Consider the following 41,599-nt stretch of genomic DNA (forward strand, 5'->3'; position numbering starts at 1 on the left):
CGTGAAAACTCTTCCGGCAAGAAAACCATGGGGAAATAAAGGAACATTTGGCAAGGTCCTTCTTGTAGCGGGTTCGAAGGGAATGTGCGGAGCAGCCTGCCTGAGTGCCAGTGCAGCACTTCATGGAGGTGCCGGGATGGTGAAGATCCAGACTGTGGAAGAGAACCGGATTCCTTTACAGAGCCTTTTGCCTGAGGCAATGCTGACCAGCGAATTTGATGAGGAAGCCAATAGGAAAAATTTAAACTGGTGTGATGTGCTGGTGATCGGTCCAGGGCTTGGAACAGAAGGCTCAGGAAAGGAAAGAATGCTTTGGTTCCTGGAAAACGGAGCAAAAGCAGGAAAGCCTGTTATACTGGATGCAGATGGTCTGAATATTCTGGCAATGCATCCACAGTGGATGAAATTCCTAGGGGAACAGACCATTCTCACACCCCACATGGGCGAGATGAGCCGTCTTTGCGGCTTGGATGTATCAGAACTAAAGGAAGACCCTGTAGCCCGTGCTTATCAATATGCAGAGAAAAGTGGCGGTGTTCTGGTACTGAAAGACGCATGTACAGTAGTGACTGACCAGAATGAAAAGCTGTATCTGAATCTTTCTGGTAATTCGGGAATGGCCACAGCAGGAAGCGGAGATGTACTTTCCGGTATTATCGCAGCTGTTCTCTGCATGTATTTAAGCTGTGAGGAAGAACAGGAGCTTTCCTATAAAGCTGCCCTGGCAGTGTATATTCATGGTCTTTGCGGCGATATTGCCAGAGAGAAAAAAGGATCTCACGGCATGACGGCGAAGGATATGATCGAAGCCCTGCCGGAAGTTTTGAAACTGGCAGAAGTTCAGAGTAAAGGATGAGAATTGTGACGTACATTTTGCAGAACGCCTTTTGGAGCATGCTCTGATAAATTTAGAAAATCGAGGAAAATGTTATGGAAAAATACAGCAGAATCAAAGCATTGATTTCTCTTGATGCAATCAGATATAATTTTGAACAGATGAAGAAGAACATAAAAGAGGGAACAAAGATCATCGCAGTAATCAAAGCGGATGCATATGGTCACGGTGCAGTACCTATTGCGAGAATGCTTGAGGAATTTGATTATATATGGGGATTTGCTGCAGCTACAGCCCAGGAGGCATTACAGCTTCGAAGAGCCGGGATCACAAGACCGATTCTGATCCTGGGACTGGTATTTGAAGAATATTATAAGGAACTTGCCGAAAATGATGTGCGCATGGCCGTCTGTGATTATGAGACAGCCAGGAAATTTAACAAAGCTGCTGAAGAAGCAGGCAAAAAAGGTCTGATCCATCTGGCTGCGGATACCGGCATGACCAGGATCGGATTTAAGGACAGCGAAGAGAGTCTGGAGGAAATCCGCAGAATTGCAGCTCTTCCCAATGTGGAAATTGAAGGTTTATTCACTCACTTTGCAAGAGCAGATGAATACGACCGCACCCCGGCAATGGTTCAGCTGAAACGATATCTTGATTTTGCGGATCTTCTGGAAAAAAATGGAATCCATATTCCACTGCATCATTGTTCCAATAGTGCCGGAATAATCCGTGTACCGGAAGCCAACCTGAACATTGTCCGTGCAGGAATTACCATTTATGGAATTTATCCCTCTGAGGAAGTGGAAAAAGACATTGTAATGCTGAAACCTGTAATGTCACTGAAGAGTCATGTTTCCTACGTGAAGGATGTGGAGCCGGGGGTTCAGGTAAGCTACGGTGGAACCTACACGACAGATCATATTACAAAGATAGCGACGATTCCTGTTGGATACGCAGATGGATACCCAAGAATGCTTTCTAATAAAGGCTGGGTTTTGATCCATGGAAAAAAAGCGCCGATCTGTGGCAGAGTCTGTATGGACCAGTTTATGGTAGACGTGACAGAAATCCCGGATGTAAAGACAGGGGATGAAGTGACACTGCTTGGAAAAGATGGAGATGAGGTTATCAGTGCAGATACACTGGGAGATCTGTCAGGCCGTTTTTCCTATGAATTTCTATGTGATATCAGCAAGCGTGTGCCAAGGATCTATATCAGAGATGGGAAAGAGTGCGGCGAGCTGACATATTTTGACTGAGGATATTTAGATTTCCCTTATCTGCTTTGCAAGAACCCGTAACGAATTGCGGGAAAAATACCACACATGTATACACATGAAAAAAGTTGGAAATACTTATTTTCAGAAAAGTAAAAGTAAAACGGAGTGTGAATTGTGTGGTAATTAAAAGAGGGGATATTTTTTATGCGGATCTTCGGCCCGTGGTGGGAAGCGAGCAGGGAGGTATCCGACCGGTACTTATTATTCAGAATGATGTAGGCAACAGACATAGTCCTACCGTGATCTGCGCAGCGATTACATCCAAAATGAACAAGGCGAAGCTGCCCACCCATATTGAGATTGATGCATCGGCCTATGGAATTGAAAAAGATTCTGTAATTTTGTTAGAACAGCTTCGCACCATTGACAAGAGAAGATTAAAAGATAAAGTATGTCACCTGGACGGTCCTATGCTTGACAAGGTGAACCATGCTCTTGAAATCAGCCTGGAGCTTACATTCTCTTGACGAAAAGAAACTTTAGTGATATAGTTGTAAAGTCTCAGCGGCATTGACTGCCGCAATTGCACATTCGTGCTGCTGTGGAATAAGGAAGCAGCAGTATGTTTTCGTTACTGCGAAGGTAATAAGCAGTAACGCTGTCTAGGAGGAACAAAGGTTTAATATATGGAATCTGGCAGTAGTATGCCCCTGGCGGGCTTTGTCATTTTATTATTGCTTTTGTGGCTGAATGGTATTTTTTATGGATTTTCAGCTGCAGTGCACAATCTGAGCGAAAACGAAGTGGAGAAACGGGCGCAGGAAGGAGATAAGAAAGCAGTCTTTCTTCTTTCCCTGATCAACAATCCTGTTTCATTTGTCAATGCGATTCCGCTGATTGTTATGGCTTCCGGAGTCTGTTTCGGAGCATTTATCGTTCCATGGGCTACCGAGACCTTTCATCCCTACATAAAGCATTTGGCTGCATTGATCCTGGTGCTTGCACTGGTGATCATTCTGCTTGCGTCTCTTGGTATTCTTACATTCAGGAGAATCGGAACCTATCACCCGGAGAAATATGCATATCGGTATATGAAGATTGTGGGATTTTTTACCAGGATCCTGTATCCTTTTACTATGTGCGTAACCTTTATTGCCAAGCTGGCAGCAAGGCCATTTGGTGTTGCTTTTAATCAGTCAGAGGATCCGGTGACGGAGGAAGAGATCATTTCCATTGTAGATGAAGCCCATGAGCAGGGTGTCATTGAGGAAAACGAAGCAGAGATGATCCAGAATATCATGGAGTTTACGGACACTGAAGCCAAGGACATTATGACGCATCGCAAGAATGTGATCGCATTTGATGAGGAGGACAATCTTCAGACCATTGTGGATACCATGCTTGAGGAAGGAAATTCCCGTTATCCTGTATTTAGAGAGACGATAGATAATATAGTAGGAATTATTCATTATAAAGATGCTTTGAAATTTCTCACCAGGAATTCCTGGGCGAAGTTCAAACCCCTTAAGGATCTGCCGGGATTGATCAGAGAAGCTTCTTTTATTCCGGAGACAAGGGGAATCAGTGATCTTTTCAAATCCATGCAGATGAAGAAAATTCATATGGCAGTGGTAGTGGACGAGTATGGACAGACTTCAGGAATTGTCTCAATGGAAGATATTCTGGAGGAAATCGTAGGAGATATTCTGGATGAATACGATGAAGACGACAGTACGTTCCGGACGCAGAAGGATAACAGTGTGATCATTGACGCACTGGCGTATCTGGAAGATGTAGCGGAAGAGCTTGGAATTGATTTCGGTAAAGTGGAATTTGAGACCTTAAATGGTTATCTGACGAATCTTCTTGGACATATTCCCACAGAAGATGATCTGGATAAAGAAATTGTTGTAAACGGCTACCGTTTCAGAATTCTTTCCCTTGGCAACAAAACCATCGGAAAGGTGCGGGCCGAAAAGATAAAAAAAGAACCAAAAGGAGAGGATAAGAAATGTCAGGACATTCAAAATTCGCAAACATAAAGCACAAGAAAGAAAAAAACGATGCTAAAAAAGGAAAAATCTTTACCATCATCGGTCGTGAGATCGTAATGGCTGTTAAAGCAGGTGGTCCGGATCCGAACAACAATGGTAAGCTTCGTGACGTTATTGCAAAGGCAAAGGCAAACAACATGCCAAACGATACCATTGAGCGTGGTATTAAGAAAGCAGCCGGTGCTGATTCCGCAGACAGTTATGAGAAAGCTGTATACGAAGGATATGGTCCGAATGGTGTTGCCATCATCGTTGAGACTCTGACTGATAACAAGAACCGTACAGCCAGCAACGTAAGAAACGCTTTTACAAAGGGTAACGGAAGCATTGGAACCCAGGGCTGTGTATCCTATATGTTCGATCAGAAGGGTCAGATCATCATCGACAAGGAAGAGTGCGAGATGGACGCTGACGAACTGATGATGACCGCTCTTGATGCAGGTGCTGAGGATTTCAACGAAGAAGAGGACAGCTATGAAGTTCTCACTGCTCCGGATGATTTAGGTGCAGTACGCGAGGCTCTTGAGGCCGCAGGTGTTCCGCTTCTTGAGGCACAGGTTGCCATGATCCCGCAGACAACTGTTGAACTGACAGATGAGAAATCCCTTAAGGATATCCAGAGAATCCTTGATCTTCTGGATGATGACGACGATGTAACAGATGTATGGCATAACTGGGACGAATAATTTAATCAGATTTGCAGATACTACCTCCATACGATTGTGTGGAGGTATTTTTTATGCAGCAAAGAGAGGATAATGAAGCAGAAAGTGAAAAAAAAGAATCTGTAGAAAAAGAAGAACAGCAAAATAAGCAGATCCGTGATATGGGACAGGTTATTTTAAATGAGAATTCCAATAAATACAAAGTGGAACTTCTGACGATCATCGGTGAGGTAGAGGGGCACGAATCGGCGCCGTCTCACAGCAAAACTACCAAATATGAGCATGTTTTGCCAAAGCTTGCCATGATCGAGGATGACAAGTCTGTGGACGGGCTTCTGGTTTTGCTTAATACTGTGGGCGGTGACGTGGAAGCTGGTCTTGCCATTGCAGAGATGATCGCCTCTTTAAGCGTGCCCACAGTGTCCCTGGTACTTGGAGGCGGTCACTCCATTGGTGTTCCCATGGCTGTATCTGCAGATTATTCTTTTGTAGTTCCCAGTGCCACCATGGTGATCCACCCTGTTCGCACAAATGGCATGTTTATTGGCGTCGCCCAGTCCTACCGCAACATGGAGAAAATCCAGGACCGGATCACCACCTTCATTTCCAGTCACACTCACATGTCCCAGGAAAGACTGGAAGAACTAATGCTGGACACTACGCAGCTGGTAAAAGATGTGGGAACTATGTTAGAAGGTCCGGAGGCAGTGAAAGAAGGTCTAATCGATGAAGTTGGAGGAATGAAAGAAGCTCTTGGGAAATTATATGATTTAATTGGGAAAGAGAAAAGCAAATCCCCTGAAAAATGAAAAATTATACATTTTTTGGAAAAAATATAAGAAAAACAGGAGAATTTTATTTTACTAACCTGTCTTTTTGTGCTATAGTGTTATAGGATATGACCGACACAAGTGTCCATACAGCGGACATATACATGAAGTGACGGTTAAATATAGGTTACTGCCCGCGGAGTGAGCAGCAACAAATATAGTACTTCAGGAGGGAACTATGTATAAGATACTCAACGCAGAGAAACTTTCTGCAAATGTTTTTCTTATGGATGTGGAAGCTCCTCGTGTGGCTAAGCATTGTCTGCCTGGCCAGTTCGTCATCGTGAAAATGGACGAAGTAGGAGAGAGAATTCCGCTTACAATCTGCGACTATGATGCAGAGAAAGGTACTGTAACAATCGTTTTCCAGCCGGCTGGTGCTTCAACAACCAGAATGGCCCAGCTGAAAGCAGGCGATTACTTCGAAGATTTTGTTGGACCTCTGGGACAGCCATCTGAGCTTTGCCATGAAGATCTCGAAGAGCTTAAGAAGAAAAAAATCGTTTTCGTAGCAGGTGGTGTTGGTACAGCTCCTGTATATCCTCAGGTGAAATGGCTTCACGAGCATGGCATTACCGCTGATGCGATCGTTGGTGCCAAGACAAAGGATCTCCTTATTCTTGAGGACAAGATGAAAGAAGTATGTAATCTGTATGTTACTACAGATGATGGTTCTTATGTACGTAAAGGTATGGGTACAGATGTACTTCGTGACCTTGTGCAGAATCAGGGCAAAGAGTATGATCTCTGCGTTGCAATCGGACCGATGATCATGATGAAATTTGTCTGCCTGTTAACAAAAGAACTGAACATTCCTACAGTTGTCAGCATGAACCCGATCATGGTAGACGGAACCGGTATGTGCGGAGCCTGTCGTTTAATGGTTGGCGGCGAAGTGAAATTTGCCTGCGTAGACGGACCGGAATTTGATGGACATAAAGTTGATTTCGACCTTGCCATGAAGAGACAGCAGATGTATAAGACCGAAGAGGGACGTGCTCTTCTGAAGCTTCAGGAAGGCGATACCCATCACGGCGGATGCGGACATTGTGGAGGTGACAAATAATGGCAGATGTATTAAAGAAAGTACCAGTCAGAGAGCAGGCTCCTAAGGTTCGTGCTACTAACTTTGAAGAGGTTTGCCTTGGTTACAATAAAGAAGAGGCAATGGAAGAAGCAAACAGATGCCTTGGCTGTAAGAAAGCAAAATGTATGGAAGGATGCCCGGTATCTATCAATATCCCAGGCTTCGTTCATGAAGTAAAAGAAGGAAACTTTGAAAAAGCTTACCAGATCATCGGTGAGTCCAGTGCTCTTCCGGCTGTTTGCGGACGTGTATGTCCTCAGGAGACACAGTGCGAGGGTAAATGTATCCGCGGTCTGAAAGGGGAAGCTGTTTCCATTGGTAAACTGGAGCGTTTCGTTGCTGACTGGGCGAAGGAGAATGGTATCAAACCAGTTCCGGCTGCACAGAAGAACGGACATAAAGTTGCAGTGATCGGTTCCGGTCCTTCCGGACTTACCTGCGCCGGAGATCTTGCAAAGATGGGTTACGATGTAACAATCTTCGAGGCACTTCACAAAGCTGGTGGAGTTCTTGTTTATGGTATTCCGGAATTCCGTCTTCCAAAAGACAAAGTAGTTGCAGCAGAGGTTGAGAACGTAAAATCTCTGGGTGTTAAGATTGAGACCAACGTTATCATTGGTAAATCCGTAACAATCGACGAGCTTCTTAAAGATGAGGGCTTTGAGGCTGTATTTATCGGATCCGGTGCCGGACTTCCTATGTTCATGGGAATCCCGGGTGAGCAGGCTAACGGTGTATTCTCCGCTAACGAGTACCTGACACGTAACAACCTTATGAAAGCATTCCGTGAGGATTATGATACTCCGATCGCACATGGCAAGAAGGTTGCTGTTGTTGGTGGTGGTAACGTTGCTATGGACGCTGCAAGAACTGCACTTCGTCTTGGCGCAGAGGTACATATTATTTATCGTCGTTCAGAAGCAGAGCTTCCTGCACGTAAAGAGGAAGTTCATCACGCAAAAGAAGAGGGCGTACAGTTTGATCTTCTCTGCAATCCTGTTGAGATCCTTACAGATGACAAAGACTGGGTAACCGGTATTAAATGTATCCGTATGGAGCTTGGCGAGCCGGACGCTTCCGGAAGAAGACGCCCTGTTGAGATTCCTGGTTCTGAGTTTACCATCGACGTTGATACTGTTATCATGTCCCTTGGTACAAGCCCGAACCCGCTGATTTCTTCTACAACCATCGGTCTTGATGTAAACAAGAGAAAATGTATCATTGCTGACGAAGAGTTTGGTAAGACTTCAAAAGAAGGCGTATATGCTGGTGGAGATGCTGTTACAGGTGCTGCCACTGTTATCCTTGCTATGGGAGCAGGTAAAGCAGGTGCACGCGGCATCGATGAGTATATTAAGAGCAAATATGCAAAATAAAAGCTGCTGGCCTCAAAATGGACAGTAACAAATATATGCACCTTTTTTCTGAGAAGTAAGAAGGTGTGAGTTCCCTGTCTGGGATTTCGGTTTGAAATCTCAGGCAGGGTTTTTTCTATATATTATAGCGTGTTTGAAAAATCATTCCTGCAATCTGCCGACAAAACAGTCGTTCGATTAAAGTTGTATCTTTGCCTGCTTTGTGGTATAATAAGTACGCTTGACGGGTTTTCGCGGCCCGTCTTATCCCAAAGAAAAGGAAATATTGAATATGTCAGTTTTACAGGCGATTTTATTAGGAATTGTTCAGGGAATCACGGAGTTTCTTCCTGTGAGCAGTTTCGGACATCTGGCAGCCATAGAAAATGCAATGGGAATTACACGAAACACTGCAGTCCTTTTTGAAGTGCTTCTTCACATAGGCACGATGGTGGCAGTTTTTTTTGCATTCCATGAGGATCTTCGCCGGATCGGAGAGGAGCTTCTGGGCATGATCATGGATATAATCGGGAATGTAAATATCTATTTTCACAACAGGAAAACCGGTGAGAATCTCCACTATGCCAGAGTGGTGCACGGAACATACCGTAAATTTACAGCGATTATGGCTGTATCATTTATTCCCACAGCATTGCTTGGATACATTTGCAGAAGACTGGTGACAAGAGCGGCGATTTCCCCGCTTCTTCCAGGAGCATGTATCCTTGTGACAGGAGTGTTTCTTCTTGTGACAGACCTCAGTAATATCGGTGGAATCAAGACACCGAAAGATGTGACTTATGACAATGCCATGTGGATTGGAATTTGTCAGGGGATTTCCGTATTTCCAGGTATATCCAGATGTGGAATGACGATTTGTGCAGGCTTATTATGCGGTTTCAGCAGGAAATTTGCAGTGAAATATTCTTATCTTATCAGCATTCCGGCAGTTCTGGGCTCTCTTTTTCTGGAGCTTGGACAGTTTACCACGCCAAAGATGAGTGTGTCTCTTGGATTTACCTATGTCTTTGGTATGATCGTGGCGGGAGTAGTTGGATATTTTATGATACGCAATCTGCTCCGCATTTTGCAGCATGCGAAACTGCGCTATTTCGCATTTTACTGTTTTGTGGCAGGAGCCATAGCGCTTATTAGCAATTTTGCATAACTGTCCGGCAGGAAAGCTTACAGAAACACGGATCGGTTACAAATTTGCCTGATGAAGGGGGAACTTTTTAATGGCAGCGTCTAATACGCCGAAGAAATCAACGACCAAACATGGTACATCCGCGAAGAAAAAATCTTCCGCACGTACCCAGTCTAAAAAGAATACAGCAGGAAAGCAGTCAATATCCAGCGGCTTTCAGACGGAAATCATACTTCTGGTGCTGATGGCGGCAGCGATCATTCTTATGGTAAGTTGTGTCGGACTTGGTGGAAATGTCGGAGGAAGCATCAGCAAGGTACTCATGGGAGTAATGGGACTGATGGCTTATATTTTTCCCGTTGTACTTTTTATTATGGCAGCATTTCTGATCTCCAATAAGGGAAATGTGCTTGCTTATAAAAAAACAGCCGCCGCCGCAGTTCTGTTTCTGATCTGCTGTGGACTGGCACAACTTTTTACAGAAGGCTATACAGAAAGTATAACTCTTGCAGAATATTACAGGATCAGTTCTGAGTATCGTACTGGTGGCGGAGCCATTGGAGGCGCAATCTGTATTTCTACAATCTCCGCATTTGGAACCATCGGTGCTTATGTGATCATTGTACTTGTGATCCTGGTATGTTTGATCCTGATCACGCAGCATTCTTTCCTGGGATTTTTGTATAAGGTTTATGATAAGATCCTGGAAGCTGTGAAGGGGCAGCAGGCGCTCTATCAGGAGGGAGCACCGGAGCGTCAGCTGAAGAAGCAGCTGAAAGTCCAGCAGCGCCAGCTGGCAGCCCAGGAGCGCCGTGAGAAAAGGATGCAGGAGCTGGAAGCTGCACTTGCCGAAGAAGGGATTGCTTCAGATATGGTGGAAGAACCATCCCGTTTTGAGAAAAAGGCAGCCAAACAGAAAGGGAAAAAGGCTTCCAGGACAGCTGGAAATGATTCCAGGGCAAATTCCCGGATGAGAATGCGTGGAAATAACCAGACCCGGGGCAGAAGAGGAGAAAACCTGGATTCTACAAGCTTTCTTGCAGGGACAGATTTATTTGAAGATAGAAATTCCGAGGAAAGCGGGGAATCTGTGGATCAGGAATTTCCTTTAAATCCAGAGAATGCCATGAATCCGGGAGATGCAGGATCACTGGAGAATATGACTACAGTGAATGGAGAATTTTCCGAGAGTGCTTCTGCTCAGAATCTTCCGATTAATACAGGAAAGTATGTGGATATCAGTGAGTATCGGGTCCAGGATGATAATCTGTCAATTGATGACAGAGAATCACAGGAGGAAACACAGCTGCAGTTTGCAATTCACCGTTCTGAGCCAGAGCAGTCAGACGAGCCAGATCTGAATACGAGCGCCTCCTCTGGACAAGATGATCCTGTACCGTCATATTCTATGGAAAAGGATACCACGGAAGAGGACGGTACTGTCTATATGAAAAATCCAGTTAGCAGTGACCAACCAGCTGAGGCAGAGGAAGAAGAAAACAGTTATGATGGAGTGGATTTTAATGAAGCTATGGCTACCATGCAGAATGCAGTTGCTTTGACGAGAGATACTTCTGGCGCAGCAGGTGGCGCTGCCCATGGATCTCCGGCAACTTCTGGCTTCCACTCTTCTGAAGCTTCTGACGAAATGGCAGCGGGGAATGGAGTTTCGGATGAAACTACTTCCCGTCAGTCGGCGAAGAATCCTAAGTCTTCCAGGCAGGAGATTGCCAACGGAATTGTAAATATCCAGCATGAGATCAAAACCCAGGAAGCGGCGGTGAAAAAGGAATATCAGTATCCGCCTGTGAATCTTCTGAAACGTGGAAATGGGAAATCCCAGGGAGATTCTGATTCCCATCTTCGAAAGACAGCTCAGAAATTACAGGAAATCCTGTATAATTTCGGAGTAAATGCCAAGGTTACAAACGTAAGCTGCGGACCTACAGTTACCAGGTATGAGCTGCAGCCGGAAATGGGTGTAAAGGTAAGCAAGATCGTAGGTCTCTCTGATGATATCAAGCTGAATCTTGCCGCGCCGGATATCCGTATCGAAGCTCCGATCCCGGGTAAAGCAGCTGTAGGTATCGAGGTACCAAATAAAGAACACAGTGCGGTTATGCTCCGTGATCTGATCCAGAGCCCGGAGTTTATGAATGCCAAATCCAAGCTGGCTTTTGCTGCTGGTAAAGATATTGAGGGTAAGACGATCGTGGCAGATATTGCCAAGATGCCCCACCTTCTAATCGCAGGTTCCACCGGATCTGGTAAATCTGTTTGTATCAATACACTTATTATCAGTATTTTATATAAAGCCAAGCCAGACGAGGTTAAGCTGATCATGATTGACCCGAAAGTGGTAGAGCTTAGTGTTTATAATGGTATCCCGCATCTGTTCATTCCGGTTGTCACAGATCCGAAGAAAGCTGCGGGGGCTCTGAACTGGGCAGTAAATGAGATGAGTAACCGTTACAATACTTTTGCAGAGTATGGGGTACGAAATCTGGAAGAGTTTAACCGCAAGATTGAGAAGATGAAGTTCCCGGAGGGAGAGCAGCGCCCTGAGAAAATGTGTCAGATCGTCATTATCGTAGATGAGCTTGCAGACCTTATGATGGTTGCACCAGGGGATGTGGAGGACGCTATTTGTCGTCTGGCCCAGCTGGCCCGTGCTGCAGGCATCCATCTGGTTATTGCTACCCAGAGACCGTCTGTCAATGTTATTACCGGTCTTATTAAGGCGAACATGCCGTCACGTATTGCCTTTGCTGTCACTTCCGGTGTGGACTCCAGAACCATTCTGGATATGAACGGCGCAGAGAAGCTTCTTGGTAAAGGAGATATGCTGTTTTATCCGCAGGGCTACCAGAAGCCTGCCAGACTGCAGGGAGCCTTTGTTTCAGATGACGAAGTCAGTAATATTGTGGATTTCCTTGCAGATAAAAATCCACGGACAGATTACGACAATAAGATTGAACAGCAGATGAACAATGCGGTTCTTACAGCTGGCGGAAGCTCCGGCGGCAATGAGCGGGATGTCTATTTCGAGCAGGCGGGTAAGTTCATTATTGAGAAGGAAAAGGCTTCCATCGGTATGCTGCAGAGAATGTATAAGATTGGATTTAACCGCGCAGCCCGTATTATGGACCAGCTGTGCGATGCAGGGGTTGTAGGACCGGAAGAGGGCACCAAGCCACGTAAGGTACTTATGTCTATGGAGGAATTCCAGTCATATGTGGAAGAACATTTATAGGAAATTAATTCATGTTATGAAAATTTGTATATGAATAATAGCACAGAGCCTGTCTAAATACGTTTAAAATAAACTATGAGGACGGATTATCAGAAGTATGAATTGGAGTAATAGTTAAGAAAATATAATACATGTAAAGGAGACAATAAAAATGGTAAAACATATGGTAATGTGGTCATTTAAAGAAGAGATTCCTGAGGAGAAGAAGCCTGAATTAAAAGCACAGATCAAAGAACATCTTGAAGGTCTGGTTGGTGTTGTGCCAGGGCTCATTAAGGCAGAGGTTGTTACAGACCTTCTTCCATCCAGCACACGTGATTTGTGCCTGATCACTGAGCTGGAGAGCGCTGAGGCACTGGCTGCCTATGCAGTAAATCCGAATCATGTTCATGTTGCGGACACTTACGTAAGACCAAATGTATGCGACCGTGTAGCAATGGACTTTGAGGTGTAAATGGAAATTCGTATTATCACAGTTGGAAAAATTAAAGAGAAATACCTGAATGACGGAATTGCAGAGTACGCCAAGCGCCTTGGCCGCTACTGTAAGTTGAATTTTATCCAGGTGCCAGATGAGAAGACTCCGGATAAAGCTTCCGATGCGCTGAACCGTCAGATCAAAGAGACGGAGGGCAATCGGCTTCTTAGCCATATTCGCGATACAGATTATGTGATTGCACTTGCTATAGAGGGTAAAATGCTGGATTCTGTAGAGCTTTCTGACCTGATTGCCAGATTAGGCGTTCAGGGAAAAAGCAGCATTGCCTTTGTGATCGGAGGATCACTTGGGCTTTCTGATGCTGTTTTGAAACGGGCAGATTATAAGCTCAGTTTTTCAAGAATGACGTTTCCGCATCAATTGATGCAGATGATTCTGTTGGAACAAATTTACAGGGGATATCGGATTATGAATCATGAGCCTTATCATAAATAATGAGATTTCATTTTTGTAAAGTTCCATAAATGATAATTACAGACACAAGAACTCCCAGATGTTAGAGCATGTTCGAGGCAGCTAACATCCGGGAGTTTATTAGTTTACACGAGCAATCAGTCAAAACCTAAAGCCGACGTTTGTGTAAGTTTCTGGCGATTGCTGCCATAACGCGCAAAACGTGTGGTGTACGGTTTGTTAAAGCTTGCAATATATTTGAAGATAAATTTGGAAGTGGTACTTAAATTCCACTTGTACGGATAGATTCCACAGCCTCTTTGATTTTCTCTGGTGGAAGTACCAGCGCGAAGCGCACATATCCTTCCCCATGAGGACCAAAGCTTGCGCCAGGAGTAACGATGACACCGGCTTTTTCCATTAATTCCATACAGAATGCCATGCTGTCCGTGCGTTTTCCCGGAAGCTTTGCCCATACGAACATAGTTCCTTTGCCGTTTGGCTTCTCCCAGCCAATGGAAGCAAGTCCGTCGCATAGAGCATCACGGCGTGCCTGGTATTGTCTGCATTGTTCTTTTACGCTGTCAAGAGGTCCCTCAAGAGCAGCGATAGCAGCTTTCTGGATTGGCAGGAACATACCGAAATCGATCTGGCTGCGAAGCTTTTTTAGAGCAGAGATGATTTCTGGATTTCCAATGAGAAAGCTGATTCTGGCGCCGGTTACGTTAAAGGATTTGGAAAGGCTGAAAAACTCAACACCAACCTCCCGCGCACCAGGAGTGGCAAGAAAACTTCCACCTTCCACACCATCAAAGATAATGTCGCTGTATGCATTATCATGGATAATTAAAATATCGTATTTTTTTGCAAATGCAACAATTTCTTCATAAAGTCCTGGTGTGGCAATGCTTCCTACCGGGTTGGATGGAAGAGAGACTACCATGTAACGGGATTTGCGAGCCACATCTTCTGGAATATCCTTTACATATGGCAGGAAATCATGCTCTGCTACAAGCGGGTAGTAGTAAGGAACTGCGCCTCCTAATTTGCTTCCTGCTGCGAAAACCGGATAGCACGGATCTGGAAGAAGAACCACGTCTCCCTCGTCGCATAAAGTCATGCCAAGATGTCCCATGCCTTCCTGACTGCCATAAACGGACATTACCATATCCGGTGTGATTTCCACATGGAAGCGCTTCTTGTAATATGCACAGACCGCATCCAGAAGCTCAGGCAGATCGCGGAGACTGTAACGCCAGTTCTGATCGTCAGCAGCAGCTTCCATCAGTGCTTTCTTAATATGATCCGGTGTATGGAAATCCGGCGTTCCAACACTCATGTTGTAGATCTTCTTTCCCTGTTTCTCAAGTTCAAGCCGCCTTTCATTGAGCGCGGCAAAAATTTCATCTCCAAATAAATTCAGTCTTTTGGAAAAATTCATCGTAAGTAAGCCTTCTTTCTCTCAAAATGCCAAACCAATAGGTTTATGCTAAAATCCTGTTTATTTTATCACAGTACTACAACAGAGTGCAAGACAAAAATGTATTTTCGGGAAAGACATTTGTATTGCTAATAGCAAACGAAAATGGATGGCTGCCGTGCACTGCCAGATTTAGGGGTAAAGTTCTTTTTTGTATAAATTTTAGAAAAAAATAGCAGCAGACACTTAAGAGGGCATTGTCTAAAAATAGAGAAACGTGTATAATTGGCTATATCAAACCAAGGGAGGAAAAGAAAATGAAGAAGTTTCTCGAAGAATTTAAGGAATTTTTTGCATGGTGAAAGCTCTGAATAAAGCAGCTGAGAAAATCCCCCCCCTTGATTTGAATAAAAAGACATGCGAGGATATAAATGAAAGACTACATGGCCCCTATGGAGGGCGTGACAAACTTTGTATACCGCCGGACGTATCACCGGTTTTATCATCCCATGGATAAATATTTTACTCCGTTTATTTCTGCCAAGCCGAAGAAAAACCTGAGCTTCCAGGAAATTTGCGAGGTGTCACCGGAGCGGAATGAGGGAATGTACGTGGTTCCCCAGATCCTGACCTGCAATGCAGATGATTTTATCCGTACTGCCCAGCTTTTGAAAGATGATTACGGACACCAGGAAGTGAACCTGAATCTTGGTTGTCCTTCTGGAACAGTTACAGCGAAGGGAAAGGGTGCCGGATTTCTGGCAGAGCCCCAGAAGCTGGATCAGTTCCTGGATCAGATTTTTTCGAAACTTGATATGAAAATTTCCATAAAGACCAGAATTGGAACTCACTACGAGGAAGACTGGGAGTATCTGCTGGCCATTTATGAAAAATATCCCATTCATGAACTGATCATCCACCCAAGGATTCAGACAGATATGTATCGCGGAGTGCCGCGGCTCGGAGCTTATGAGAAGGCTGTAAACCGTCTGAAAATGCCACTTTGCTATAATGGGAATCTGTTTTCTGCAGCTGATTATAAGCGGATTACAGAGCGTTTTCCAGACACTTGCTGCTTCATGTATGGAAGAGGGCTGATCACGAATCCGGGGCTGGTAACTGAGATCCGGGAAGGCATTCGTCCGGATAAAAAGACAGTAAGAGAATTCCATGATTGTCTTTTCGAAGAGTATCGGGAACTTCTTTCCGGCGAACGGAATGTGCTGTTCCGTATGAAAGAATTATGGAGCTATATGGCCGTTAATTTTACAAATTATGAGAAATATGCCAAGAAAATCAAGAAATCCCAGCATCTGTCAGAGTATTCGTCTGTGGTATCCAGTTTATTTGCAGAGCAGGATTTGATAGATTAAGTATTTTGGATATTTAGAACGCTGAAAGGATCCCCCTTGGCGGGCTAAATAGCAATAAATAATTCGAAAGAGGAATAACATGTTAAATACCGATCGTTTTGAAGAATTTATATCTCAGTATCCCATTTATGAATACCGCCTTGTGGATACTGCTGAAATAGAGGTAAGAGAGCGGGTGCGGATCATCTGCAAACAGGAGTGTGAGCGTTACGGCACTACCTGGGCCTGTCCCCCTGCTGTGGGCAGTCTGGAAGAATGTGGGAAGCGAATCCACAGTTATCCAAATGGAATCCTTTTTTCCAGTGTGGCAGAGGTTTCCGATGTGATGAACATGGCGGAAATGCTTGCTACCCGAGATGCTCACGAGGAGCTGACTACAGAGGTAGCCGGATTTTTGAAAGGGGAGGGATTTGAGACATTTACCTTGTCCACTGAATCCTGCGATCTTTGCGAGCATTGTGCCTATTTAGACGGAAAGCCCTGTCGCTTCCCTGAGAAAATGCATCCCTGCCTGGAAAGTCACGGTGTAGTGGTAAATGAGCTGGTAGAGCATCATTCCATGGAATATAATCTTGGCGGAAATACCATTCTGTGGTTTTCCCTGGTGCTTTTTCGCCAGAGAGCGTGATCTGTTAAATATAAATCAGAATGAAAAGAAAACCTCCCGCATAAGCTAGAGATAAAGACCGGGAGGCTTTTTTTATGTCTGTATCAGAACGTTTTATGACAGCTATGGAACTTCCTGGTGACCTGTCCTGTAAAGCCCCTATTATAACGATTACCGGACCGTCGCAGGTACAGATTGAAAATTATAAAAGCATCTTATCCTATACAAGCGAGAAATTAATCGTGGTTACCTGCCAGGGACGCGTGATCCTTCAAGGGAAAAATCTGGAAATATTTCATTACACTACTTGGGAAATGGAAATAAAAGGGCAGATTTTGTCGGTAATGTTAGAGCGTGTTTGAAAAATCATTTCCGCAATCTGTATGCCCCGGTTTGCAGTATATTTCACCTGAATTCGGTTGCCGTTCGGCAGTACATTGTAAATCCAATATAAATGGAGGCGAGATTAAAATGAATGACCCCGAAAAAATACTCCATGGATTTTTAGAAATTTCAGTATCCGGTGACCAGCTGGAACGTTTCCTGAATTTGTGCCATGCCAGAGCTGTCTCTTTGGAAAGAATCCGTTATCTGTCAGAAAAAAACATAACAACTCGCATCTCCATAAATGATTTCCGAAAACTCCTTCCCATACATAGAAAGACCAGAGTCCGTATCCATATTCTAAAAAAAAGAGGTTTGCCGTTTTTGCTGCTCAGAATCCAAAAACGTAAGTGCTTTACAGCCGGGTTCCTTCTTTGTGTGGTCTTGCTGCTTTGGCTCTCTGGCCACATCTGGAATATCCACATTGATGGAAATGTAAAAAATTCCACCCCTCAGCTTCTGGAATTTCTGGACCAGCAGGGAATTACCCATGGGATCCGTAAAAATCAGGTTAACTGTACCCGGATTGCCGACCTTCTCAGGAAAAACTACCCGGATATTACTTTTGTTTCCGCCAGGGTTCAAGGTACCCGGCTTCTTCTTACCATTCAGGAAGAAAACCTCACAGAAGGTATCCGGCAAACAAAATCTCCATGCAATCTGATTTCCAATCTGGATGGGAAAATTGTGAATATGGTTATCAGAAATGGAACTCCACTTGTTAAAACTGGAGACATTTGCAAACAGGGTGATATTCTGGTATCTGGCGAGGTGCCAATCCTGAATGACAGCCAGGAGGTTGTACGTGTGGAATATGTTCCGGCAGACGCAGACATCTATGTGCGCCATCAGATTGCCTATTATCAGGAGGTCCCCCTTTCCTATGAAAAAAAGGTTCAAAGCGGCACTTCAAAAACCAGCTGGTATTTTCGTGTTGGTGACTTCGTTTTTGGCGCAGATACAGGAAAAAAATCCAGATATATAACCTCAACGGAAGAAATCCCCTGGAAACTTACCGAGAATTTCGTCCTTCCTTTTTCCCTGGGAAAAATCACCCGAACACCTTATAAGATACAGAGCACAGTTTACACGAAAGAACAGGCTCAGAAGAAAGCAGTGCAGCAGCTGAGAATATATGAACAAAAACTTCTGAATAAAGGAATCCGGATTGCAGATTCCCGGTTGTCTGTCACATTTGACAGTACAAATTGTACTGTGCAGGGTACATTGACAGTAGATGAAAAAAGCGGAAAGAAGCAGAATATAGAATTCAGTCAGGAATCATAAGTGTTGAAAAACAATCTTTAGAGTGGTATACTTTTACCCAGAGATATTTTTGAACAGACACAAGGAGGAGCAGTTTTTGAAATCCACGAATATAGAGATTGACTCATTAGATATTTTACAGGAGCTTTTTGGAATCAATGATAAGCTGATCAAGGTGATTGAGAATCGTCTTGGCGTATCCATTACCCAGAGAAATTCCTGCATTACCGTAAGTGGGACTAATGACGGCAGGATACATTCAGCTGTGAATATTATTGAAGCCATGAAGGAAGCTCTTGAAAAACAGCAGCAGCTTTCCGTGGATATGATCCATCGTTTTCTGGATGAGACCGAGGAAGAGGATGACAGCGAGGAGGATATTGCAGACAGCACCCGCAAGGTGCTGGGGGATGCAGTGACTTTGAATTATAAGAATATTCCAATTCGAACTAAGACAATTGGACAGAAAAATTATATCACTGCTTTGAAGAACAATACGGTTACTATCTGTATCGGACCTGCCGGTACAGGTAAAACATACCTGGCAGTTGCTTATGCGGCAGAGCTGTACCGGAATGACGAGATTGAGAGAATCATTCTCAGCCGTCCGGCCATTGAAGCGGGCGAGAAGCTTGGTTTCCTTCCGGGAGATTTACAGGAGAAGGTTGATCCTTATCTGAAGCCGCTTTACGATGCACTAAATGACGTATTCGGGCCAGATCAGGCTGCGAAGTTAAGAGAACGGGGAATCATTGAGGTTGCACCTCTTGCATATATGCGAGGCCGTACTTTGAATAACAGTATGATCATCATTGATGAGAGCCAGAATGCCACACTTCCTATTTTGAAAATGGCACTTACCCGTATTGGTACTGGTTCTAAGATGATTCTTACCGGCGATGTAACACAGATCGACCTTTCCAAAGAGACGGATTCCGGACTTCAGAAGTGTGCTTCTATTTTGAAAAATGTAGACGATATTGCTACTATTTCCCTGACGAACCGTGATGTTGTCCGCTGCAAGATCGTGAAGGACATTGTTAAAGCATTTGAGAAAGAGGAAGCGAAAGCCCAGGAAAAGACCCAGAAGCGGGCAGTTCGGCGGACAAGCCGGTAATTGGGAAGCCAGGACAAGATTTTCAGTAAATGACAATCAATATCCTGTGGGAAGATTAATTTGAAACTGAAATGTGAATTTTACAGAATAATTCAAACAAAATAGTAAAATTGAACATATGGTGTCGCCTGTTTGAGAAATCAGGCAGATGTCATACAGGAGGAATAAGTTTTGGTAACAATAGAATACGAATGCGAGACCGATTTTGACCTTGGACTTGACTGTCCGGCGCTTGCGAAGATGGTTGCAGAGAAGGTGCTTGACATGGAGAAATGTCCATGGGATGCACAGGTAAATTTGGTTCTCACAGATAATGAAGAGATTAAAAGGGTAAATACAGAGTTCCGTGGCATTGAGAGAGCTACTGATGTTCTTTCTTTTCCAATGCTGCCATTTGAAACACCGGCAGATTATTCTGTGGCTGAAGATGATGAGTCCTGCTTTGATCTTGACAGTGGAGAGCTTCTTCTGGGAGATATTATGATTTCTGCAGAACGTGCTGCTGCCCAGGCAGAAGAGTATGGACACAGTGTAAAGAGGGAATTTTGCTTCCTAGTTGCACATAGTATGCTACACCTTCTGGGATACGATCACATGACTCCGGAGGAAGCCGCAGATATGGAAGCACGCCAGGCGAAGGCACTGGAGGAACTTGGAATTACCCGTTAAATTTTTTTGTGCATGACCCTATAGCTGGAGAGGCTTTTGCTGTTTGCCGTGAATAAGTTACTATGAAAGTTCCGGATGGCAGTTGCAAAGCGACTGATTTTCATATAAGGTGATGTCATCAGCAGGTGGCATTACCATTCCGGATGTATTTATAAGTGGCGGTTTCTGCAGTTTCTGTTCAGTTAGAAGGTTAAATATATATGCATAAGGAGGAGAAGACATGAAGAAAAAAATATTTAAACTTCTCACAGGAATGTTGCTTTCCTGCGCACTTGCAGGATCCACAGTAGCGGTACAGGCAGAGGAAGCCGGGACAGATACCGTGAAGAGTTATCTTACCGGAGAGGATGTATCTGTCGGCATTGGCCACAGACGTCCCATCGCAGTTATGCTTGGCAACGATACCAATGGCGCTCCACAGAGCGGAACTGAGAACGCAGGAGTCATTTATGAAGCACCGGTAGAGGGAAGCATCACCCGTCTCATGGCGATCATCGAGGACTATGACAATATTCCAAGGATCGGTTCTGTGCGAAGCTGCCGTGATTACTTCCTGTTCTATGCAAATGAGTATGATGCCATCTATTCTCATTATGGACAGGCTGTATATGCACTTCAGTATCTGGACCAGCACCTGATCGACAATCTGAACGGACTTACACTTGGAAATGCTTACTATCGCAGCACTGACCGTGTAGCACCGCACAATGCTTACACTGATTTCTCCCATCTTCAGGCAGGAATCCAGAGCCAGGGCTATAGCCAGGATTATAAAGAGGACTATAATGGTCATTTCCAGTTTGCACCGGAAGGAACTGAGACAACCCTGGATGACGGAGTTTCTGCAAATGTTGTGAAGCTTGATAATTTCGCTTATAACCATCCGTGGTTTGAGTACAATGCAGAGACTAAGGAGTACAGCCGCTTCCAGTTTAATGCACCGCATATTGACCAGAACACAGGTAATCAGCTGACATGTGAGAATATTATTTTACAGTATTCCAACTATGTTCCATATGATCCAAATGGTTATCTGAACGTAGATACCCAGTCCGGAGGTGAGGGCAAATACATCACCAGAGGCAAGGCAATCGACATCCACTGGACAAAGGATTCCCAGTGGGGAATCACTCATTATTATGATTCCAATAATCAGGAGATTCAGCTGAATCCTGGAAAAACATGGGTCGAGATCGTGCTGAATGATTCTGTAGGTTCTGTGTCTTTACAGTAAAATAAATTAAAAATGGAGAGGGACGTCATAAGATAAGGCGTTCCTCTTTTGTATTTACGTGAAAAACATGCTCTAGAGCCTGTCTGCACGAGCGCATGATGCAAATGAACGCGTTTTGACTTGATTTGCAAAAGTGATAGGACGATCAAAACACGGTAGAGCTCTTTCAGACTATGCAATATTTTACAGAAACAATAATTCTACACGTTAAAATGTGAAATTTTTCTGAAATTAAGAACTGTTTACCTGAAACCATGGACGAAATGAAAAAAATGATGTAAGATAAGAAATTGATATGTATGAAAACTACATGGAAACATAATAACGGAGTTGACAAATAAAATGAATGATCGGGAAAGACTGAAAGATAAAAAACGTATTGTAATCAAGATTGGAAGTTCCTCTCTTACCCATGCTGAAACTGGCAAGCTGAATCTTCGGAAACTGGAGATTCTGGTAAGGGAATTGGGCGATCTTCGAAATCAGGGTAAGGATGTGGTTCTGGTATCTTCAGGAGCCATCGCTGTTGGAGCAGCAGCTCTTGGATTTAAAGAGAAGCCACAGGAGCCTCGTCAGAAGCAGGCGTGTGCAGCGGTTGGACAGGCCAGACTTATGATGATTTACCAGAAGCTGTTTGGAGAATACAATCAGATGGCAGGTCAGATCCTGATGACCAAAAATACCATGGTAAACAACGCCAACCGCAAAAATGCAGAGAACACGTTTAATGAGCTTTTATCCATGGGTGTGATCCCTATTGTTAATGAGAATGACTCTATTTCCACCTATGAGCTTCAGTCTCTGGAAAAATTCGGAGACAACGATACCCTTTCTGCAGTGGTAGCTGCTCTTATAGGGGCAGATCTTCTGATCCTTATGTCAGACATAGACGGACTTTTTACAGATGATCCGAATACAAATCCAGATGCGAAATTTATTGACATGGTAGAAACATTGGACGATGAACTTCTTAACATGGGAAAATGCTCCTCCGGAAGCAAAGTGGGCACTGGAGGAATGGCTACCAAGCTTACAGCTGCCAGAATTGCCACAGCTGCCGGTACCGACATGGTAATTGCCAATGGCGGCGATTTTCATAATATTCACCGCATTGTGGAGGGCGACCCCTGCGGTACATTGTTTGTTGGAAAGAAAAAGGAAGAGTTTTTCCTGATCGATTATATTGAAAAATTGCTGTAACTGTTCAGTATCTTCACAGTTACAATTGCTTTAAGTTTTTGTATAAATTAAAATTACATAGAACATTCTCAGGAGGAGTATATTATGGACAGCACAAAAATCGACAGAATCAACACCCTTCACCATAAGGCACAGAGCGTAGGCCTTACAGAAGAAGAGAAAAAAGAACAGGCAGAGCTGCGCAAGGAGTATATTGCCACCATTAAGATGAACCTTAGAAATCAGCTGGATAATATTGATGTAAAGGAAGCCGATGGTACGGTTGTGAATCTTGGAGAAAGATATGGAAGAAAAAAGACTCATTAGAAAGCAGATTTTTGCAGCCAGAAAGCAGTGCAGCGATGCGCAGGTAGAAGAATGGAGCCATCAGATTACAGATCAGGTGCTGAAACTCTCAGAGTTTGTGAAGGCTAAGCATATTCTGGCTTATGCAGATTACAATCATGAAGTAATGACCAGATATATCATTGAGGAAGCCTGGAAAGCAGGAAAAGAAGTGGCAGTCCCGAAGGTTGTGGGAAAGGATATGATTTTTTACCGCCTTACTGATTTTTCTCAGCTAGAGCCTGGATATTTTGGAATTCCGGAGCCTGTCAGAGGCGAGATCGTGAAGTGGGAGGATGCTCTTATGGTCATGCCTGGTGTAGCTTTTGATCCTGAGAACAACAGAGTGGGATATGGCGGCGGCTTTTATGACCGCTTTTTAGAAAAACATCCTGATATTACCAGACTGGCAGTGGCTTTTGATTTTCAGATCCTTGATCTGGTGCCCACAGAACCTACGGACATTTGTCCTCAGATCATTGTGACACAGAGTAAAGTTTACCGGAGGGAGGACTTATAAATGAATGAAATGCTGGAAACTCTTGGCAGGAATGCCAAAGAGGCAGAAATCGTTCTTCGAAACCTTGATACAGCTAAGAAAAATCAGGTTCTGGAGGCTGTTGCAGACAGCCTTGTTGCAGATTCGAAAGCACTTCTTACAGCAAATGCCATTGATGTAGAGAATGGCAGGAAGAATCAGATGCCAGAAGGACTGGTAGACCGTCTGATGTTGACAGAAGCCAGAATTGCAAGCATGGCAGAGGGGCTTCGTCAGGTTGCGGCACTGGAAGATCCTATCGGGGAAGTGACCGGGATGAAAAAACGTCCCAACGGACTTCTCATTGGACAGAAGAGAGTCCCTCTTGGAGTGATCGGAATCATCTACGAGGCAAGACCAAATGTGACAGCAGATGCTTTTGCCCTTTGCTTTAAAACTGGCAACGTGGTGATCTTAAAGGGTGGTAGTGATGCCATCCATTCCAATACTGCTATTGTGGATTGCATCCGCAGAACCCTGGATGAGAATGGAATTACGAAAGATGCGATCCAGCTGATCTCTGATACTTCAAGAGAGACTGCCGGAGAATTCATGAAGATGAATGAATATGTGGATGTACTGATTCCACGAGGAGGCAAAGGTCTTATTAAAGCAGTAGTAAATAACAGCACGATTCCTGTAATCGAAACTGGTACCGGAAACTGCCATATTTATGTGGATGAGAGCGCAGATCTTCAGATGGCGGCAGACATTGTGATGAATGCCAAGACACAGCGGGTGGGTGTCTGCAATGCCTGTGAGTCTCTTCTGGTGCATGAGAAAGTGAAGGATGCTTTCCTTCCGGTTCTTGCAGAGCGCCTTCGGACAAAGAATGTGGAGATGCGTGCTGACGAGGAAGCGAAGGCTTTGATCCCAGACGCAGTCACTGCCACTGAGGAAGACTGGGGTACAGAATATCTGGACTATATACTTTCTATAAAAGTAGTTGGATCTGCAGATGAAGCGATTCGCCACATCAATCGCTACAATACAGGCCATTCAGAGGCAATTATTACCAGAGATTACAACAATGCCCAGAAATTCCTGGATGAAGTAGATGCAGCTGCTGTATATGTGAATGCTTCTACAAGATTTACGGATGGTTTTGAGTTTGGTTTTGGTGCCGAGATCGGAATCAGCACCCAGAAGCTTCATGCCCGTGGCCCCATGGGACTTCTGGCACTTACTTCCACAAAATATATCATTTATGGAAACGGACAGATTCGTCCTTAGGTTTGATTTTTGAACTGAGATATGTTATACTAGACTTCGATGTTAATATTTAATATGGGGGACTCATTTATAAGGAGGACTTTTTAAAATGAAGAAAAAGCAACTTTTGGTATTCATTATGGCGGGAAGCCTTGCAGCCGGAATGTCTCCGGTGACAATGGCATTTGCAGAGGCAGATACCCAGACCGTGACAATAGAGGACACAGTAGCTGTTGCCGCAGAGTCAGAAGAAGGAGAAGCAGCAGCTGAACCAGTGCAGGATATTTCAGATGCCGCAGCAGATACACCTGTGGAAGAACCTGCACAGGCAGCAGATACGCCGACTGCAGAACCAACCCAGGCAGCTGCAGATACACCGGCAGCAGAACCAACCCAGGCAGCTGCAGACACACCGGCAGCAGAACCAGCTCAGGCAGCGGATGCGGTTGTGGATGATGGCTTTAACAGCGGAGATACTGCTGAGCTGACTTTGGAGGAAGAGGAGAGTGCTACCCCTACTCCTGAGACCACTGGTCAGATTATCCTGAAGGCAGCAGATGGAACCCAGACATCCTATTCCACATTAGCAGAGGCAATTGCGGCAGCCCCGGTTAATATTGGCAAGGATGGTGAAGTTACCCAGATCCTTGTAACCGGAACTGTAGAGATCAGTGAGACTGTTGTGATCGATCAGAATAAGAATATCTCTATTGCAGCAGCTGCGGATGGAACTACTATTAAACGTGCAGCCGGATTTTTAGGAGATATGTTTAAAGTAAAAGATGAGTCCACTTCTTTCCAGTTTGGTACAGGCAAGGAGGGTGAGACTGTTTTAAGTCTGACTGTAACAGGAGCACTTGACCAGGGGGATGCAACAGGCTCCATTATTTCTGTGGAGGGCGGTTACTTCGGATTGTCCGATGGTGTAACCCTGACAGGAAACAGAACCAGTGCGCCGGGAGCTGCAATCTGTAATTCTGGCGGAAGCATCGGACTGGCAGGTGGTACTATCACAGGAAACCAGTCTGAAGGTATTGTAAATGAAGCTGCTGAAATTACAGGTGGAGCTATTTACAGTCTGGGCGAGATCCGTGTTTCCGGCGCTGTAATTGTAAAGGATAACAAGGACGATGGTCTTAATGATAACAGTATTGTTTTAGGCGGTGATAACGCATGTATCGCAGCAATTGGCCAGCTTGCTGAAACAGCAGACCTTCAGGTAAGAAGAAGTGACGCAGCTGCCGGAAAGATTATTGTAAAGGTCGGTACGGATGCGAATGGTACTGCACTTACTACTATGGAGAATATTCTGGCACATGTTCATTATCTGGACACTACAGAGTATACCATTAACAACCAGACTGGAGCACTTGAGTCTGTTACAGCTCCTGTTAGTACTATGACGCTGACCGCAGATTCTATTTCCTGGAATAAGGCGTATGAGCATACTGTTGATCTGACCTTCCATACCAATGATGCTGGTGTTGGAGGAAGATATTATGTGACCTGGGTGAAGAAATCTGATTCTACACCTGGATTCGAAGCAGTAAAGAGCAATTATAAGAGCTCTGGAGATATTGCAAGCTCTGCAAGTGTACAGTTGACAGATGTAGCTTATGATACAGCCATTAAAGTAGTTGTATATGCTGAGGATTCCAAGGGACTTGAAGCAGTTGCGCCACTTGTACTTACATTAAAGGCGAAAGCAAGCACTCCCACAGAAACTCCGATTACTACTACACCGACGCCAACTACTCGTGCAACCATTAACCCGTCTGTCAGCGAAAGCAAGGTAACAGGTCTTGAAAAAGCACTGGCATTCTACCCGAAGCAGATGTACAATTTCACAGTAACTGGCGCCGGAACTGACAATACAAACCCGATCAAAGGTGATACCAAGTGGATCCCGTATGGCTGGAGCATGTCCGCGAAGAACATTGACACCGGATATCAGAAGAGCTGGTCTATCGGAAATGTAAATGGTATCAAGCAGGCGAAGACCTTTAGAATGTATATCTTCTTCCAGAAGTACATATACAATGGATCCGAATGGGAAGCTACCGGCGTGAAGGAAGCTCTCCCTACAGAATTTAAGTCCAAGGCAATCGACTTCACAGTAACTCCATCCGGCACAATCACGCCAACTGCAACAGCCGGTTCTGGTTCCGGCGGTTATGATTATAACGGAACAGGTAGCGGCGATGGAGATGGAACAGATGGCGATGATGCAGAGAACCATGACGGAACAGACAGCGATACCGGTTCTACATCTGCAACAAACGCGAGAACAGCCGATAACTCCCCGATTGCCACTATGATGATGCTTGCAAGTCTTTCTCTGGTAGCTGGAGGTTATGTTATCGTCAGAAAGAGAAAAAAAGAAATCTAAGAAAATCTATGGCATATGAATAACCATGCATTTTGATCAGAAGTTTTTCTGACAGCAAAATAATAAGAAACATACATTAGGCAGGTCTTTTGACCTGCCTTTTTGCATATAATAATACAGGCAGCGGGGGGACAGGCTATAGCGTGTAAAAAAAGGCCTTCTGCAAGATGTACGTTACACTTTGTTGGAATGATTTTTCAAACACGCTCTAGAGATGAAATGCCGCCTGAGTTTTTTCCTGCTGCAGGAGGTAAAATATGTTGTCAGAAAGCGTATTGTCAGTCAGAAAAGAATTGTTCCCACAGAATAAAACGGCTGTCAGTGACATGCCGAAAGTAAATATACAAAAGAAAGTACAACCGACAGATGCAGATATGGTACAAACATCGCTGTCATTTGAAAACATATATTATTCTTTATGGGAAATAGCTGGACGCTACAGCAGCTTTTGCCAGTTTCGCGTGATTGGAAACAGTCATGACGAGAGAATGATCCCAATGCTGGAAGTTGGCACCGGCGCACAGATGATCTTCTGTGTGGCTGGAATTAATGGAACTCAGGCTCTTTTGCCGGAACTTCTTCTGAAAATGGCAGGAGAATACTGCAGGGCCTACGAATGCGGCTGGAAGCTGGATGAATTTTATGAAGTGAAAAAACTCCTTGATAAAATAAGGATCTGTCTGATTCCGATTTTAAACCCGGATGGTTATGAAATCCGCCAGAATGGCTTTGGTGCTATTCGAAATCCAGTTTACCGTCAAATGCTTCGTATGCAAAGCATTCCTGCTGAGGATTTTGGATATAATGCCCGTGGAATGGATATTTCACATAATTTTCCAACGGTTCATTATATCCGTTCACGTATGGGAGAGGAACCAGCCAGCGAGAATGAGACAAAGGCATTGATCCGGATCATTCAGGAATATGATGGAAGAGGACTTTTGACGTTTGCTCAATCCGGAAGGGAAATCATTTATTATCACTGTCAGCAGGGAGTGGGAAGTCTTCCGAAATCCTACCGGCTGGCAAGACATATGCAGAAATCTTCTTCCTATCATCTGGAAAGGGAACAGATGACCGAATCGGCAAGGGAGAAATTTAAGGGAATGGGAACCCCGGAACAATACTATATTCAAACGAAAAAACAGCCGGCATTTCGTATTAAAGTACCAGCTCAAAGCGGAAATGGAAGAGGCGTTGAAGAGGATAAAAAGGCAGTATATGAGGAAATACATTTGCTTCCATTGGAATATATATTTTCATTAGACAATTAAATGTTATTGATTGCAGGTAAGCCTCTGTAAAATAATTACTTGAGAGAGCTGGCCGGTAACCATAAAAGGAGATGTCCGAAGTAATCGAAACATCTCCTTTTAGTATTTGATTTGTTTTTTGACGTTTACGAAACGCAGAGAAGATTGCCATGCGCATCCGAAATGATTATTTTTCAGAAGCAGCTGTTTCCGGTTTTTCGTATTTCCTGCGGATATCTTTCATCACAAAAAGATAGGAAACACCGGTAAATACTGCTGCTGTAACCCACGCTGCCGGGTCACAGAAGCATGCAAGTGCATAACTTCCTACCGCCATGGAAATCATTGCCACAACCAGACGGGCAACCAATTCAGAAACACCACCCATCATAGGCAGGAATCCATATCCGCAGCCCTGCATGGTGTTTCGGAATACGAAAATACTGCTTAAAGGAATGTAAAAGATCACACTCATATAAATATAAGTTTTTGCCCATGGAAGCATGCTGTTCATATCCACATCTCCAGTGAAGAAAAGTCCAAGAGCTGGTTTCAGCAGAATACAAACCAGCACGGCCGCTGCAAGAGCATATACAACAGAAGCTTCCAGAGCCGCTTTAACACCCTGGCGGATTCTTTTGATATCACCTTTTCCGAAGTTCTGTCCACTATATGTCGCCATAGTCTGTCCCATAGCCATCATTCCCTGGGTTACCAGATTCTGTACCTTGCTGGCTGCCGTAAAAGAGGCAACGGCAACGGAACCGAAAAGATTGATGGCAGACTGCATGACCATGGTACCGGAAGCTGTAATTGCAAACTGCAATGCCATAGGAATTCCCATAGCCAGCTGGTTACGGCTTTCCTGACCATGAAGCTTCCAATGTCTTCTGTTTGGTGCAAGAGAAGGCATACGTATATAGATGTAGACCAAACAGAGTATTGCGGAAACGCCCTGAGAAATAATGGTTGCCAATGCTGCTCCGGCAACGCCCATTTTAAAATTGATAATCAGTACCAGATCCAGAATTACATTTAAAGCTGCGGAAAATACAAGAAATACCAGCGGAATCTTACTGTTTCCAACTGCACGCAGGTAAGAGGAAAACAGGTTGTAAAAAATAGTGGCGATGATTCCGGCGCTGATGATCATAATGTAGGTGTATGCATCCTGAAAAATGTTGTCAGGTGTGTTCATCAGCTTCAGAAGAGGGCGCATGCCCAGCAAACTTAAAGAACTGATGAGCACGGTAAAAATCAGGGAAAGAAGAATTCCGTTTGCTACACTGATCTTTACCCCTTCGGTATCTTTGGCACCGAAGCGCTGAGCGGTAAGTACGGAGAAACCGGCTGTGATTCCCTGCGAGAAGCCCACAGTAAGAAACATGATCGTTCCTGTGGATCCGACTGCCGCAAGGGCATCAGCACCTACATAGCGTCCTACAATAATTGTATCTGCCATATTATAGAGCTGCTGAAAAATGTTTCCAATAATAAGAGGAAGCATAAACTTCAGGATTACCGGCAAAGGCCGGCCTTTTGTCATATCTTTTTCCATAAAAAAACTCCTTATTGAGATATATAGAGATCGTAAATAAAAAGTGTTACTAAATTACTTACATATTAGAGTGTGTCAGAGTCTGTTTGAAAAATCATTTCCACAAAATATAACGCACATTTTGCAGATTGCATTTTTTTACATACTCTGGAAGCGAAAATTATTTTATCACACTGCGGATTATCTGTCACTATTTTATTTTTGACTATTTTAAAGGCATTTGATACCATAATGTTCAAGAAACCACACTTTTTCTCAAAAAATGTTTAGGAATTTTGACTGATATGTTGGTTTTGCTTGCTATTTGCTCACATAAATGGTAAAATCAAATATAACGTGAAGATATTTTTTTCGAAAGAGAGGCATTCATATAAATGGCAAATGAACATGGAGAACAGATCAGAATCGTGCAGGAGACTGTGGCTGGTAAGGAGATTACTTTTGCCCATGTAATGGGAGGACCGGCACCGATCATTTATCAGAAGCTTGGGTTGAATCCGCAGCTGGATTATCGTTCCTCTGCAATTGGAATCATGAATATGACACCGCCGGAATCCGCTGTTATCGCTTCTGATATTGCGGTGAAGAGCGGTAATGTTTATCTTGGATTCGCAGACCGGTTTACAGGGACTTTGATCATTACAGGAGAGATTTCTGATGTAATGTCTGCAATGACTGAGATCGTAAATTATTTCCGGGATTCTCTGGGATACGTGGTCTGCAATATTACGAAACGATAGGAAGTAGAAGCATGGAGCGAATAACGAAGGAAGAGCTGCTGGAAATGCTATTCCATGAAGATTATGAACACCTGAAGGGGAAGAAGCTTCGTATGACTCGTGTGCGTGTACCGGGAAAGGAAGTTTGTCTTGCCCATGTGATCAGTCCTTCCCAATCTTGTATTTATGAAAATCTGGGACTGCATATTGGAGTTCATGAGGGGGAAGACCACACAGGAGAATCCATTGGTCTGATCCGTTTTACTCCCTGGGAAGCGGTTGTGGTAGCTGCAGATGTTGCCATGAAGAGTGCAGATGTACAGATCGGGTTTATGGATCGTTTTTGCGGTTCTCTGATCATTACAGGAGGATTGTCCCAGGTGCAGACTGCTGTGGAAGAGGTCGTACGTTTCTTTGACAGAGAGTTAGGCTTTAAAACATGTGCGGTTCACAGAAGCTGACAGATACCTTATGGCTGCGGGAACAGCAGCTTATGGATACGATATTATGATATGCAAATGTAAAAATAATGCACTGCTGTATTTTTACAAGTAAGGTTTATTGAAAACAGGGGAAATACAATTCGATGAAGAAAATTTTTTTGATGGGAAGAAGTGAGGCCGGCAAGACCTCACTGACGCAGGCACTAAAAGGCGAGGAGCTTCATTATATAAAAACACAATATACCAATTCCAATGACGATACCATTGACTCTCCGGGGGAGTATGCAGAGTCAAAAAGATTCAGTGTAGGACTTGCATGTTTTTCCTTTGAGGCAGATGTGGTGGCAATTGTGCAGGCTGCAGATGAGCCATTTAATCTGTTTGGTGCAAGCTGCCGCTCTTTTATCCTTCGTCCTCTTATTGGCATTATCACAAAAATTGATTCACCATATGCCAATATCCCTATGGTGAGACAATGGCTGATCAACGCTGGATGTGAACGCATTTTTATGGTGAATAATGTGACCAGAGAGGGAATTGATGAGTTGATGGAATATCTGCAGGAGGATACCCCGAAGCTTACATTGGAACAGGCGAAATTCAAACAGAGCCTTGGTCTGAACGAGTGGGATCCTCTTCCAGAGGGAGTGGCTTATCCGGAAGAAAAAGAGAATATGCTATAAAAAATTCCCATTCAGATTTTCCTGTTATCTGGATGGGAATTTTTATATGGTATGTTGCTTATGTAAATTACGGTATTAAAGAAATGTACCGCTTTAACAGACAGAGGGTTTCTTCCTTCGGACGATCAGACTGGTGATCGTGCCGTTTTCTGTTTCTTTATACAATTCTGTTAACATCATTTTTACATCCGAAGGTTCCAGAGGCGGAACATATTGGGGCGGTAAATCCTGAAGAATTCCATTTTGGATAAAAGCTGACAATCCTTTTTCCGAGAAAATCGTTACATAATTTTTCTGAATGTTCCGCAATACGGAAAAATGTTTTTCAACAAGGTGGAACATGGTATCATAAGGCAGGTTTGGTGCCTTCATATATTTTTTTATAAGTCCAGGAGTGATATATCTGCCGGGACAGGGATGCGCCATGAGGATTTGCAGTCTGTCAGGACTGGTTCCGGTAAGATACTCCTGCAGCACATCCATAATATTGGAACTGCATTGTACCCAAAGCTCGCAGTTTTGAACCAGAGATAAAAAGTAATTCCGATAATAAAACACTAAAGGCTCATTTTTGAATACCTGGGCAGTACTTTGATCTTCTGCAATTGTTTGAAGGATATTATCCGAATGCAGGGATTTATACAATTTTGAATTATTTGACGGATGGAGAGGGAGCAGCCTATTTCTATAATTCGGATGGAAGAAGGAATAAGGGAAAAGTAGAGAACTACTATTATTTGCCTGACTGTTCAGAAAAAGATACCGATTCTATCAATCGAGGCGGAATGATCCAACCTATTGGATGTCATTTTTTAACTGAGGATGATGAAAAAGTTTGGAATGATAATTGGATTAATAGCAGTTTTAATGTGTGTACCAGAAATGGCATGGGCAGAGGCAAGCTCTGTTCGGGTAGATGCACAGGAGGTTCCAGTAAATGGAAACTGGTACGAGTATAAAATTTCAGAAGGGGAATATGTATATTGTCCTATTGTGATTAAAGATAATGGAAGACTGGATGTAAGTGTTCAGATAAACTTTGAAGGTCACCATTATGTGGGGCTACTGGATCAAAACTATGAGGCTGTCAGGCGGGACAGCGTGAATCCCCCGGAAGAGGAACCGGAGCCTGAAATTGCAATTCCTAAAATAGAAATAGCAGTAGGAGAAACCACAGAATTAACAACAGATAGTAGTTCTGATAATATCAGCTGGGGCAGCACAGATCCGTCCGTAATCGTGGTATCCAACACGGGAACTGTTATGGGCTTAAAATCCGGAACCGCCTGGGTAGCAGGAATCCCCACCGACGGTTCACCGATCATATTATATCAGATATTGGTGCAATAATTGGAAAATAAGTTAGCAACCACCAGTTCAACTTAAAATCTATGATTTCGATATTCCCGGGGACTGCATCCCTTTATTTTGGCAAAAACTTTGGAATAATAATTGGGGTCTGAAAATCCAGCCTTGTCAGCCACCGCGCTGACAGGCTGGTCATCCTGCAAAAACTCCAGGCTGCGCTCGATCCGATATTCCTGCAAAAAGGCAAACAAGGTAGTATTCATATGACGTTTAAAAAGCCGGGTACATTCGCTTTCACACAGGTGGATGTGTCCGGCGATGTCATTTAAGGTGATCTTATTTTGATAATTTTCTTCTATGTAGGACAGAATCTTCTTGATTCGGTCGTATTCCAGAGAGTTTTCCCTGGAAGCCTGGGGTTCGTAGGTAATATGCTCCAGAAGAAGCCGCCACATGGATTGCAGGCAGATGGTAATGTCCAGCTCATAAAAATCCGGTTTCTTTTCATCCAGATCAATAATGCGGAGAAGATATTCGCGAAAAGGCTTGTGCCAGGGCTCACTCTGGTCGATACAGATGGCAGGGAGCATAGAATCCTGAATGACAGGATCTACATATTTGCTGTTGACAGTGCTTTGGAAAAATCCATAAATCAGCCTGGAATCAAAAGTTACAGGAATATAAGCGCAGTCCTTCTGATTTTCCATTGTGCCAGAGTGAAGGGCACCGGAGTTGTTAAATACAATATCTCCTTCTTTTAAGTGGTAAACCATATGGTTGACCTTGTAGCACATAGTGCCTTTTTGCACATAAGTAATCTCTATTTCCGGGTGCCAGTGCCACATAAAGGAACCAGACTCATATTCTGAAAGTTTCTGGTAGCTGACCAGGAATGGAAACTGTTCATTGCCGTGCTGTTTTAATTCTTTTTGAAACTGATTGGTTATGATCTGCATGCCAAACCTCCCGAGAAAAAATTTCATATCCTGTGGACTGTATAGAATTCCATATGTTCAAAAATAGAGAACTACAATAAAACGCATAAATTTACCTGTATTATACATCTGTTAAAGATAAAAACGCAATATATTACTTGTTTTTCGCAAGTTATTTAAGGTAATGCAAAGGAAATGCATGTAAAATGAAATTAACTTGATGAGAGATCCGGATAAGCACAGATGAAGCGGAAAATATGCACTGAGGCAGCTGGAGTACAGAATGTAAAATTATAACAATATTAACAAAAATAGGAGAATGAGACCATGAATTTACCAGAAAAAGCAAACCTTGAGAAAATCTATGGAGAGAACAGTGCCTGCGCAGCTCGTTTCCAGAATCTAGCAGACAACTTTGCCAGAATCTACAAACATGACCATGCAGATTTCTTTACTTCCCCTGGAAGAACAGAAATCATCGGAAACCATGTTGACCACAACGGCGGCAAGGTAATCGCAGGAAGTATCAATCTGGATACCATCGGCGCAGCTGCACCGAATGGAACCAACGTGATCCACATTACAAGTGAAGGCTACAGAGATGAGATCGTAGTTGATCTTGACAAGATCAGCAGAGCCAACTATCCGAAAGGAACCTTTGCCCTGGTTGCCGGTATGATGGAAGGTGCGAAGAAGAATGGCTTTCAGACAGCTGGTTTTGATGCCTATGTAAGCACCAACGTGATCGCAGCAGCAGGAGTAAGTTCCTCTGCATCCTTTGAAATGCTGATCTGCGTAATCATCGATTACTTCTTTAACGACAGCAAGATGACTTACACAGACTATGCAAAGATTGGTCAGTACGCAGAGAACGTATACTGGGATAAAGCTTCCGGAATGATGGATCAGATGGCATGTGCAGTTGGTGGTCCGGTTCTCTTCGACTTTGCAGACAGAAATGATCTGAAATACAGCAAGCTGGACTTCTCCTATGGAAAATTTGGTCACAAACTGGTAATTGTAAACACCGGAAAAGGCCATGCAGATCTCAGCCAGGAATACTCTGAGATTCCAGGTGAGATGAAAGCAGCAGCCAAGGTACTTGGTGCAGAGCTTCTTCATGAGACTACTCTTGAAAATCTGCTTGCACATGTAAACGAGATTCAGGACGACAGAGCAATTCTCCGTTCCATTCACTTCTTTGAAGAGACTTCCCGTGTAGAACGGGCAGCAGAGGCAATTGGTAAGGCAGATTACGAGGAATTTTTGAAGCTGATGGATGAATCCGGAAGATCGTCCTGGGAACTGCTTCAGAACTGCTACTGCATGAAAGACTGCCACGAGCAGAAGATCCCGTTGGTTCTTGCTCTTACCCAGCTGTTCCTGAACAAGATCGGCGGCGGTATCTGCCGAGTACATGGCGGCGGATTTGCCGGTGTTATTGCAGCTGTTGTACCGGAAAATGAGATGGAGAATTATGTAGAATACATTTCCCAGTATGTTGGCAGAGAGAACGTTTATCCAATGGATATCCGCGCAATTGGAGCTGTTCACATTGGATAATGACAATATTCTGAGTTATCTGAACTAAAGGTGACCTTTTTCGCAGCAGCTTTTCGCTATGACAGCCAGTTTAGAACTTTTACAGTCTTTTTGTGTTACCGTATTTGCGTAATATATACATAAAGAATCTGGACATATTTCCTTCTGACGTGCTATATTGAGTCTATCACAGAATTTTCGGAAATAAAGGAAAATACGAAAGAAGGAGAATCAGATGGAAAGATTGATTTTTCATGTTGATGTGAACAGCGCTTTTCTTTCCTGGGAGGCAGCGAGCAGAGTAAAGGCAGGTGAGCCGGATCTGCGGGAAATTCCGTCTGCAGTAGGCGGTGATCCCAGGACACGTACCGGAATCATAGTTGCGAAATCCATTCCTGCCAAGAAATACGGAGTACAGACTGGTGAGCCCGTGGCAATGGCCCTTCGAAAATGCCCGAATCTGGTAGTGGTACCTAGTGATTTTCGCCTTTACACGAAGAATTCCCAGGCATTTAAAGCAATTTGTAAATCTTATGCTCCTGCAATGGAATCCTTTTCTATTGATGAGGTATTTCTGGACATGACTGGAACTTCCCTGATCTACCCGGATCCCATAGCAACAGCCTGTGAGATAAAGGATAAGATTTATCAGGAGCTTGGATTTACAGTAAATGTGGGAATTTCCACCAATAAGCTGCTGGCGAAAATGGCCTCGGACTTCGAGAAGCCAAATAAAGTGCACACCCTTTTCCCGGAAGAAATTCCGGCAAAAATGTGGCCTCTTCCCATCAGAGATCTGTTATTTCTGGGAAAAGCTTCGGAAAAGAAGCTGGTTGATTTCGGTATCCGCACCATAGGGGAACTAGCTCGGGAAAGGGAGTCCACTATTCAGACACTTCTGGGAGAAAAGACCGGACATCAGCTCTTCCAGTACGCCAGAGGCATTGACAATTCTCCGGTTTTGGAAGTGCCGGAGGATAGTAAAGGCTTCAGCGTGGAGAAGACTTTCAATGATGATATTGTATCTATGGAGCAGATCCAGCCTATTTTATTGGAGCAATGCGATGTGGTAGCCACCAGAATGAGGCGGAAAGGAAAGAAATGTACCTGTATTTCTGTCACCTTCCGCACTCTGGATTTTAAGAATCGTTCCCATCAGATGAAGCTTGGAAGCGCTACGGATGTAACTGATGAAGTCTACGCAAATGCCAGAAAACTGTTCGCAGAGTTCTGGAAGGGGCAGCCATTACGTCTGATCGGAGTGGCACTCACCGGACTTACTGAGGACGGATTCGAACAGATGTCCCTGTTTGAGGACTGTGCGAAAAAGGAACAGCGCCAGAAGCTGGATGCAGCGATGGATGCCATCCGCATGAAATTTGGAAACGACAAGATCACCCGGGCCAGCATTATGAACAGCAATGCAGGAATCGGGCGAAAAGCCAAGGCGCAGATGGAAAACGAAGAAAATGGAAAAAGATTCTAAAAGAAATAGAAAAGAGAACATTGTCATTTCCTTTGCAGGGAAGTGCAATGTTCTTTTTTTTGCACAGGAAACACGGTTTTGTTCCTTATGTGAAAAAATGTAAAAAAACACTTGACGAAAATATAATTCTAGTGTACTATACAACTATGACAGTGATACAGAAAGAGAGGTAACCATGGAATATAATTCATCGCTGCCAATTTATCTCCAGGCAGCAAATTCTATAAAGCAGGATATTGTAACAGGCAAGCTGTCTCCTGGTGCGAGGCTTCCATCTGTGCGGGATCTGGCAGTAGAATATACCATTAATCCCAATACAGTCAGCCGCGTATATAAAGAATTGGAGATGGAAGGCGTCTGCTTTACCAGACGCGGGATGGGAACCTTCGTGACAGAAGATCCGGAAAGAGTGCAGCAGCTGAAGGAAGAGATGGCAGGAGCCCTGATCCGGGAATTCCTGGAAGGAATGGAGCAGCTTGGTTTTTCCAGAGCTCAGGCAATCGGACTTCTGGAGAAAGAACAGTCGGAATGACGAGGAGTGTATAAAAATGATCTTAGAGAGCAGAGAAGTAACGAAGAAATACGGCAGTAAGACTGCTGTGAATCAGGTATCTTTACAATTGGAGCCAGGCCTTGTATACGCCATGCTTGGCCCCAATGGAAGCGGCAAGACCACCTGGATGAAAATGGTAGCAGGACTTGTAAAGCCTACCAACGGTGAGATCCTTTATCAGGGAACTCCCATTGGAAAAGAGAGTAAAAAAGAAATTGCTTATATGTCCACGGAGCCTTATTTCTACAACTGGATGACAGTTTCAGATGTGGGAAAATATTATGAGGACTTTTTCGAAGATTTTTCCATGGAGAAATACAGACAGATGATTTCCCGAATGGAGCTTACAGAGGACATGAAAGCGAAGAAGCTGTCCTCTGGTATGATGGCCAAGCTGAAAATTGCAGTTACCATGGCAAGGGAGGCCAGGCTGTACTTGCTTGACGAACCGTTGAACGGCATTGACCTTCTTGCAAGAGACCAGATTATGAAGAGCATTCTGGAAGCCATAGATCCAGATGTGACACTGGTAGTTTCCAGTCATCTCGTAGACGAACTGGAACGTGTAGCAGATGCAGCCATTTTTATGAAAGATGGTATTTTGGCAAATCAGTGCATGGTAGAGGAGCTTCGGATCAATCAACACAAATCCGTAGTGGATCTATACCGTGAAATCTATGGACATGGAGGAGAAGAAGTATGTTAAAGTTGATGAAATATGAGCTTCGGAAAACAGCATTTTCCAAACTGGTTCTGTTGGTGATCACAGCAGTTGCAGAAATTGCATTTTTAATAGGTGTATTTTGGAAAAAGGATAATATTCTGGCAATGGGAATTATTTTCCTGGTCATGTGTACAATATTTGGTGTTATCTACATTGGTATAGAGAGTGTAAATGTTCTCCATCGTGACCTGAATACCAAACAGAGTTATATGTTATTTCTCACACCAAAGAGCAGCTATCAGATTCTGGGAGCCAAGATCCTGGAAAATGGAATTTCCATTATCATGGCAGGCGCATTTTTTGCAGCGCTGGCAGCCATTGATGTGACAGTTGCAACTCTTTACATTGGCGGTCTGAAAGAGATGATCAATCTGGTGAGTTCCTTTATGGAAGTAAACTGGTCCGTGACTTTTACTCCGGCAGAAGCAGCTTTCTATTTCTTTGGTCTTCTGGCAAGCTGGATCGTCTTCATTGTGAATGCTGACCTGTCCGTGATCTTATCCGCCAGTGTCCTTGCAGGCAAAAAAGGCAGCGGCATCGCCGGCTTCCTTATCTTCCTGGTAATATCTTCTGTTATTGGGAAGCTGCTGGATCTCATTCCGGTTCTGGAAAGTATGGAACTTACTTTTGTCCTGTATATTGCAGCATCATTTGCCATTGCGGCAGTGCTGTATGTAATCAGCGGCTGGATCATGGAGAAGAAGCTGAGCGTATAATAGAAAACGCAGGATCAGAAGGTTAGAGCGTCAAAAAAGATCTATTTCAAAACAGGGCATTACCTGCTTCTCGTTGAGGAGTAAGTAATACCCTGTATTTTTTTACTTAATCAGGCGTTTTTTGAATTAGTACTGACCACTCTGGCTGCTCTGTCCGGCGGACATGGATCTTTCCTGCGCCTCGATCATCTTTTTTACCATATAACCACCTACACTACCATTCTGTTTGGAAGTAAGGTTTCCGTTGTATCCGTCTGTAAGCGGCACACCCAGCTCATTTGCAACCTCAAATTTGAAACGATTTAATGCGCCCTTTGCTTCTGGTACAGCTGCTTTGTTAGAAGAAGTATTGTTTGACATAATCATTTTCCTCCTTGGTTAATTGTTGTTTTGTTTGATGTTACATTGCTAGTATGTACTCTGAAAATGAAAATACACTGGGAATAAATGGGGTGATCAAAAAAAAGACAACAAAAAAAATATGCCGGATAGCAAAATGTTTTAACTTGACGCTACATTCTCAGTGTAGAAATTCTTATATTGGGAGCATATCTTATTACAAGAACAAAAAATTGCATACACAAAAATAGAGATAGGAAGCGGGACTTCGTACTTATAATATGAAATCTCCCTATCCGGAAGAATTTAACAGGCAGGCCATTGGACTTACTGCCAGCTTGCATTTTGCACCGACCCAGAAAGCAGCGGATGCACTGCTGAAAGAGGGTAAGGATCCAGAGCAGATTTTTGTCACAGGAAATACAGGAATTGATGCTTTGTACTATACGGTGCGAAATGATTTTTATCACCCGGAAACAGAATGGGCAAAAGGCAGCAGACTGATTGCTGTGACAGCACACAGAAGGGAAAATCTGGGAGAACCCATGCGTGATATGTTCCGGGCTATACGCAGGATCGTGGAGGAATTTACAGATGTGAAGGTTATTTATCCTGTACATTTGAATCCGCAGGTCAGAAAAATCGCAGATGAGGAATTCGGTGGATGTGATAGAATACACCTGATCGAACCACTGGATGTGGTAGAATTTCATAACCTGATGAAAGCCAGTTATCTGATCATGACTGATAGTGGCGGAATTCAGGAAGAAGCTCCGGCATTGGGAAAACCTGTGCTGGTCATGCGAGATACAACAGAACGTCCGGAAGGTGTGGAAGCAGGAACCTTAAAGCTTGCAGGCACGAAAATGGAGGATATTTACAGAGAATGCAGGCAGCTTCTTACAGAACCTGAGAAAAGAAATAGATGCCCGGCAGAAATGGCTGGAAACAGTCTTGACCGGAGAAAAAAAGTGGATTCTTGAAAATCAGGGGCCTGAGGGTGAATTTTACATGAATGGAAGTAAAGCCGGAGATGTTAATCCATACTTTGCATGTATGGCTGCACTGGGGCTTCTGGCAGAAACAAAGAACTGCCCCATTACTGAAACAGAGAAAAAAGCTGTTGGCAGGTATCTGGACTGGCATACCGGGATTTTGCTGGAAACAGATGGAAAAATGGGAATCTACAGGAAAAAGAGTGGGAAACTTATTTATAAAGAAAAGGCTGATTCCGAAGACGGGTATCTTGGTATGTATCTTTTTCTTATGGGAAAATATCTGGAAAAGACAGAAAGTACAGACCTGCCGGAATACTGGAAAAAGGGAATCAGCCTTGCATTAAAAAAGATTCAAAGCCTGATGCAGGATGGAATTACACAGGTCTCAGAAGAAAATACAACAGTTTATCTGATGGATAATCTGGAAGTATGGAAAGGCCTGTACGAATTAGAACATGCAGGACTAAAGGATGTGCAGGCAATCCGTGAAATGCGTAATAAGCTACAGGCACAGATAGAAAAGCTATTCTGGGATGATGCAAATCAAAGATGGAGAATTATTGAAAACAGTGATCTGTATCACCAGAAAGAATTTTATCCGGATGGAGTTGCTCAGATTTATCCGCTGATTTATGAATTTCCGGTAAAAGAGAAGAAAAAGCAAAAGATATTATATAAGCAGTTTACGGAAAGGTTTCAGTGGCAGAAGCTGAATAAAAAAAGAAATGGCTTTTTGTAAATTGCTGCAGAATATTAAATATGTACTCTTTAGACAATGACTTCAATTGTCCAGAAAAAAATCAAAGCATTGTTGAAAAAATTCTATTGTTACATGATTACGTAAATGATATACTTAAGTACAAGAAAACCGTGTGAAATTACAGCTTGCTTTTTGCACGGTTTCCTTTAAATTAGATAGTTGGTTTTGTCTAACACGATAAAAATATGACAAATTATAGAATAATAGATATTAGGGAATATAATCAACAAGCTATAGAATAAATACTATATCGCTGAAGATAATTACTTTTGCCAATAAATTTTTTCGAGCATATATGAAAGGAAATTTTATGCTAATAAATATTTTTGAAGGTATACTGATTCCATTTGTTGGAACAACGCTAGGTGCAGCATGCGTGTTTTTTATGAGAAAAACATTTAGCAAGTCAGTGCAACGTGCACTTGCAGGGGTTGCAGCAGGTATAATGGTTGCTGCTTCAATCTGGAGTCTTCTGATTCCGGCAATTAAACAATCTGAGAATATGGGA

40 protein-coding genes and 2 pseudogenes (1 of these 42 running past the window's edge) are annotated in these 41,599 nt (G+C 43.6%); 37 read left to right on the forward strand and 5 right to left on the reverse strand.

Translation table 11 applies throughout. The annotated features are described in order from the left end of the window. The 12 genes from I2D69_RS07815 to rlmH all read left to right on the forward strand — a co-directional run. Positions 1 to 856 carry the 3' portion of an NAD(P)H-hydrate dehydratase gene (locus I2D69_RS07815; protein ID WP_173770879.1) on the forward strand. Its footprint begins 701 nt before the window's first position, so only the last 856 of its 1,557 coding nucleotides appear in the window; its start codon lies off the left edge, out of view; its stop codon occupies positions 854 to 856. Positions 857 to 930: 74 nt separating this feature from the next. Further along, positions 931 to 2,097, forward strand: a complete 1,167-nt coding sequence (alr, locus tag I2D69_RS07820; protein WP_173770880.1) for an alanine racemase — start codon at positions 931 to 933, stop codon at positions 2,095 to 2,097. A 137-nt stretch (positions 2,098 to 2,234) separates the two neighbouring features. Further along, complete coding sequence (locus I2D69_RS07825) at positions 2,235 to 2,585, forward strand: type II toxin-antitoxin system PemK/MazF family toxin (protein WP_021926628.1); 351 nt, start codon at positions 2,235 to 2,237, stop codon at positions 2,583 to 2,585. A gap of 159 nt (positions 2,586 to 2,744) precedes the next feature. Next, a complete protein-coding gene (locus I2D69_RS07830) occupies positions 2,745 to 4,100 on the forward strand; it encodes a hemolysin family protein (RefSeq protein ID WP_173715577.1) in 1,356 nt (451 codons plus the stop codon). After that, a complete protein-coding gene (locus I2D69_RS07835) occupies positions 4,070 to 4,798 on the forward strand; it encodes a YebC/PmpR family DNA-binding transcriptional regulator (protein ID WP_118578401.1) in 729 nt (242 codons plus the stop codon). The genes I2D69_RS07830 and I2D69_RS07835 overlap by 31 nt, the downstream gene beginning before the upstream one ends. A 53-nt stretch (positions 4,799 to 4,851) precedes the next feature. Beyond that, a complete protein-coding gene (locus I2D69_RS07840) occupies positions 4,852 to 5,586 on the forward strand; it encodes an ATP-dependent Clp protease proteolytic subunit (protein ID WP_118578400.1) in 735 nt (244 codons plus the stop codon). A 199-nt stretch (positions 5,587 to 5,785) separates the two neighbouring features. Further along, positions 5,786 to 6,673, forward strand: coding sequence for a sulfide/dihydroorotate dehydrogenase-like FAD/NAD-binding protein (locus I2D69_RS07845; RefSeq protein WP_118578399.1), 888 nt, complete (start codon positions 5,786 to 5,788; stop codon positions 6,671 to 6,673). Continuing rightward, positions 6,673 to 8,070: an NADPH-dependent glutamate synthase gene (gltA, locus tag I2D69_RS07850; protein ID WP_148462574.1), complete on the forward strand. Its 1,398-nt coding sequence runs from the start codon at positions 6,673 to 6,675 to the stop codon at positions 8,068 to 8,070. The genes I2D69_RS07845 and gltA overlap by 1 nt, the downstream gene beginning before the upstream one ends. 271 nt (positions 8,071 to 8,341) lie before the next feature. Next, positions 8,342 to 9,217, forward strand: coding sequence for an undecaprenyl-diphosphate phosphatase (locus tag I2D69_RS07855; RefSeq protein WP_118578397.1), 876 nt, complete (start codon positions 8,342 to 8,344; stop codon positions 9,215 to 9,217). A 70-nt stretch (positions 9,218 to 9,287) separates the two neighbouring features. Beyond that, a complete protein-coding gene (locus I2D69_RS07860; protein ID WP_195379698.1) occupies positions 9,288 to 12,449 on the forward strand; it encodes a DNA translocase FtsK in 3,162 nt (1,053 codons plus the stop codon). A gap of 151 nt (positions 12,450 to 12,600) precedes the next feature. Further along, complete coding sequence (locus tag I2D69_RS07865) at positions 12,601 to 12,903, forward strand: Dabb family protein (RefSeq protein WP_118578395.1); 303 nt, start codon at positions 12,601 to 12,603, stop codon at positions 12,901 to 12,903. After that, positions 12,904 to 13,383: a 23S rRNA (pseudouridine(1915)-N(3))-methyltransferase RlmH gene (gene rlmH / locus I2D69_RS07870; RefSeq protein ID WP_118578394.1), complete on the forward strand. Its 480-nt coding sequence runs from the start codon at positions 12,904 to 12,906 to the stop codon at positions 13,381 to 13,383. It begins immediately after the preceding gene. A 241-nt stretch (positions 13,384 to 13,624) separates the two neighbouring features. Here rlmH and I2D69_RS07875 read toward each other — a convergent pair whose 3' ends face one another. Then, positions 13,625 to 14,782 (reverse strand): aminotransferase class I/II-fold pyridoxal phosphate-dependent enzyme, encoded by a 1,158-nt coding sequence (locus I2D69_RS07875; RefSeq protein WP_195379699.1) that lies wholly within the window; start codon positions 14,780 to 14,782, stop codon positions 13,625 to 13,627. A 410-nt stretch (positions 14,783 to 15,192) separates the two neighbouring features. On the opposite strand from I2D69_RS07875, the gene I2D69_RS07880 reads away from it, so the two are divergent. The 13 genes from I2D69_RS07880 (at position 15,193) to I2D69_RS07940 (ending at position 28,348) form a co-directional block, all read left to right on the forward strand. Then, a complete protein-coding gene (locus I2D69_RS07880; protein ID WP_173718690.1) occupies positions 15,193 to 16,134 on the forward strand; it encodes a tRNA-dihydrouridine synthase family protein in 942 nt (313 codons plus the stop codon). 79 nt (positions 16,135 to 16,213) lie between these two features. Beyond that, entirely contained in the window at positions 16,214 to 16,762 is a 549-nt protein-coding gene (locus I2D69_RS07885) for a DUF2284 domain-containing protein (protein WP_118578391.1), read from the forward strand. 74 nt (positions 16,763 to 16,836) lie between these two features. After that, positions 16,837 to 17,103 (forward strand): YabP/YqfC family sporulation protein, encoded by a 267-nt coding sequence (locus I2D69_RS07890; protein ID WP_118578390.1) that lies wholly within the window; start codon positions 16,837 to 16,839, stop codon positions 17,101 to 17,103. Between the two features lie 109 nt (positions 17,104 to 17,212). Then, the gene (locus I2D69_RS07895; RefSeq protein WP_173718691.1) at positions 17,213 to 18,412 is read left to right on the forward strand and encodes a sporulation protein YqfD; all 1,200 of its coding nucleotides are present in this window, start codon (positions 17,213 to 17,215) and stop codon (positions 18,410 to 18,412) included. Between the two features lie 76 nt (positions 18,413 to 18,488). Then, on the forward strand, positions 18,489 to 19,508 hold the full coding sequence (locus I2D69_RS07900) for a PhoH family protein (protein ID WP_118578388.1): 1,020 nt from the start codon (positions 18,489 to 18,491) through the stop codon (positions 19,506 to 19,508). A 171-nt stretch (positions 19,509 to 19,679) separates the two neighbouring features. After that, positions 19,680 to 20,177 carry an rRNA maturation RNase YbeY gene (gene ybeY / locus I2D69_RS07905; protein ID WP_226840922.1) on the forward strand — a complete coding sequence of 166 codons (498 nt, stop codon included), beginning with the start codon at positions 19,680 to 19,682 and terminating at the stop codon, positions 20,175 to 20,177. A 220-nt stretch (positions 20,178 to 20,397) separates the two neighbouring features. Beyond that, a complete protein-coding gene (locus I2D69_RS07910) occupies positions 20,398 to 21,411 on the forward strand; it encodes a DUF3048 domain-containing protein (protein WP_226814800.1) in 1,014 nt (337 codons plus the stop codon). 342 nt (positions 21,412 to 21,753) lie between these two features. Beyond that, the gene (gene proB, locus I2D69_RS07915) at positions 21,754 to 22,611 is read left to right on the forward strand and encodes a glutamate 5-kinase (RefSeq protein WP_173715582.1); all 858 of its coding nucleotides are present in this window, start codon (positions 21,754 to 21,756) and stop codon (positions 22,609 to 22,611) included. Between the two features lie 84 nt (positions 22,612 to 22,695). Then, positions 22,696 to 22,917: a DUF896 domain-containing protein gene (locus I2D69_RS07920; RefSeq protein WP_118578386.1), complete on the forward strand. Its 222-nt coding sequence runs from the start codon at positions 22,696 to 22,698 to the stop codon at positions 22,915 to 22,917. Further along, on the forward strand, positions 22,895 to 23,455 hold the full coding sequence (locus I2D69_RS07925; RefSeq protein WP_173715583.1) for a 5-formyltetrahydrofolate cyclo-ligase: 561 nt from the start codon (positions 22,895 to 22,897) through the stop codon (positions 23,453 to 23,455). Before I2D69_RS07920 ends, I2D69_RS07925 begins: the two co-directional genes overlap by 23 nt. Beyond that, complete coding sequence (locus I2D69_RS07930) at positions 23,456 to 24,706, forward strand: glutamate-5-semialdehyde dehydrogenase (protein WP_173715584.1); 1,251 nt, start codon at positions 23,456 to 23,458, stop codon at positions 24,704 to 24,706. An 88-nt stretch (positions 24,707 to 24,794) separates the two neighbouring features. After that, positions 24,795 to 27,074 carry a hypothetical protein gene (locus I2D69_RS07935; RefSeq protein WP_118578384.1) on the forward strand — a complete coding sequence of 760 codons (2,280 nt, stop codon included), beginning with the start codon at positions 24,795 to 24,797 and terminating at the stop codon, positions 27,072 to 27,074. A 257-nt stretch (positions 27,075 to 27,331) separates the two neighbouring features. Continuing rightward, positions 27,332 to 28,348 (forward strand): M14 family zinc carboxypeptidase, encoded by a 1,017-nt coding sequence (locus I2D69_RS07940; protein WP_226814801.1) that lies wholly within the window; start codon positions 27,332 to 27,334, stop codon positions 28,346 to 28,348. Between the two features lie 166 nt (positions 28,349 to 28,514). On the opposite strand, the gene I2D69_RS07945 is transcribed toward I2D69_RS07940, so the two are convergent. Next, positions 28,515 to 29,885, reverse strand: a complete 1,371-nt coding sequence (locus I2D69_RS07945; RefSeq protein ID WP_173719509.1) for an MATE family efflux transporter — start codon at positions 29,883 to 29,885, stop codon at positions 28,515 to 28,517. Between the two features lie 374 nt (positions 29,886 to 30,259). Between I2D69_RS07945 and I2D69_RS07950 the strand changes: the two genes are divergently transcribed. The 3 genes from I2D69_RS07950 (at position 30,260) to I2D69_RS07960 (ending at position 31,730) form a co-directional block, all read left to right on the forward strand. Beyond that, positions 30,260 to 30,625 carry a BMC domain-containing protein gene (locus I2D69_RS07950; protein ID WP_118578382.1) on the forward strand — a complete coding sequence of 122 codons (366 nt, stop codon included), beginning with the start codon at positions 30,260 to 30,262 and terminating at the stop codon, positions 30,623 to 30,625. 11 nt (positions 30,626 to 30,636) lie between these two features. Next, positions 30,637 to 31,065 carry a BMC domain-containing protein gene (locus tag I2D69_RS07955; RefSeq protein WP_173715587.1) on the forward strand — a complete coding sequence of 143 codons (429 nt, stop codon included), beginning with the start codon at positions 30,637 to 30,639 and terminating at the stop codon, positions 31,063 to 31,065. Positions 31,066 to 31,190: 125 nt separating this feature from the next. Continuing rightward, positions 31,191 to 31,730: a EutP/PduV family microcompartment system protein gene (locus I2D69_RS07960; protein WP_148462568.1), complete on the forward strand. Its 540-nt coding sequence runs from the start codon at positions 31,191 to 31,193 to the stop codon at positions 31,728 to 31,730. Positions 31,731 to 31,823: 93 nt separating this feature from the next. On the opposite strand, the gene I2D69_RS07965 is transcribed toward I2D69_RS07960, so the two are convergent. Then, complete coding sequence (locus tag I2D69_RS07965) at positions 31,824 to 32,213, reverse strand: hypothetical protein (RefSeq protein ID WP_173715588.1); 390 nt, start codon at positions 32,211 to 32,213, stop codon at positions 31,824 to 31,826. Positions 32,214 to 32,570: 357 nt separating this feature from the next. Between I2D69_RS07965 and I2D69_RS07970 the strand changes: the two genes are divergently transcribed. After that, entirely contained in the window at positions 32,571 to 33,080 is a 510-nt protein-coding gene (locus tag I2D69_RS07970) for an Ig-like domain-containing protein (RefSeq protein ID WP_173719510.1), read from the forward strand. Positions 33,081 to 33,112: 32 nt separating this feature from the next. On the opposite strand, the gene I2D69_RS07975 is transcribed toward I2D69_RS07970, so the two are convergent. Further along, a complete protein-coding gene (locus I2D69_RS07975) occupies positions 33,113 to 33,994 on the reverse strand; it encodes an AraC family transcriptional regulator (RefSeq protein ID WP_118578380.1) in 882 nt (293 codons plus the stop codon). Between the two features lie 306 nt (positions 33,995 to 34,300). On the opposite strand from I2D69_RS07975, the gene I2D69_RS07980 reads away from it, so the two are divergent. The 5 genes from I2D69_RS07980 (at position 34,301) to I2D69_RS08000 (ending at position 38,994) form a co-directional block, all read left to right on the forward strand. Beyond that, entirely contained in the window at positions 34,301 to 35,536 is a 1,236-nt protein-coding gene (locus I2D69_RS07980) for a galactokinase family protein (protein WP_195379700.1), read from the forward strand. 214 nt (positions 35,537 to 35,750) lie between these two features. Further along, positions 35,751 to 37,001 carry a DNA polymerase IV gene (locus I2D69_RS07985; protein WP_195379701.1) on the forward strand — a complete coding sequence of 417 codons (1,251 nt, stop codon included), beginning with the start codon at positions 35,751 to 35,753 and terminating at the stop codon, positions 36,999 to 37,001. Positions 37,002 to 37,176: 175 nt separating this feature from the next. Next, positions 37,177 to 37,533, forward strand: coding sequence for a GntR family transcriptional regulator (locus I2D69_RS07990; protein WP_187565662.1), 357 nt, complete (start codon positions 37,177 to 37,179; stop codon positions 37,531 to 37,533). 16 nt (positions 37,534 to 37,549) lie between these two features. Continuing rightward, entirely contained in the window at positions 37,550 to 38,260 is a 711-nt protein-coding gene (locus I2D69_RS07995) for an ABC transporter ATP-binding protein (RefSeq protein ID WP_118584213.1), read from the forward strand. After that, positions 38,254 to 38,994, forward strand: coding sequence for a hypothetical protein (locus tag I2D69_RS08000; protein WP_195379702.1), 741 nt, complete (start codon positions 38,254 to 38,256; stop codon positions 38,992 to 38,994). Before I2D69_RS07995 ends, I2D69_RS08000 begins: the two co-directional genes overlap by 7 nt. Before the next feature lie 126 nt (positions 38,995 to 39,120). On the opposite strand, the gene I2D69_RS08005 is transcribed toward I2D69_RS08000, so the two are convergent. Next, positions 39,121 to 39,354, reverse strand: coding sequence for an alpha/beta-type small acid-soluble spore protein (locus I2D69_RS08005; protein ID WP_195379703.1), 234 nt, complete (start codon positions 39,352 to 39,354; stop codon positions 39,121 to 39,123). 236 nt (positions 39,355 to 39,590) lie between these two features. Here I2D69_RS08005 and wecB point away from each other — a divergent pair. From wecB to I2D69_RS19825, 3 genes and pseudogenes are all read left to right on the forward strand, one after another. After that, positions 39,591 to 40,250: pseudogene (wecB, locus tag I2D69_RS08010) on the forward strand (UDP-N-acetylglucosamine 2-epimerase (non-hydrolyzing)); the annotation flags it as partial. Between the two features lie 94 nt (positions 40,251 to 40,344). Further along, complete coding sequence (locus I2D69_RS08015) at positions 40,345 to 41,070, forward strand: hypothetical protein (RefSeq protein WP_195379704.1); 726 nt, start codon at positions 40,345 to 40,347, stop codon at positions 41,068 to 41,070. A gap of 331 nt (positions 41,071 to 41,401) precedes the next feature. Further along, positions 41,402 to 41,599, forward strand: a pseudogene (locus I2D69_RS19825) (ZIP family metal transporter); the annotation flags it as partial.

The sequence above is a fragment of the Ruminococcus sp. D54t1_190329_F1 genome (assembly GCF_015551645.1).
GTDB classification, from domain to species: domain Bacteria; phylum Bacillota; class Clostridia; order Lachnospirales; family Lachnospiraceae; genus Blautia_A; species Blautia_A faecis.

Excerpts from the sequence above, each read along its gene's own strand:
- alr (WP_173770880.1), top strand. The coding sequence starts at position 931 with ATGGAAAAATACAGCAGAATCAAAGCATTGATTTCTCTTGATGCAATC.
- I2D69_RS07830 (WP_173715577.1), top strand. The coding sequence starts at position 2,745 with ATGGAATCTGGCAGTAGTATGCCCCTGGCGGGCTTTGTCATTTTATTA.
- I2D69_RS07835 (WP_118578401.1), top strand. The coding sequence starts at position 4,070 with ATGTCAGGACATTCAAAATTCGCAAACATAAAGCACAAGAAAGAAAAA.
- I2D69_RS07840 (WP_118578400.1), top strand. The coding sequence starts at position 4,852 with ATGCAGCAAAGAGAGGATAATGAAGCAGAAAGTGAAAAAAAAGAATCT.
- I2D69_RS07845 (WP_118578399.1), top strand. The coding sequence starts at position 5,786 with ATGTATAAGATACTCAACGCAGAGAAACTTTCTGCAAATGTTTTTCTT.
- gltA (WP_148462574.1), top strand. The coding sequence starts at position 6,673 with ATGGCAGATGTATTAAAGAAAGTACCAGTCAGAGAGCAGGCTCCTAAG.
- I2D69_RS07855 (WP_118578397.1), top strand. The coding sequence starts at position 8,342 with ATGTCAGTTTTACAGGCGATTTTATTAGGAATTGTTCAGGGAATCACG.
- I2D69_RS07860 (WP_195379698.1), top strand. The coding sequence starts at position 9,288 with ATGGCAGCGTCTAATACGCCGAAGAAATCAACGACCAAACATGGTACA.
- I2D69_RS07865 (WP_118578395.1), top strand. The coding sequence starts at position 12,601 with ATGGTAAAACATATGGTAATGTGGTCATTTAAAGAAGAGATTCCTGAG.
- rlmH (WP_118578394.1), top strand. The coding sequence starts at position 12,904 with ATGGAAATTCGTATTATCACAGTTGGAAAAATTAAAGAGAAATACCTG.
- I2D69_RS07875 (WP_195379699.1), bottom strand. The coding sequence starts at position 14,782 with ATGAATTTTTCCAAAAGACTGAATTTATTTGGAGATGAAATTTTTGCC.
- I2D69_RS07880 (WP_173718690.1), top strand. The coding sequence starts at position 15,193 with ATGAAAGACTACATGGCCCCTATGGAGGGCGTGACAAACTTTGTATAC.
- I2D69_RS07885 (WP_118578391.1), top strand. The coding sequence starts at position 16,214 with ATGTTAAATACCGATCGTTTTGAAGAATTTATATCTCAGTATCCCATT.
- I2D69_RS07890 (WP_118578390.1), top strand. The coding sequence starts at position 16,837 with ATGTCTGTATCAGAACGTTTTATGACAGCTATGGAACTTCCTGGTGAC.
- I2D69_RS07895 (WP_173718691.1), top strand. The coding sequence starts at position 17,213 with ATGAATGACCCCGAAAAAATACTCCATGGATTTTTAGAAATTTCAGTA.
- I2D69_RS07910 (WP_226814800.1), top strand. The coding sequence starts at position 20,398 with ATGAAGAAAAAAATATTTAAACTTCTCACAGGAATGTTGCTTTCCTGC.
- proB (WP_173715582.1), top strand. The coding sequence starts at position 21,754 with ATGAATGATCGGGAAAGACTGAAAGATAAAAAACGTATTGTAATCAAG.
- I2D69_RS07920 (WP_118578386.1), top strand. The coding sequence starts at position 22,696 with ATGGACAGCACAAAAATCGACAGAATCAACACCCTTCACCATAAGGCA.
- I2D69_RS07925 (WP_173715583.1), top strand. The coding sequence starts at position 22,895 with ATGGAAGAAAAAAGACTCATTAGAAAGCAGATTTTTGCAGCCAGAAAG.
- I2D69_RS07930 (WP_173715584.1), top strand. The coding sequence starts at position 23,456 with ATGAATGAAATGCTGGAAACTCTTGGCAGGAATGCCAAAGAGGCAGAA.
- I2D69_RS07935 (WP_118578384.1), top strand. The coding sequence starts at position 24,795 with ATGAAGAAAAAGCAACTTTTGGTATTCATTATGGCGGGAAGCCTTGCA.
- I2D69_RS07940 (WP_226814801.1), top strand. The coding sequence starts at position 27,332 with ATGTTGTCAGAAAGCGTATTGTCAGTCAGAAAAGAATTGTTCCCACAG.
- I2D69_RS07945 (WP_173719509.1), bottom strand. The coding sequence starts at position 29,885 with ATGGAAAAAGATATGACAAAAGGCCGGCCTTTGCCGGTAATCCTGAAG.
- I2D69_RS07950 (WP_118578382.1), top strand. The coding sequence starts at position 30,260 with ATGGCAAATGAACATGGAGAACAGATCAGAATCGTGCAGGAGACTGTG.
- I2D69_RS07955 (WP_173715587.1), top strand. The coding sequence starts at position 30,637 with ATGGAGCGAATAACGAAGGAAGAGCTGCTGGAAATGCTATTCCATGAA.
- I2D69_RS07960 (WP_148462568.1), top strand. The coding sequence starts at position 31,191 with ATGAAGAAAATTTTTTTGATGGGAAGAAGTGAGGCCGGCAAGACCTCA.
- I2D69_RS07965 (WP_173715588.1), bottom strand. The coding sequence starts at position 32,213 with ATGGATGTGCTGCAGGAGTATCTTACCGGAACCAGTCCTGACAGACTG.
- I2D69_RS07970 (WP_173719510.1), top strand. The coding sequence starts at position 32,571 with ATGATAATTGGATTAATAGCAGTTTTAATGTGTGTACCAGAAATGGCA.
- I2D69_RS07975 (WP_118578380.1), bottom strand. The coding sequence starts at position 33,994 with ATGCAGATCATAACCAATCAGTTTCAAAAAGAATTAAAACAGCACGGC.
- I2D69_RS07980 (WP_195379700.1), top strand. The coding sequence starts at position 34,301 with ATGAATTTACCAGAAAAAGCAAACCTTGAGAAAATCTATGGAGAGAAC.
- I2D69_RS07985 (WP_195379701.1), top strand. The coding sequence starts at position 35,751 with ATGGAAAGATTGATTTTTCATGTTGATGTGAACAGCGCTTTTCTTTCC.
- I2D69_RS07990 (WP_187565662.1), top strand. The coding sequence starts at position 37,177 with ATGGAATATAATTCATCGCTGCCAATTTATCTCCAGGCAGCAAATTCT.
- I2D69_RS07995 (WP_118584213.1), top strand. The coding sequence starts at position 37,550 with ATGATCTTAGAGAGCAGAGAAGTAACGAAGAAATACGGCAGTAAGACT.
- I2D69_RS08000 (WP_195379702.1), top strand. The coding sequence starts at position 38,254 with ATGTTAAAGTTGATGAAATATGAGCTTCGGAAAACAGCATTTTCCAAA.
- I2D69_RS08005 (WP_195379703.1), bottom strand. The coding sequence starts at position 39,354 with ATGTCAAACAATACTTCTTCTAACAAAGCAGCTGTACCAGAAGCAAAG.
- I2D69_RS08015 (WP_195379704.1), top strand. The coding sequence starts at position 40,345 with ATGAATGGAAGTAAAGCCGGAGATGTTAATCCATACTTTGCATGTATG.